Source organism: Empedobacter sp. UBA6745, from assembly GCF_002453775.1.
GTDB lineage: Bacteria > Bacteroidota > Bacteroidia > Flavobacteriales > Weeksellaceae > Empedobacter > Empedobacter falsenii_C.
Map to the genome: position 1 here is coordinate 212,552 of NZ_DKHL01000001.1, position 57,671 is coordinate 270,222.

Annotated in this window: 50 protein-coding genes, 4 tRNA genes and 1 other RNA gene (2 of these 55 running past the window's edge); 31 read left to right on the plus strand and 24 right to left on the minus strand. The window is 32.2% G+C overall.

Going from position 1 to position 57,671, the window contains the following annotated elements; translation table 11 throughout:
• The 5 genes from ftsH to B4H69_RS01110 all read left to right on the plus strand — a co-directional run.
• Positions 1–324, plus strand: the end of a protein-coding gene (gene ftsH, locus B4H69_RS01090) for an ATP-dependent zinc metalloprotease FtsH (RefSeq protein WP_038331821.1). Its footprint begins 1,689 nt before the window's first position; only the last 324 of its 2,013 coding nucleotides appear in the window; its start codon lies off the left edge, out of view; the stop codon is at positions 322–324.
• A gap of 130 nt (positions 325–454) precedes the next feature.
• On the plus strand, positions 455–1,060 hold the full coding sequence (locus B4H69_RS01095; RefSeq protein ID WP_038331818.1) for a hypothetical protein: 606 nt from the start codon (positions 455–457) through the stop codon (positions 1,058–1,060).
• Positions 1,061–1,062: 2 nt separating this feature from the next.
• Positions 1,063–1,911 (plus strand): phosphatidate cytidylyltransferase, encoded by an 849-nt coding sequence (locus B4H69_RS01100; protein WP_038331816.1) that lies wholly within the window; start codon positions 1,063–1,065, stop codon positions 1,909–1,911.
• Positions 1,908–2,558, plus strand: a complete 651-nt coding sequence (locus B4H69_RS01105; RefSeq protein WP_038331813.1) for a phosphatidylserine decarboxylase family protein — start codon at positions 1,908–1,910, stop codon at positions 2,556–2,558. Before B4H69_RS01100 ends, B4H69_RS01105 begins: the two co-directional genes overlap by 4 nt.
• Positions 2,559–2,641: 83 nt before the next feature.
• Positions 2,642–2,905 carry a hypothetical protein gene (locus tag B4H69_RS01110; protein WP_038331810.1) on the plus strand — a complete coding sequence of 88 codons (264 nt, stop codon included), beginning with the start codon at positions 2,642–2,644 and terminating at the stop codon, positions 2,903–2,905.
• Positions 2,906–2,924: 19 nt separating this feature from the next.
• Here the strand turns inward: B4H69_RS01110 and B4H69_RS01115 are convergent, their stop codons facing one another.
• Together B4H69_RS01115 and recR are read right to left on the minus strand one after the other, a co-directional pair.
• Positions 2,925–3,995: a glycosyltransferase family 2 protein gene (locus B4H69_RS01115; protein ID WP_038331808.1), complete on the minus strand. Its 1,071-nt coding sequence runs from the start codon at positions 3,993–3,995 to the stop codon at positions 2,925–2,927.
• A gap of 1 nt (position 3,996) precedes the next feature.
• Entirely contained in the window at positions 3,997–4,611 is a 615-nt protein-coding gene (gene recR / locus B4H69_RS01120) for a recombination mediator RecR (protein ID WP_038331806.1), read from the minus strand.
• 107 nt (positions 4,612–4,718) lie between these two features.
• On the opposite strand from recR, the gene B4H69_RS01125 reads away from it, so the two are divergent.
• From B4H69_RS01125 to B4H69_RS01160, 8 genes are all read left to right on the plus strand, one after another.
• On the plus strand, positions 4,719–6,257 hold the full coding sequence (locus B4H69_RS01125) for a sodium:solute symporter (protein WP_038331804.1): 1,539 nt from the start codon (positions 4,719–4,721) through the stop codon (positions 6,255–6,257).
• A 25-nt stretch (positions 6,258–6,282) separates the two neighbouring features.
• Complete coding sequence (gene proC / locus B4H69_RS01130; RefSeq protein ID WP_115001606.1) at positions 6,283–7,065, plus strand: pyrroline-5-carboxylate reductase; 783 nt, start codon at positions 6,283–6,285, stop codon at positions 7,063–7,065.
• 2 nt (positions 7,066–7,067) lie between these two features.
• Entirely contained in the window at positions 7,068–7,313 is a 246-nt protein-coding gene (locus B4H69_RS01135) for a hypothetical protein (protein ID WP_115001608.1), read from the plus strand.
• Between the two features lie 145 nt (positions 7,314–7,458).
• Positions 7,459–8,304: a transketolase gene (locus B4H69_RS01140; protein ID WP_115001610.1), complete on the plus strand. Its 846-nt coding sequence runs from the start codon at positions 7,459–7,461 to the stop codon at positions 8,302–8,304.
• A 24-nt stretch (positions 8,305–8,328) separates the two neighbouring features.
• The gene (locus B4H69_RS01145) at positions 8,329–9,789 is read left to right on the plus strand and encodes a hypothetical protein (RefSeq protein ID WP_115001612.1); all 1,461 of its coding nucleotides are present in this window, start codon (positions 8,329–8,331) and stop codon (positions 9,787–9,789) included.
• 22 nt (positions 9,790–9,811) lie between these two features.
• Positions 9,812–10,516: a hypothetical protein gene (locus B4H69_RS01150; protein ID WP_291092429.1), complete on the plus strand. Its 705-nt coding sequence runs from the start codon at positions 9,812–9,814 to the stop codon at positions 10,514–10,516.
• On the plus strand, positions 10,516–11,457 hold the full coding sequence (locus tag B4H69_RS01155) for a transketolase family protein (protein ID WP_185144213.1): 942 nt from the start codon (positions 10,516–10,518) through the stop codon (positions 11,455–11,457). Before B4H69_RS01150 ends, B4H69_RS01155 begins: the two co-directional genes overlap by 1 nt.
• A gap of 186 nt (positions 11,458–11,643) precedes the next feature.
• Complete coding sequence (locus tag B4H69_RS01160; protein ID WP_125350522.1) at positions 11,644–12,417, plus strand: LuxR C-terminal-related transcriptional regulator; 774 nt, start codon at positions 11,644–11,646, stop codon at positions 12,415–12,417.
• On the opposite strand, the gene rnpB is transcribed toward B4H69_RS01160, so the two are convergent.
• The 3 genes from rnpB to B4H69_RS01175 all read right to left on the minus strand — a co-directional run bounded on the left by rnpB (position 12,417) and on the right by B4H69_RS01175 (position 16,105).
• Positions 12,417–12,726, minus strand: an RNA gene (rnpB, locus tag B4H69_RS01165) — RNase P RNA component class A. The two genes, B4H69_RS01160 and rnpB, sit on opposite strands and share 1 nt — an antisense overlap.
• A gap of 83 nt (positions 12,727–12,809) precedes the next feature.
• A complete protein-coding gene (locus tag B4H69_RS01170; protein WP_291092431.1) occupies positions 12,810–15,335 on the minus strand; it encodes an ATP-dependent Clp protease ATP-binding subunit in 2,526 nt (841 codons plus the stop codon).
• Between the two features lie 119 nt (positions 15,336–15,454).
• Positions 15,455–16,105 (minus strand): NRDE family protein, encoded by a 651-nt coding sequence (locus B4H69_RS01175; protein WP_152606108.1) that lies wholly within the window; start codon positions 16,103–16,105, stop codon positions 15,455–15,457.
• A 538-nt stretch (positions 16,106–16,643) separates the two neighbouring features.
• Between B4H69_RS01175 and B4H69_RS01180 the strand changes: the two genes are divergently transcribed.
• Positions 16,644–17,630 carry a D-alanine--D-alanine ligase gene (locus B4H69_RS01180; RefSeq protein ID WP_291092434.1) on the plus strand — a complete coding sequence of 329 codons (987 nt, stop codon included), beginning with the start codon at positions 16,644–16,646 and terminating at the stop codon, positions 17,628–17,630.
• A gap of 67 nt (positions 17,631–17,697) precedes the next feature.
• Entirely contained in the window at positions 17,698–18,474 is a 777-nt protein-coding gene (locus B4H69_RS01185) for a rhomboid family intramembrane serine protease (protein WP_260392487.1), read from the plus strand.
• Here B4H69_RS01185 and B4H69_RS01190 read toward each other — a convergent pair.
• Positions 18,438–18,887: a hypothetical protein gene (locus B4H69_RS01190; protein ID WP_280062877.1), complete on the minus strand. Its 450-nt coding sequence runs from the start codon at positions 18,885–18,887 to the stop codon at positions 18,438–18,440. The genes B4H69_RS01185 and B4H69_RS01190 overlap by 37 nt on opposite strands.
• A gap of 189 nt (positions 18,888–19,076) precedes the next feature.
• Here B4H69_RS01190 and B4H69_RS01195 point away from each other — a divergent pair, with 189 nt between their 5' ends.
• Entirely contained in the window at positions 19,077–21,197 is a 2,121-nt protein-coding gene (locus B4H69_RS01195; protein ID WP_160279583.1) for a zinc-dependent metalloprotease, read from the plus strand.
• Between the two features lie 77 nt (positions 21,198–21,274).
• On the opposite strand, the gene B4H69_RS01200 is transcribed toward B4H69_RS01195, so the two are convergent.
• Both B4H69_RS01200 and obgE read right to left on the minus strand, forming a co-directional pair.
• Positions 21,275–21,595 carry a YbaB/EbfC family nucleoid-associated protein gene (locus B4H69_RS01200; protein WP_038333099.1) on the minus strand — a complete coding sequence of 107 codons (321 nt, stop codon included), beginning with the start codon at positions 21,593–21,595 and terminating at the stop codon, positions 21,275–21,277.
• A 23-nt stretch (positions 21,596–21,618) separates the two neighbouring features.
• Entirely contained in the window at positions 21,619–22,605 is a 987-nt protein-coding gene (gene obgE / locus B4H69_RS01205) for a GTPase ObgE (RefSeq protein WP_291092438.1), read from the minus strand.
• A 136-nt stretch (positions 22,606–22,741) separates the two neighbouring features.
• Here obgE and B4H69_RS01210 point away from each other — a divergent pair, with 136 nt between their 5' ends.
• Positions 22,742–23,776, plus strand: a complete 1,035-nt coding sequence (locus B4H69_RS01210) for a quinone-dependent dihydroorotate dehydrogenase (protein ID WP_280062872.1) — start codon at positions 22,742–22,744, stop codon at positions 23,774–23,776.
• 202 nt (positions 23,777–23,978) lie between these two features.
• Here the strand turns inward: B4H69_RS01210 and B4H69_RS01215 are convergent, their stop codons facing one another.
• The 4 genes from B4H69_RS01215 to kdsA form a co-directional block, all read right to left on the minus strand.
• Entirely contained in the window at positions 23,979–24,557 is a 579-nt protein-coding gene (locus tag B4H69_RS01215) for an adenylate kinase (RefSeq protein ID WP_125350758.1), read from the minus strand.
• Positions 24,558–24,563: 6 nt separating this feature from the next.
• Positions 24,564–25,100 carry a hypoxanthine phosphoribosyltransferase gene (gene hpt / locus B4H69_RS01220; RefSeq protein ID WP_038333090.1) on the minus strand — a complete coding sequence of 179 codons (537 nt, stop codon included), beginning with the start codon at positions 25,098–25,100 and terminating at the stop codon, positions 24,564–24,566.
• Positions 25,101–25,160: 60 nt separating this feature from the next.
• On the minus strand, positions 25,161–26,522 hold the full coding sequence (hemN, locus tag B4H69_RS01225; RefSeq protein ID WP_291092440.1) for an oxygen-independent coproporphyrinogen III oxidase: 1,362 nt from the start codon (positions 26,520–26,522) through the stop codon (positions 25,161–25,163).
• A 72-nt stretch (positions 26,523–26,594) separates the two neighbouring features.
• Positions 26,595–27,404, minus strand: a complete 810-nt coding sequence (gene kdsA / locus B4H69_RS01230) for a 3-deoxy-8-phosphooctulonate synthase (protein WP_291073996.1) — start codon at positions 27,402–27,404, stop codon at positions 26,595–26,597.
• A gap of 76 nt (positions 27,405–27,480) precedes the next feature.
• Here kdsA and B4H69_RS01235 point away from each other — a divergent pair, with 76 nt between their 5' ends.
• Both B4H69_RS01235 and B4H69_RS01240 read left to right on the plus strand, forming a co-directional pair.
• Positions 27,481–27,714 carry a uroporphyrinogen decarboxylase gene (locus B4H69_RS01235; RefSeq protein ID WP_125350757.1) on the plus strand — a complete coding sequence of 78 codons (234 nt, stop codon included), beginning with the start codon at positions 27,481–27,483 and terminating at the stop codon, positions 27,712–27,714.
• A gap of 18 nt (positions 27,715–27,732) precedes the next feature.
• Entirely contained in the window at positions 27,733–28,851 is a 1,119-nt protein-coding gene (locus tag B4H69_RS01240; RefSeq protein WP_291092443.1) for a glycosyltransferase, read from the plus strand.
• A 13-nt stretch (positions 28,852–28,864) separates the two neighbouring features.
• Here the strand turns inward: B4H69_RS01240 and B4H69_RS01245 are convergent, their stop codons facing one another.
• The 4 genes from B4H69_RS01245 to rpmH form a co-directional block, all read right to left on the minus strand.
• A complete protein-coding gene (locus tag B4H69_RS01245) occupies positions 28,865–29,686 on the minus strand; it encodes a 2OG-Fe(II) oxygenase (RefSeq protein WP_038333129.1) in 822 nt (273 codons plus the stop codon).
• Positions 29,687–29,696: 10 nt separating this feature from the next.
• Complete coding sequence (locus tag B4H69_RS01250; protein ID WP_291092445.1) at positions 29,697–30,812, minus strand: glycosyltransferase; 1,116 nt, start codon at positions 30,810–30,812, stop codon at positions 29,697–29,699.
• A gap of 76 nt (positions 30,813–30,888) precedes the next feature.
• Positions 30,889–31,581 carry a cell division ATP-binding protein FtsE gene (locus B4H69_RS01255; RefSeq protein WP_038333079.1) on the minus strand — a complete coding sequence of 231 codons (693 nt, stop codon included), beginning with the start codon at positions 31,579–31,581 and terminating at the stop codon, positions 30,889–30,891.
• 82 nt (positions 31,582–31,663) lie between these two features.
• A complete protein-coding gene (gene rpmH / locus B4H69_RS01260) occupies positions 31,664–31,822 on the minus strand; it encodes a 50S ribosomal protein L34 (RefSeq protein ID WP_019974979.1) in 159 nt (52 codons plus the stop codon).
• Positions 31,823–32,186: 364 nt separating this feature from the next.
• On the opposite strand from rpmH, the gene gyrA reads away from it, so the two are divergent.
• Together gyrA and B4H69_RS01270 are read left to right on the plus strand one after the other, a co-directional pair.
• Positions 32,187–34,760: a DNA gyrase subunit A gene (gyrA, locus tag B4H69_RS01265; RefSeq protein ID WP_280045254.1), complete on the plus strand. Its 2,574-nt coding sequence runs from the start codon at positions 32,187–32,189 to the stop codon at positions 34,758–34,760.
• Positions 34,761–34,763: 3 nt separating this feature from the next.
• Entirely contained in the window at positions 34,764–35,960 is a 1,197-nt protein-coding gene (locus B4H69_RS01270; protein ID WP_180905088.1) for a tetratricopeptide repeat protein, read from the plus strand.
• A 160-nt stretch (positions 35,961–36,120) separates the two neighbouring features.
• Here the strand turns inward: B4H69_RS01270 and surE are convergent, their stop codons facing one another.
• Positions 36,121–36,885, minus strand: coding sequence for a 5'/3'-nucleotidase SurE (gene surE / locus B4H69_RS01275; RefSeq protein WP_038333074.1), 765 nt, complete (start codon positions 36,883–36,885; stop codon positions 36,121–36,123).
• Between the two features lie 193 nt (positions 36,886–37,078).
• Here surE and B4H69_RS01280 point away from each other — a divergent pair, with 193 nt between their 5' ends.
• Together B4H69_RS01280 and B4H69_RS01285 are read left to right on the plus strand one after the other, a co-directional pair.
• The gene (locus B4H69_RS01280) at positions 37,079–39,151 is read left to right on the plus strand and encodes a carboxy terminal-processing peptidase (protein ID WP_291092449.1); all 2,073 of its coding nucleotides are present in this window, start codon (positions 37,079–37,081) and stop codon (positions 39,149–39,151) included.
• A complete protein-coding gene (locus tag B4H69_RS01285; protein ID WP_038333070.1) occupies positions 39,151–40,263 on the plus strand; it encodes an ABC transporter permease in 1,113 nt (370 codons plus the stop codon). Before B4H69_RS01280 ends, B4H69_RS01285 begins: the two co-directional genes overlap by 1 nt.
• A 272-nt stretch (positions 40,264–40,535) precedes the next feature.
• Here B4H69_RS01285 and B4H69_RS01290 read toward each other — a convergent pair whose 3' ends face one another.
• From B4H69_RS01290 to B4H69_RS01300, 3 genes are all read right to left on the minus strand, one after another.
• Positions 40,536–40,919: an HU family DNA-binding protein gene (locus B4H69_RS01290; RefSeq protein ID WP_280045253.1), complete on the minus strand. Its 384-nt coding sequence runs from the start codon at positions 40,917–40,919 to the stop codon at positions 40,536–40,538.
• Positions 40,920–41,064: 145 nt separating this feature from the next.
• Positions 41,065–42,333 (minus strand): serine hydrolase domain-containing protein, encoded by a 1,269-nt coding sequence (locus tag B4H69_RS01295; protein WP_280045252.1) that lies wholly within the window; start codon positions 42,331–42,333, stop codon positions 41,065–41,067.
• An 88-nt stretch (positions 42,334–42,421) separates the two neighbouring features.
• Complete coding sequence (locus tag B4H69_RS01300) at positions 42,422–43,165, minus strand: TrmH family RNA methyltransferase (RefSeq protein ID WP_291092453.1); 744 nt, start codon at positions 43,163–43,165, stop codon at positions 42,422–42,424.
• Between the two features lie 4 nt (positions 43,166–43,169).
• On the opposite strand from B4H69_RS01300, the gene B4H69_RS01305 reads away from it, so the two are divergent.
• The 8 genes from B4H69_RS01305 to B4H69_RS01340 all read left to right on the plus strand — a co-directional run bounded on the left by B4H69_RS01305 (position 43,170) and on the right by B4H69_RS01340 (position 49,596).
• Complete coding sequence (locus tag B4H69_RS01305; RefSeq protein ID WP_038333060.1) at positions 43,170–45,773, plus strand: BamA/TamA family outer membrane protein; 2,604 nt, start codon at positions 43,170–43,172, stop codon at positions 45,771–45,773.
• A 37-nt stretch (positions 45,774–45,810) separates the two neighbouring features.
• A complete protein-coding gene (fbaA, locus tag B4H69_RS01310; RefSeq protein WP_038333058.1) occupies positions 45,811–46,878 on the plus strand; it encodes a class II fructose-bisphosphate aldolase in 1,068 nt (355 codons plus the stop codon).
• Positions 46,879–46,920: 42 nt separating this feature from the next.
• Positions 46,921–47,769 carry an acetyl-CoA carboxylase, carboxyltransferase subunit beta gene (accD, locus tag B4H69_RS01315; RefSeq protein ID WP_038333055.1) on the plus strand — a complete coding sequence of 283 codons (849 nt, stop codon included), beginning with the start codon at positions 46,921–46,923 and terminating at the stop codon, positions 47,767–47,769.
• 88 nt (positions 47,770–47,857) lie between these two features.
• Positions 47,858–47,930: transfer RNA gene (locus tag B4H69_RS01320), tRNA-Gly, on the plus strand.
• A 35-nt stretch (positions 47,931–47,965) separates the two neighbouring features.
• Positions 47,966–48,049, plus strand: a tRNA-Leu gene (locus B4H69_RS01325).
• Between the two features lie 29 nt (positions 48,050–48,078).
• Positions 48,079–48,151, plus strand: a tRNA-Gly gene (locus tag B4H69_RS01330).
• Positions 48,152–48,174: 23 nt separating this feature from the next.
• Positions 48,175–48,258 (plus strand) — tRNA-Leu (locus B4H69_RS01335).
• A gap of 90 nt (positions 48,259–48,348) precedes the next feature.
• Positions 48,349–49,596, plus strand: a complete 1,248-nt coding sequence (locus B4H69_RS01340; protein ID WP_038333052.1) for a YaiO family outer membrane beta-barrel protein — start codon at positions 48,349–48,351, stop codon at positions 49,594–49,596.
• Here B4H69_RS01340 and B4H69_RS01345 read toward each other — a convergent pair.
• The 4 genes in view from B4H69_RS01345 to B4H69_RS01360 are tightly spaced (at most 11 nt apart) and all read right to left on the minus strand, a layout consistent with a single transcriptional unit that may run on beyond the window.
• Positions 49,593–53,021 carry a sulfatase-like hydrolase/transferase gene (locus B4H69_RS01345; protein ID WP_291092458.1) on the minus strand — a complete coding sequence of 1,143 codons (3,429 nt, stop codon included), beginning with the start codon at positions 53,019–53,021 and terminating at the stop codon, positions 49,593–49,595. The two genes, B4H69_RS01340 and B4H69_RS01345, sit on opposite strands and share 4 nt — an antisense overlap.
• Before the next feature lie 2 nt (positions 53,022–53,023).
• The gene (locus tag B4H69_RS01350; protein ID WP_152606106.1) at positions 53,024–54,088 is read right to left on the minus strand and encodes a HEAT repeat domain-containing protein; all 1,065 of its coding nucleotides are present in this window, start codon (positions 54,086–54,088) and stop codon (positions 53,024–53,026) included.
• Between the two features lie 4 nt (positions 54,089–54,092).
• Positions 54,093–54,449: a response regulator transcription factor gene (locus tag B4H69_RS01355; protein ID WP_038333046.1), complete on the minus strand. Its 357-nt coding sequence runs from the start codon at positions 54,447–54,449 to the stop codon at positions 54,093–54,095.
• Positions 54,450–54,460: 11 nt separating this feature from the next.
• A protein-coding gene (locus B4H69_RS01360) for a response regulator (protein WP_291092462.1) crosses the window boundary here: on the minus strand, positions 54,461–57,671 show its 3' portion. The gene runs 713 nt beyond the window's last position; the window shows 3,211 of its 3,924 coding nt (coding positions 714–3,924); its start codon lies off the right edge, out of view — the gene reads right to left on this strand; its stop codon occupies positions 54,461–54,463.

Sequence of the window (57,671 nt, forward strand, 5' to 3'; positions counted from 1 at the left end):
TACGATTCATCTGGACAAAATGAATATGGTTTCAGCAAGCCTTATTCAGAACAAACTGCTCAGGTAATTGATAAAGAAGTAAAAACAATGATCGAAGCTCAATATGATAGAGCAAAAGATATTTTACGTGAACATCGCGATCAATTAGATGTTTTAGCTCAAAAATTAATTGAGAAAGAAGTTATCTTTAGAGAAGATTTGGAAGAAATTTTCGGACCAAGAAAATTTGTAAGCGAATTGGATCAAATCGAAGAAAAACAAGAAGAAGCTATAGAAGCTGGTCCAGAACAAGTGATTCAACCAGAAGCTGGAAATGATATTTAATCAAATTCATTCAAAATAACAGAAAAAATCGTCCAAATCGGACGATTTTTTTTTTACTTCTTATTATATTGTTAAAAATTATTACCTTTAGGCTGTAATTGATTAATTTCATATAAAATCATGAGTTTTCATGTGGAAAGCAATTAAAAACCTACTTAAAAAAGCTACTGAAAAATCAGCAGAGAATTCAGATGATAATCACATTGATTTGTTTCATCCAAATTATGCTGACCAAAAGATTTCTATGGATGAAGTCTTTGCTACAAACTTTAATGTAGGTGGTGGACATTTCCTATTTTGTGACAATATACAAGAGGCTTCTATAAACCTTAAAGAAATTGTCAATTACGAAAATGTGACCGAATTAATTTGTCCTGATCCGCACTTACAACAAATTCTTAATTCAGTCGATATTCCTTTTGTCGAAAATCCATGCGATTCTCGTTATACGCTTAGTTTCCTTAGTTGCGAATTTCTGATTGCTTTTGATGGAAGTATTATGTTATCGGCACATCAAACTTATGGTAGAAATATTGCTGATTTTCCGTCAAATTTTATTATCTATGCACGCCCGTCACAATTAGTGGAAAATGTGAGCGTGGCATTACAGAAATTACGAACATTAAAAAAAGACAACCTTCCATCTAAAATAACTTCGATTCGTGGAAAAAATATGCACAAATTTCCGAACGTAGACAATGCGAAGAATATTTATTTGTTATTGGTTGAAGATTAGCTATGAAAAATTTAGCAATTAGAGCTTTCTCTGGACTTATTTACGCACTTATTATATTTTTCGGGACAACGATAAACCCAAAAGGTTTGATTGTTTTGATGATGGTTTTTGGACTTTTTTGTTTGTACGAATTTTTTAAAATCACTAATCTTACCAATAAACTTTATCAATTAGGAGCACTTTTAGCTGCCTTAGTTGTTTTTGGCTATTATGGTAAAGAATTTTTAGAAGCTTTCGAAACTTCGAATCATTACTATTTTCATTTAAGAAGTTTGTACTTCATCATTCCAGTTTTATTTGTTTTTAGTATTTATATTATTTTCAAATCAACGAATGAATTATTGAACGATTTTGGAAAAGCTACTTTAGGCTTAACATACGTTATCGCACCATTTGCCTTAGCCTTAACTTTACCAAGTTTTGATTATAATTTAGGCGAAAAAGTGATGCATTACGAAGTATTTTTTGTTTTCTTATTACTTTGGTGTAGTGATACATTTGCCTATTTAACAGGAAACTTAATTGGAAAACATAAATTAGCACCTAAAATTTCGGGAGCAAAAACCTGGGAAGGATTTTTTGGAGGAATAGTTTTTACTTTATTAGCTGGATTCTTAATTCAGAAATATTTTGGAGAAAACTTGCACGGAAATTGGATGATTATTGGTTTAATCGTTGCTGCATTAGGTCCATTAGGAGATTTGACAGAATCTAAATTAAAACGATTTTTCAATGTAAAAGACAGCTCTAACCTTATTCCAGGACATGGTGGTTTTTTAGATCGATTAGATAGTTTTATATTTGTCGTACCATTTGTTTATTTATATTATTTACTAGTATATACTTTATGAAACTTCACAGAGAAGGAACAGCAATTTTGATAGGTTGCTTAATTTTATTTGCAATCGCTACAGGAGTATTACATTACTTTTTTCCTGTTTATGGCTTTTATTTTGCCTTACCATTATGGATACTTTACGGATTTATCGTTTGGTTTTTTAGAAATCCAATTCGTGAATCAGATTCGTCAGAAAACTGCGTAATCGCACCAGTTGATGGAAAAGTTGTTGTATTAGAAGAAGTATTTGAAAGCGAATTTTTGAATCAAAAATGTATTCAATTATCAATCTTCATGACACCTCTTAATGTACATGTAACGCGTTATCCGGTGAATGGAAAAGTAATTTATTCGAAATATCATCCAGGAAAATTTTTGGTTGCGTTTCATCCAAAATCATCAGAATTAAATGAAAGAACAACTGTTGTTGTAGAAAATGCAGATCATACAAAAGTTCTTTTCAGACAAATTGCAGGTGCAGTTGCGCGAAGAATTGTTTGTTATAGTAAAGAGAATGACGACGCCGTTGCCGGTAAAGAATATGGTTTTATCAAGTTCGGATCGCGTGTTGATATCTTTTTACCACTTGATACAGAGATCAATGTAAAGGTTGGAGATAAAACAAAAGGTGGAATTCAGAAAATTGCACAATTGAAATAAATCAGTTAGTTGAACTCAATGTTTTTAACTAATTTTGTCAAAACAATTATAATAATATATCCATACAATAAATTTTGTAAGACATGAAAAAATTAATTCTTTTAGTAGCTGTTGCAGCATTCGCTACTTCTTGTAACTCTAAAGCAAGTGTAAATCACGGAGTTCTTCCAGTTGTTCACGAACCAGCTACTGCAGAAGAAATGCACCACAAATCTGAAGCTGCTCACGAAGGTCACGGAAAACATGAGGAAGCTGTTGAAGAAAAACACGAAGAAGTGAAAGATTCTACAAAAACGGCAGAAACTCCGAAAATTGAGAAAAAAGATACTGTAAAAGCTGGTCATTAAGATTCAGCTTTTTTTGTTTTTATAGATTTATAATCTGTTTATCATCGCCTATTACATAATTTTTATTTTTAGGACGAATATAAAATGAACGTAAAGAAGAGTTATTTTCAGAAATGATTGATAAAATCTCTTGATAAGTAAACAAACTTGTATCAATTGCAATATGATTATTTGATAAAGATTTGAAATCTGATTTCTTATTTATCCAAAATAAATCTTCTGCATTTACTTCTATTTTAGAAATGTTATTAGATGAATGTAAAGAAAATTTAAATAATTGAATTAAATATTTAATCAAAATTCCCGAACGTAAAAATTGATAATGCAACCAATTTTTTTGATAATATTTCGCCAAGAAAATCATCATTGCTTCAAAAAAATGTTTATAATATTTTTTATCCTTTTTCGTACTTTCTCCTTTGTAATGTAAAACCGTTATATCTCCTTTATAATAATTTCTATAACCCACTAATTCTGTACTAAAAGACAAATCTATATCTTCTCCATACATAAAATAACGTGGATCAAATCCTCCAATTTCCTGATAGATTTTCTTCGTGGTAAACATAAAAGCGCCTACTAAAATTTCACAAGGAGCAATTTCAAATTCATCAACTTCTAATTTGTAATAATTATTTTTCTTTGAATGATTAAATCGACTATACAACTTAGAAAATGAATTTTTAGCTGTCGGAATATTTCGTTTAGATTCTGGATGAAAATTTCCGTTTGTATCTACCATTCGTACTCCCACAAAACCTATTTTTTCTTTTGACTGATGAAATTCAATCAAAGATTCGAATAAATTCTCTGGAATAATTGTATCTGGATTAAGAATTAGGATATATTCTCCCAAAGCATTCTCAACCCCAATATTATTCGCTTTTGCAAAACCAAGATTCTCTTTTTGAAGTAAAAAGTTTACAGTAGGAAAAGTTTTTTTTAGGAATGTAAAATCAATTTCCGATGAATTATTATCAATTACAATTATTTCGCCATCTACATTTTTTAAAGCCTCCTGACACGAATCAAGACAAAGCTCTAAATGTTTTGGTGCATTATAACTAACAATAATTATCGATAATTTCATTTTAAAATTTATTTTCGGAATACGGGATTCGATGTTGTATAGAACGAACCAACGTCGCTTCGTCCGCATATTCTAATTCATCTCCTACACCAAGACCTCGCGCAATAGTAGAAAAAATAATTTCGGCATTCTTTAATTGTCGGTACAAATAGAAAACTGTTGTATCTCCTTCCATTGTCGAACTTAAAGCAAAAATTATTTCCTTCACATTTTCATTTTGAACACGATTAACCAACGTTTGAATATTCAATTGACCAGGTCCAATACCTTCCATTGGAGAAATCTTTCCTCCTAAAACGTGATATTGTCCTTTAAATTGTCCTGTATTTTCAATCGCCATCACATCACGCACATCTTCCACTACACAAATTATCGTTTCTTCTCGCAATGGATTATTGCAAATATCACAAACCTCATCATCAGAAATTGTATGACAATGTTGACAATATTTAACATCATTTACCAAATGAGAAAGCGCTTCGGACAAAGCTGTCGTTTGAGATTTGGGACGATTTAACATATGTAAAACAAGTCGCAAAGCTGTTCTCTTTCCTATTCCTGGCAAATTTGACATCTCTTCTACAGCTCGCTCTAAAACCTTGCTTGGGTAATTCATTCGTTCAAAAAATTATAGACAACAAATTTACAATTTTATCTTCGGAAAATTAATCTATCATCATTCACTCAAAAATATTAAATTTGGGCTTATTTACTAAATAAATTATGAACTCAACAATTTTACTACTTTGTGTTATCGTATACTTTGTAGGACTTTTAGTGATCTCTTACTTCACCAGTCGAAATTCTGACAATCAATCTTTTTTTAACGGAAACAAAAAAAGTAAATGGTGGTTAGTGGCTTTCGGAATGATTGGGACAAGTCTTAGTGGCGTTACTTTTATTTCGGTTCCAGGAACGGTCGGAAAATTAACTGGTTCCGAATATATTTACGGAGGATTCGAATATTATATGATGGTAATCGGATTTTTTCTTGGTTATTTTATCGTCGCGGGCGTATTACTTCCGCTCTATTACCGAATGAATCTGACCTCGATTTACACCTATTTAGGAAAGCGTTTCAATGTTGAAGCACATAAAATGGGATCGGTTTTCTTTATTATTTCACGTGGAATTGGCGCAACAGCACGTTTATATTTAGTTGTAAATGTGTTACAAATATTTTTATTAGACAATTTAGGCGTACCATTTTGGGTAACAACATTTGTGTTATTATTGATGATATTATTGTACACGTTCGAAGGTGGAGTAAAAACAATTGTAGTAACAGATACCTTGCAAACATCGTTTATGATCATTAGTTTGATTGCTTGTATTTGGTTCATCCTTTCGCATCTTAATTTATCTGTTGGTGAAGCTTACGATATGATGCAAGCAAAGAATTATACACATTTCATTAACTTTGATCCAAATTCGAAAACGTATTTCTTAAAAACTATTTTGGGCGGAATGTTTATCACAATTGCAATGACTGGTCTTGACCAAGAAATGATGCAAAAAAATATTTCGGTTGATAATCTTCAAAACTCGAAAAAGAATATGTTGACGTTCGCTGGAACATTATTGATTGTGAATTTAGCGTTCCTATTTTTGGGTGGATTGCTTTATTTATATGCAATGAGCGAAGGTGGTTTTTATACTGCTGATGGTTTCTTTATGGAACAAGGCGGACAAAATATTATGGGTGATGATATGTTTCCTGCGCTTTCGCTTTTAGGACATCATTTCCCAATGATTATTTCTGTGATTTTTATTATCGGATTAATTTCTGCTTTATTTCCTTCTGCTGACGGAGCTTTAACAGCCGTTACAAGTTCATATTGTGTCGATTTATTAAACATCAACGAGGACAAAGAAAAGTCAGAAAAAGAAAAGAAAAAGATTCGTATTCGTGTTCACTTAATTTTCACGGTAGTTTTCTTTATCTTGATTATGGTTTTCAAAATGATTAACAACAAATCAATTGTTTATCTTGTGATGGAAATTGCAGGTTATACATACGGACCGTTATTAGGATTATTTGCTTTCGGAATTTTAACGAAACGTAACATTTACAAAAAATATTCAATTATTACAGTTGCGATTTTAGCGCCTATTTTTACCTATATCATCAACGAATTAGTGATCAATTTTACCGATTACAAAATTGGTGTTGAATTAATCATTCTGAATGGTTTATTAACTTTTATCGGTCTATGGTTGGTAAGTTCTAATCGTCAAAAAGAAACAATTATTCATTCATAATCAGAACAATTAACACTCTACAACTATGAAAAAAATCGCCATTATTGGAGCAGGAAATTTAGGAATTTCTATAACAGAGGGTTTAATTAAGAATAAAGCATTCGATCCAAATCAAATTATCGCTACAAGAAATAATTTGAATCAAATTGAACATCTTAAAAAGCTTGGTGTAACGATTACAAATGATAATCATTTTGCTGTAAAAGAAGCTGATTATATTCTGTTGTGTGTAAAACCGTACAAAGTGGAAGAAGTTTTGACGCAATTAAAAGACGATTTTACGACCAATAAAATATTAATTTCAGTTGCAACAGGAATTTCATTGCAAACGTATCAAAATATTTTATCACAAGGTATGTCAATTTTTCGTGCAATGCCTAATACAGCTGCTTCTGTGGAAGAATCGATTACATGTATTTGTGGAAATTCGAAAGATGAAAACATTTTAAATGAAATCAAAACGATTTTCAATCCAATTGGCGAAACAGTTGTTATAAATGAGGAGTTGATGAATGCAGCGACTGTAATTGGCGCTTGCGGAATTGCTTATGTTTTACGATTTATAAGAGCAATGATTCAAGGTGGAATCGAAATTGGATTTGACACACAAACTGCTACAAAAATTGTGACACAAACTGTAAAAGGAGCTGCTGAATTATTAATAGAAAACGGTTTGCATCCAGAACAAGAAATTGATAAAGTGACGACACCAAAAGGTTGTACGATTGCTGGATTAAATGAAATGGAACATCAAGGATTTAGTTCTGCTTTAATAAAAGGAATTAAAACTTCTTTTGATAAAATATAATTATGGAAAAGAAATTAAAATTAATCTGGGATTTTTATGGTCCCGATGCTATACCAACTGCAAAACATCATGCAGTTCACCTGAAACAATACGCAGAAAAAGAAAAGTTACAAAGTACATTTTCTGAATTTGTAGAGGTTGAACCAGAATATGCAGTTGCTTATTTGGTGGTGGTAGAATCTGAAATGATACAAGTTCGTGACGCTTTGATCCCTCACCGTGGCGAATGGCATTCGGAAGAAGAATAAATAAAAAAGACGAAGTTTAGCTTCGTCTTTTTTATTGTTTTAAAAATCGCATAAAATCTCCTCCCCAATTGTAGTGATTTATGTTCTACGATTTTTTTGCCCTACAAAAAAGGATTATTTTTGTTCAAATTTTTATAAACAAACAATGACACTTCAAGAACTTCAAACACAAGTACAACAAACAAGGAGAGATATTTTGAGAATGGTACATGCCGTAAATAGTGGACACCCAGGTGGATCATTAGGTTGTGCAGAATATTTTGCTGCATTATACGGTAAAATCATGACTTACTCTACAGACTTCTCTATGGACGGAAAAGGAGAAGATTTATTCTTCTTATCAAACGGTCACATTTCACCAGTTTTCTACAGCACATTAGCTCGTTCAGGATTTTTCCCAGTAAGCGAATTAGCTACATTCAGAAAATTAGATTCTCGTTTACAAGGTCACCCAACAACACACGAAGGTTTACCTGGAATTCGTATCGCTTCTGGTTCTTTAGGACAAGGCTTATCTGTTGCTTTAGGTGCTGCGCAAGCAAAAAAATTAAACAACGACGATAAATTAGTTTACACATTACACGGTGATGGTGAATTACAAGAAGGTCAAGTTTGGGAAGCTTTTATGTATGCTGCTGGTAAAAAAGTAGATAATGTAATTGCAACGATTGACTACAATGGTCGTCAAATTGATGGTGACACAGACCACGTTTTACCTTTAGGAGATTTGAAAGCTAAATTAGAAGCTTTTGGATGGATTGTTTTAGAAGAAAAAAATGGAAATGACTTAGAAAAAGTAATTGCTATTTTAGAAGAAGCTAAAACATTAACAGGAAACGGAAAACCAGTTTCAATTTTATTACACACAGAAATGGGTAATGGAGTTGATTATATGATGGGAAGCCACTCTTGGCACGGAAAAGCGCCTAACGATGAGCAATTAGCATTTGCATTAGAGCAAAATCCTGAAACTGAATTGACAGATTATTAATAATTTGAATACAACCACAATACTATGAAAACGTTATTTTATTCTATACTTACGCTTTGTTCTTTGACAGCCTTTGGGCAGGAAAAAACATATTCTTTTGACAAAAAAGTATCGTACAAAATCAATTTACCAGAAGAATATCAAACTTATTTGGATGGTCAAAAAGATTTATCTTTTGTAACCTATATTTCTAAAGACGCTGTTTTAGGAACTTCGGAAGGAGGTCCTTACACTTCAGGAAGCTTCAGTAAAGATGCTTTCTTTATCAACAACAGCAAGTTTTTCGAAGTCTATGCCAATTCATTAGAAAATCAATTATCGATAAAAGCACCTTATTATTATGAAGGCATGTCGGATGATAGTTTAAAACCTTATTCGGATAATTTGTTCGAGAAATTTATTTCAGTTAAAAATCTAAATTCATCTACAACGATCAATGGATACAAGTGTAATGAATACGAATTAACATCTAAAACAGATTTCGAAACAAAATCTTCTACATTATGTGTTGATGAAAAAAATGCAATTAATAACGTTGCGATTATGTTTCCTCAAACAAAACTGAAAGGTCTTTTGATACGATATGACGCAGGAGATTTTAATGGATTAACAATTCAAAATATTGCAAATTCTAACGTAAAAGTAACTTTTGATGAGAAAAAAGAAATCGAAAGTTTTACTAACGAATTGGCAAAAAAGAAACAAGAATACGAGAACATGATGTCGTCTGTAGATACAGCTTATGCAGCGGAAGCGGCTTATTCACCAGACAATCGTTACGAGGATCCTATTGTTAATTATTACAATTATCAAACATCAGAAAGTGATAACGTAAATAGTCTTTTTGGGACTGTTGCTTCATTAAATTATAGTTTGATTTATAATGATAGCGATTATGATGGAAATCCTGATATCGAGCGTTCTAAAGCTTTGGCAGCTGCTCAAGGTTCTACAAATCAATTGGTAAAACAATTCAAAAAGAATAAATTAGCAAACAAAAGCGAAGTAAAAGAATTAAATAACCTTTTCAAAACGTATTTCGATGATGCTAAAAAGTTTAAATTAACAGAAGTTTCAACAGATTATGATGAAGCGGCTGTAGCAGTAGATTCTGTTGCTGCTATGCCTTATGATCTTGCAGATTATTATGACCCGTATACTTCTACTTACAAAACGACAGATATTAGCAAAATCGATTTGGCAATCGACAATCCAGACGTTCAAGATTTCATGAAAGTTGCACCAGAACATTGCAAAAACTTGAAAGCTAAAATTCCGACTTTTACTGATAAAGATTTAGGAAATTTGGTTTACAATTACGCAGGACAAGTGTGCGATTTATACATTTATCAAAGTGGAAGTGTTGCTCTTTCGGGAACAATTGATGCGATGAGAAAAAGTATTTTAGAAATCAATAATAAATATGATAAACTGAAAAAAGAAGACAAGGATAAGTTAACTACTTTCTTGAATTCTTTGGATTAATATTGATCAAAATACATCGATAATGAAAAAACCAATCAGTTTAATATTAACGCTTTTTACAAGTTTAACTTTTGCTCAAATGCAATCGTATAAATTCGAAAACGTTATTCAATATCGTATCAAAAGTGATTTCTATTCAGATTTTTTGGACATTTTATCAACCAAAGATTACAAAGCACATTTGATGATTACGCGAACACCGATGGGAAACTTCGCTTCATTAAAAGTAAACGACAATATGTATTCTGTATACAGCGAAGAAGAAAATCCGAAGGTTTTTAAAATTGATTTCGAAGGCACAAAAGATTTATTAGGAAATTCTTTTTTAGCGACTAATAATCCAAGTTTAACAAATTCCGCAATCGGAAATAGTTATGTTGCGAATAGAACTGGTCAAAAAGAAACGATTCTAAATAAACAATGTGAAGTGTATAACATTTTCAGAAAAGATAATGACAACGACAATGGTACAGAAATTTGCATCGATACAAATTCTAACATCAACACCGTTCCATTTATCAATTCTGAACTAAATTTGAAAGGCTTGATTTATCGAGTTGGACATAATATTGTGTTAGAAAATGTTGAAATCTTAGAAAATTGGATAAAAAAGAGCGCCGAAGAGGAAGAAGAAATTAATGTTTCGCCAAATGATTTTATTTATCAATTTGATGAAAAAACAGAAGTAGAAAAATACAAAAACGAATACAAAAAACAAAAACAATGATAGACTTAACATACACAGAAAAAAAAGATACACGTAGTGGATTCGGAGACGGATTGACAGAGTTAGGAAGAACAAATCCTAACGTTGTTGCATTGTGTGCTGACTTGATTGGTTCATTGAAAATGGATCAATTTATCAAAGAAAACCCAGAGCGTTTTTTCCAAATTGGTATTGCTGAAGCAAACATGATGGGAATTGCTGCAGGTTTGACAATTGGAGGTAAAATTCCTTTCACAGGAACTTTCGCTGAGTTTTCTACAGCTCGTGTGTACGATCAAATTCGTCAATCTATCGCTTACTCTAACAAAAATGTAAAAATCGCTGCATCGCACGCTGGTTTAACATTAGGAGAAGATGGTGCAACTCACCAAACATTAGAAGATATTGGTTTGATGAAAATGTTACCAGGAATGGTGGTTATCAATCCTTGTGATTACAATCAAACTAAAGCGGCTACAATTGCAGTAGCTGAATATGAAGGTCCTGTTTACTTACGTTTCGGACGTCCTGCTGTTCCAGTTTTCACACCAGCTGACCAAAAATTTGAAATTGGTAAAGGTATCTTAATGAACGAAGGTTCTGATGTAACAATTGTTGCGACAGGTCACTTAGTTTGGGAATCTTTGGTTGCTGCTGCTGAGTTAGAAAAAGAAGGAATTTCTTGTGAGGTGATCAATATTCATACAATCAAACCATTAGATGAAGAAATTATCTTAAACTCTGTAAAGAAAACAGGAAAAATTGTAACAGCTGAAGAACATAATATTTTAGGTGGTTTAGGTGAATCTGTTGCAAGAGTTTTAGCTCAAAAATTACCAACAAAACAAGCTTTTGTTGCGGTTAATGATAAATTCGGTGAATCTGGAACACCTTCAGATTTAATGAAAAAATATGGAATCGATTCTACTGCTGTAATCGAGAAAGTAAAATCTTTACTTTAATTCCATCATAATATTAAAAAGGAGCTAAAAAATTTAGCTCCTTTTTTTATAGGTTAAATATAAAATAGGTTGGTTGAAAAAAGCAAAACTGCTTTAATCCTATATATATTTTGCAAAATTAGTTTATATTACTAACTTAAAAAATACTCATTTAATGGTATTTTATTAACTTTTACTTGTAAGCATATGAAAAAAGCAAATCAAAAATCTATTACTGAATATGCAAGTATTGTAAAAAAACTATGGAGTGAAAATACAGATCGTAGAACCTTAAACGAAAAAAATGAGAGTTTTCAATCAATTAATGATTATTTACAAACTTTAAGAAGTCTTGCACTTGGTGAATCTTTTATGTATTTCATCAATCCTAATTCTGCAACATTCGAATATGTTTCTCCTCAATGCGAAGATATTTTGGGTTATCTTCCTGACGAATATACAGCTGAACTATGTGTTCAAATGGTACATCCCGATGATTTGCAACATGTGATTGATATTCAGCAACGAATTGCAAATTTTAGTATGGAAATTGTCCCTGAAGAAAGAATGAATTATAAATTCACTTATGATTTTCGTGTGATAGATAAAAAAAGAGAAATTCATCAAATTCATTTGCAACATTTCTTTTACGAATTAAGTAAAAATTTTTTACCAAATCGAGTTTTTTGTTTAGCGACTGACATCACACAAATAAAGGTTGGAGGAAAGCCTATTATGCATATTTACAACATCAAAGATGGATTGAACAATCTTCTTAATTCAAAAACAAATTCATCTTTACAACTTACAAAAAAAGAAACGGAGATTATCGAATTTCTGATCAAAGGCTACACAAGTCAGGATATTGCTGATGCAATTGGCTTAAGTAAACATACTATTGACACGCATCGAAGAAATATTTTGAAGAAAAACGATTGTTCTAATACATCAGAATTATTTAGTCTTTACTTCAAAAAATAGAAAAAAGCAAGCCGATAAGCCGGGTTCTGTCACCTTAATAAATCAAGATGCTTTGTCATTTATCTAGTATTTTAGTTACCTAAAATATCAATCTGCCTACCCCCCAGCAACGAACGAGTAGCTCTTAACTGCTGGTATACATGGCATTGCTCCGCATAGAGTTTACCTGGTTTCACTACAGCCGAACTGTACATACTTTCTGTTGCACTTGTCCTCGCCTCTCGACGGACGGGCGTTACCCGCTATGCTTACTCTTTGGAGCCCGGACTTTCCTCTTCACATACATGAAGCGACAAAGTGGCTTGCTGAGCGCAAATGTACGGCAAAAGTTACCGAAATAAAAAAGGCTTGAACATTTTTGTTCAAGCCTTTCTATTATAGAAACTTAGAAATTATTCTGATTTTTCTTCTTTCGTTTTTCCTTTTACAGAAATTTTAACGCCATCTTTTGCTTCATTTAAGTCAAGGATTAATTCATCTCCTTCACTAATTACAGCGTTGATGATTTCTTCTGCCATTGGATCTTCGATGTATTTCTGAATAGCACGTTTCAACGGACGAGCTCCATAATCTTTATCAAATCCTTTGTCTGCGATAAAATTCTTCGCTTCCTCTGTTAATTCAATATGATAATTCAAAGCTATTAAACGCTCTATTAAACTTGCCAATTCAATATCGATAATTTTCATGATATCTTCTTTTGTTAATGAATTAAAGAAGATAATATCATCAATACGATTCAAAAATTCTGGCGCGAAAGCACGTTTTAAAGCTGTTTCAATTGTTGATTTTGCGCGTTCATCGGCAGAATCTTTCTTAGATGAAGTTCCAAATCCGACACCATCTCCAAACTCTTTCAATTGTCTTGTACCAATGTTAGACGTTAAAATGATAATCGTATTACGGAAATCAACTTTACGACCTAAACTATCAGTTACATGACCATCATCCAAAATTTGTAATAAAATATTGAATACATCTGGATGCGCTTTCTCAATCTCATCTAACAAAATTACCGCATATGGTTTACGACGAACTGCTTCAGTCAATTGTCCACCTTCTTCGTAACCAACGTAGCCCGGAGGTGCTCCAACTAAGCGAGAAACGGCAAATTTCTCCATGTATTCTGACATATCGATACGAATTAATGCATCGTTAGAATCAAAGATTTCTTTCGCCAAAACTTTCGCTAATTGTGTTTTACCAACACCCGTAGTTCCTAAGAAAATGAATGAACCAATTGGTTTGTTCGGATCTTTCAAACCTGCACGATTACGTTGAATTGCTTTCACAACTTTCGTTACCGCTTCATCTTGACCAATTACTTTTCCTTTCATTAACTCATTCATCTGAGCCAATTTTTTCAATTCTTTTTCAGCTACACGATGTACAGGAACGCCAGACATCAACGAAACAACTTCCGCTACATTTTCTTCTGTAACTGTTTCACGATTCTCTTTCGATTCTTGTACCCATTTTGCTTGCTCACGTTTCAAATCACTTTCTATTTGTTTCTCTGAATCACGTAAACGAGCAGCTTCTTCGTATTTTTGAGATTTTACAACTTTCGTTTTCTCTTCGCGAACTTCTTCTAATTTTGCTTCAAGATCTAAAATTTCTTGAGGAACTTTTATATTCTTGATATGCACGCGAGAACCCGCTTCATCTAAAGCATCAATCGCTTTATCTGGCAAGAAACGATCTGTAATATAACGTGTTGTCAAATTTACACAAGCTTGCAACGCTTCATCTGTATAATTTACATTATGATGCGCTTCATACTTATCTTTGATATTATGTAAAATCTGTAATGTTTCTTCTGGAGTTGTTGGTTCAACCATCACATTTTGAAAACGACGAACTAATGCACCATCTTTTTCAATATATTGACGATATTCGTCCAACGTTGTTGCTCCAATACATTGTAATTCACCACGCGCCAAAGCAGGTTTGAACATGTTAGAAGCGTCTAAAGAACCCGTAGCTCCTCCTGCTCCAACAATTGTATGTAACTCATCAATGAAAAGAATAATATCATCATTTTTCTCTAATTCATTCATGATTGCTTTCATACGCTCTTCAAATTGTCCACGATATTTAGTTCCAGCAACTAATGATGCTAAATCTAATGTTACCACACGTTTGTTGAACAATACGCGCGAAACTTTACGTTGTACAATTCTTAACGCTAAACCTTCTGCAATTGCAGATTTACCAACACCTGGCTCTCCAATTAACAATGGATTGTTCTTTTTACGACGAGAAAGAATTTGCGAAACACGTTCTATTTCTTTTTCGCGTCCAACTACAGGATCTAATTTTCCTTCTTGCGCAATCGCTGTCAAATCTCGTCCGAAATTATCTAAAACTGGTGTTTTACTTTTCGAAGTAGGTTTACTTGTAGATGCACGCTCAAAATCGTTATCAGAATCACCTCCATCAAAAGATGGATTTTCTGCACGAGGAGATTGAATTTCCTCATCTTGAAATTGAAATTTGAATTCTTCCTTTACTGTATTGTAATCAATATCCAACTTATTCATCAATTTTGTAATCGGATCGTTTTCATTACGAAGGATACACAATAATAAGTGAATTGTATTTACAGTCGGACTTTTAAACAATTTCGCTTCTAAGAACGTTGTTTTCAACGCTCTTTCAGCTTGTTTTGTCAAACTCAAATTTTTTATATTATTACCAGGAGTTTCTTTTGCTGGGTTTAGGTTTTCTATTTTTTGACGCATTTCATCTAAATCGACATTCAATGCTTCTAAGACAGAAATGGCTTTCCCTTCACCGTCGCGAATAATCCCCAACAGAAGGTGTTCCGTTCCTATTTGGTCGTGGCCTAATCTCAACGCTTCTTCCTTACTGTAAGAAATAACGTCTTTTACTTGTTGTGAGAAATTATCGTTCATTTTACTATTTAAGCTGTCTTTAACAAATATAATTATTCTGATAGACTATAGCATAAATTATGCCTATGTCCGAAATGATTTGATGATTCCTTAAAATAACGAATTATTGTCTATTAATTTCAAAATAGCTGACAATATTTCATATCAATTCTTAAAGAATTCATAATAATTTGAGAGATAGATGTCGTTGCTAAAAAATCGTACAAATCGCCTTTATTCATTTTCAAATCATCGTGAAGTTCTAAAATTTCTTCGGAATTTAACTCATTATTTTGGTTAAAAATTTCATCAATTTCATTTCTTCTTTCAGGACTATACAATGTCGACGAACACCATGTCACAATTTTTTCTTGCGAAACATCTTTTACGCTCAGTTTATTTTCATTCCAAAACAAAAGGTAAGCATTTTTAGTTGTTCTTTCAAAAACAAAAATTGTAAAAGGTGCGATTTCTGACAAATTTTCCGAATTAATAAACTCATTTACAGAATTATATTTCAATAAATCTAACAAGATAATTCCTCTACTTTCTCTGTATTTCTCTTTGAAATGCGTTGGTTTTTCTATTCCTCCATTCAAAATACACGCAACATATTGCTCCGAATAAAAAATCCAAGTCCCATTCGCACGCTCATCTACAGGCGAAAAATAGGTTTTATCAAAACGCTTTTGCTCCACAATCTCTTTAGAAGAAGAACGATTAATTTCCTCATCTCGGTTGTGTGTCAACACAAATTCATCCTCATTTCTGTAAAAACTGATTATACACATCTCATTTTTCAATTTAGTTCAAATGTAAAAATTTATCTTTGCAAAGAATTATGAGTATTCAGAAAACTATAGCGCATTCTTTTGATGAAATGAAATCGATTCTTTTGCAATTTGACGATATGTCTTTTCAAAAGGAATTAGAAATCATTTCTGATGCTTCTGTTGGTCAACATTTTCGACATATTATCGAGTTTTATTCGTGCTTTTTANNTAAAAACAATTGCATTTGTTATGATGACAGAGAACGAAATCGTGCTTTAGAAAATTCGGTTGTCGAAAGTTCGAATACATTGAATCATCTAAAATCAGAAATAGAACGTTTAGATTTAGAAAAAACAATTCAGCTAAAACAGAATTACTACGGAGAAAACTTCACAATTAATACCACAAATTATCGTGAATTAATGTATTGTTTTGATCACAGCGTTCATCATTTTGCATTGATTAAAATTGCGATCGAAACTCATTTTCCAACGATTAAGATTCCACAAAATTTTGGAATTGCATCTTCTACAATTGCTTTTCAAAATCAAGAAAAATGAATCCGAAAATAACAAAATGGACACGATACGAATTTTGGCCATTCTGGTTATTTTATGCGCCATTGACACCTTGGTACATTTATAAAATCTTTCAAACAGGCGCTCCAGCTTACTTTTGCTCGGCAAATCCTACAATGAAATGGGGCGGATTTATTGATTATTCTAAAATTGATTTACTCAATCAAATTGATGAAAATTATAAACCAAAAACTAGTTTTTTTGAAGAATTTAGAACACAAAAAATTCCGTTTGATTTTCCTTTTATTGCGAAACCAAATCTGGGTGAACGTGGAATTGGTGTTGAATTAATCAGAAATGAGATTGATTGGAAAAATTATTTAGAGCAAAATAATCGCGATTTAATCTTGCAAGAATATATTCAATCTAATTTTGAGTTTGGTGTTTTCTATGTTCGATTACCAAAGGACAAAAATGGCAAAATACTTTCGATTACAGCTAAAGATTTTTTGACGTTTACGGGTGATGGAAAATCAACATTGAAAGAATTAATCGAACAAAATTTAAGAGCTTTTTATCGAAAAGAGTATTTGTTTAAACGTTTTCAAAACGAACTAAATTCAGTTCTTCAAAAAGATGAAAAATTATTGGTTGAACCAATTGGAAATCATAGTCGAGGTACAACTTTTTTGGATGGATCTTCTCTAAAAACATCTAAATTAGAAAAAACTATAGATCAAATTGCAAAAAAAATTGATGGTTTTTATTACGGACGAATCGATTTGAAAGCAAAAAGCTTAGAAGATTTTCAGAACGGAAATTTTGTCATACTCGAAATTAATGGTGCAAATTCTGAAGCTACTCATATTTACGATCCGAATTTTAATTTGATAAAAGCTTATAAAGAAGTGATTAAGCATTTAAATTATCAATATAAAATTGCTACTCAAAATCATCAACTTGGTGTAAAATGGACCGATTGGAAATTACTCGCAAAAGAATTAATAAAACGCTATCAAGCTTAATTTGACCAAAATTGGCAGACTTTCTGGAAAGGAATAAAGATTGAAAGATGTTTTCGAAACCAATTTTATGAGTTATCCTTTTCCAAAGAAAACTATTATAATTCCTCTCTTACTACTTATCCCAATGTGGATTATCTTTTTGTTTCAACAAAACGGATACAATTTAGATAGTTGTTACGGCGTTATTCCGAGAACTTTCGTAGGATTGAAAGGAATTCTGTTCTCGCCTTTATTTCACTCGGGTTGGAAACACATTATCAGCAATACTTTTCCATTAGCTTTTCTTAGCTTTATCGCACTATTGATGTACGATAGATTGGCTTATTACGTGATATTCTTTGGTTGGATTTTATCAGGAATTATTCTTTGGATCATTGGAAACCCACCTTTTTTAGATGACAATGTAAGCTGTCATATTGGAGCAAGTTCTATCGTTTACTTATTAGCTTCGTTTATATTTTTCAGTGGAATAATCAGAAAAGAACGTGGTTTAATGGCAATTTCGTTAATCATTATTTTATTATACGGCGGAATGATTTGGGGAATGGTTCCTCAAGAAATTTTACCGCAGTTAAAAACAGATACAAGTAGCAATTCTATTTCTTGGGAAGGACATTTGAGTGGATTTATCTCGGGTGCATTTTTCGCTTATCTGTTCAGAAATATTGGTCCGCAAAAAGAAGTTCCGAAATGGGATCAAGAAAATTATTATGATCCGCAAGCCGAGCGTTTATGGGATATTTACCAAGAACAAGAACGTTTGAAAGCAGAATATTTGGAATCGTTGGAAAATGAAGATGATGAATTTTATTTAGATAAAGAAGTTGATAATTCTGTCAAATAATCATCAATTTTCTTTAATTCTTTTGCTGGATTACCTTTATCGTATGGATTTGAATAATAAGTTGAATCTTTTGTTTGAAATTTCAAAACTACATTTGGAGCACCATCATGCATAAAAGCTTGACTTGGAGATTTGATATTTTCTAATTTTTCTAACAAGATTTGATCCATAAGTTTTGTTAAATTCTCCCATTCTTTCGTAGTATTTTTTATCTTTATTGTATCGTTTTCATTTTTGATTAATACAATAGTAGATTTATCTACAATTAAGTCATAGTGCATTTTTCTTGACGATTCTATTCTTTCTACAGATAGTATATTTTCTTGTTTATTTTGGTTAGAATAATTATTTTTTTGACACGATAGCAAAGTAATAATTCCTAAAAATATTGAAAGATAAAAAGCTATTCTCATAAAATTTTATTAGTTTTATCATTAATTAACAAATATAATTAACAATATTTAATGAAAAAACTTTTATTCACTCTATCAGTTTTATCCTTATTCGGTTATGCTAACGCACAAAATTGGAAGGAAGTACCTAGTTATTTTTTAAAAAGTAAAAATATTACTACTGAATATCAAAATTCAAAAGTATATTCAATGGATATCAATACTTTGAAAAATAAATTAACATTAGCCCCATCGAATACTAGTAATCAATCAGGAGTGGTTGTTGACATGCCTACATCTGATGGTAGTATTCAAAAATACATGATATGGGAAGCTTCAATCTTATCTCCAAAATTACAAGAGAAATATCCTAATATTCGCTCATACGTTGGAAAAAGTTTAGATGATCCATCTGTTTATTTAAGATTTAGTGTAACTCCTTTAGGATTGAGTTCTTCTATATTTAGAAATGAAGGAAAATCAGACTTTATTGAATCTTATGATGTTGAAGGTTCAACATATTACGAAGTCCATAGTTCTAGTAAAGCTGTAAGTAATTTTGTTTGTTCAACAAATGAACTAATTTCAAAACATCAAGCTAATAAAGAAGATTCTTCTAACTTACAGAACAAAGCCAATAATCAAGTTTTTAAAACATATCGATTAGCACTTTCTGTTCCTGGAGAATATTCGGCTTATTTTGGTGGTACAAAAGAAAAAGCTTTGGCAGCTATGACAAATACCATGACACGTGTAAATGGAGTATTTGAAAAAGATATGTCAGTTAATTTCCAATTCATTGATAATATTGATGATTTAATATTTACAGATGCAAGTACTGATCCATATTCAGCTCCTGCACAAGGAATGGCAGATCACCCTACATATGGTTCAGCCCCTTATTATTTATCTACATGGCAAGTTGAATTACAAACTTATTTAACAAATAATCTTGGTGAAGATAAATATGACATTGGACACTTCTTCGGCTCTCAAGGAGGAGGAGGAAATGCAGGGTGTATTGGATGTGTATGTGATACAGCATTTCCTGATGGAAAAGGGAGTGGTATGACTTCTCCTGCAAACAAAATTCCTTCTGGAGATAAATTTGATATCGATTATGTTGCTCATGAAATTGGACATCAAATGGGAGCTAATCATACTTATTCTCACATTTATGAAGGTACAGGAGTTAATGTTGAACCTGGAAGTGGCTCTACGGTAATGGGATATGCAGGTATTACGTCTTATAATGTTCAATCAAATTCTGATGATTATTTCACATACAGAAGTATAGCTCAAGTTCAGAACAACTTAAAAACTAAAAGTTGTGGTGTAGAAAAACCAATTCTAAACACTCCTCCAAACATACAATTAGAAAAAGCTTTATACAGAATCCCTGTAGGAACAGCATTCAAATTAAATGCTACAATTACTGATGCTGAAAATGATGCTGTTTTAACTACGTGGGAACAAAACAATTCTGGAACAAGCGCTACAACAAATGCGAATAGTAGAGTGAAGGAAACAAAAACATCTGGTCCTAACTTTAGATCTTTTTCTCCTGTTAAAGAAACATACAGATATTTCCCTAATTTCACTTCTATTTTAGCAGGTAAATTATTACACACTGGAACAGGAAATGTAGTTTGGGAATCTCTAACTTCTGTTGCAAGAACATATGATTTTACTGTAACTGCGAGAGATTATAACGTACAAGGTCCCCAAACTCAAAACGGAAGTGTAAAAGTAATGGCTACCGCTGGAGTTGGTCCTTTTGTTGTTCTTACTCCAGACGCAACAAATAACAAATTACCAATTAATGCTTCTAATTTTGATGTCACATGGGATGTTGCTAAAACTAACGAAGCTCCTATCGAAACTACAAAAGTTAAAGTTTCAATTTCATGGGATGCAGGAAAAACATTCGAAGAATTAGGAATTGTTGATAATACAGGATCAGCTAATTTCCAAATGCCTAGTAACGCTAAAGATGTTACAGAAGGTTATATTATGATTGAAGCTGTTGATAATGTTTATTTAGCTGTAAAAAAATTCTCTACAGGATTATTAGCTACCAAAGATTTAAACACAACTAAATCTACAATATATCCAAATCCATCTAATGGGCAATTCACAATTGAACAAAAAGCTTCTGGAAAAGTAAATATTGAGATTGTTGATGTAAATGGAAGAATAGTTTATTCAATTTCTGAAAATGCTTCTGGAAATTTAAAGAAACAAATCGATACGAATTTACCATCAGGAGTTTATATCATAAAAGTTTCATCTAATGAAGGTCAATCAACATCAAAATTGATTATTAAATAATTCTATTTTTAATTAGATATCAAACAAAAACCCCTGAAAATTATTTTTCAGGGGTTTTGTTTTTTTTCAAATTCTTCTTAGAAAGGCATTCCAGGAATGTTTGGTAAATTTTCTTGAGCTGTTTTTTTCGCTCTGTCAATTGCTTCTGTTTTTACTTGTTCCAACGCTTTGTTTAACGTCATCACTAACAAATCTTCAATTTCTTCTTTTTCCATTCCTTCGGCAAGCTCAATATCTTTTACTGTTGCCAATTTAGACATTGTAATTTTTACTTTTCCATCGTTAGAAGTCGTTGTAAAAATTTCTCCATCTAATTCATTTTTCAAATCAGAAAATTTATCTTTAAATGAATTGATTTTTCCCATCATTCCCATGATGTCTCCAAAATTTCCAAACATTTGTCTTTATCTTTAATAATTAGTTATTCGTGTAGTTTTTTCCACAATAAATCTTTCAATTCTGTGATTCCTTTTCCAGAAACAGACGAAATAAATATCGTATCAATATCAGTTGGTAATAGTGCTTTAATCTCAGCTTCCAATTCATCATCTAACATATCTGACTTAGAAATAGCTAAAATTCGTTCTTTATCTAACAATTCAGGATTGAATTTTTTCAATTCATTCAACAGAATTTCATATTCTTTTTTATAATCTTCTGTATCGGCAGGAATTAAAAATAATAAGTTAGAATTACGCTCAATATGACGCAAGAAACGATGTCCAAGACCTTTTCCTTCTGCCGCACCTTCGATAATTCCAGGAATGTCTGCCATAATAAATGACTGATGATTACGGTATTCTACAATTCCCAAGTTAGGTGTTAACGTTGTAAATGCGTAATCTGCAATTTTTGGTTTAGCAGCCGAAACAGCTGATAATAAAGTAGATTTTCCTGCATTTGGAAAACCAACTAAACCAACATCTGCCAAAATTTTCAGCTCCAATGTAACTTGACGCTCGTCACCATCCAAACCTGGTTGGGCATAACGAGGCGTTTGACGCGTTGCAGAACGGAAATGCCAGTTTCCTAAACCTCCTTTTCCTCCTTGCGCAATAATTAATTCTTGCCCATTTTCTGTTACTTCGCCAATAATATTTCCTTCTTCATCTTTGGCAATTGTTCCGATCGGAACTTCCAAAATAATATCTTCACCGTCAGCTCCAGTAGAACGAGATTTACCTCCACGTCCACCGTTTTGCGCACGGAAATGTCTTTTGAATCGAAATTCTAACAAAGTCCAAAGATTTGAGTTTCCTAGAAGCGTGATGTTTCCTCCACGTCCACCATCTCCACCGTCTGGTCCACCTTTGTCAATATATTTTTCGCGATGCAAACTTGCTGAACCAGCACCTCCATGTCCTGCTCTACAATTTATTTTTACGTAGTCAACAAAATTTGATTGCATAATTTTTTTATTTTAATTAGTCTGCAAAAGTACGATTTCTAATTTGTTTATTAAAATCTAATTCATAAGTTTCAAAATATTGTAAAACTGATGAATAGTAGGTAAATTATTTATCGGATATGCTTAATTTTGCAGCATGTACAAACAATTCAAAAACATTTTATTTCAATTACAGCCCGAAGATGCACATCATTTCGTTACGCGAAATCTAAAAAATTATGCTGCATTTCCTGGAGTTGGAAAATTATTAGATAAATTTTATCAATACAATCATCCAAGTTTAGAACGAGAAGTTTTTGGAATTAAATTCAAAAATCCAATTGGTTTAGCTGCAGGTTTTGATAAAAATGCTGAATATATTGAAGAATTGAACCACTTCGGATTCGGTTTTATCGAAATTGGAACCGTTACACCAAAACCTCAACCAGGGAATGATGCGCCGCGTATGTTTCGTTTGGTAGAAGATGAAGCGATTATCAACCGAATGGGATTTAATAACAAAGGTGTTGATTTTGCTGTTTCGAAAATTAGAGAATTAAAAAATCGTGAAAACTATATTATTGGTGGAAATATTGGTAAAAATAAATTGACGCCAAACGAAGATGCTGTTGATGATTATATCAAATGTTTCAATGCATTGTTTGATTATGTAGATTATTTTGTAGTTAACGTTAGTTCTCCAAACACGCCTGGATTACGAGATTTGCAAGAAAAAGAACCTTTATTGTACATTCTGAATTATTTGCAACAATACAATAATCAGAACGAAAAACCGAAACCAATTTTACTGAAAATCGCACCAGATTTAACAGATTCGCAATTAGACGATATTATAGATATTGTATTAGAATCTAAAATTGCAGGAGTGATTGCCACAAATACAACTATTTCGAGAGAAGGATTAAAATCTAATCCTGAAATTGTAAAAGAAACTGGTGGAGTTTCGGGAAAACCACTTAAAAATCGTTCAACAGAAGTGATTCGTTATCTTTCTGAAAAATCGAACAAAGCATTTCCTATCATTGGAGTTGGTGGAATTCATACCGCTGAAGATGCTAAAGAAAAACTGGAAGCTGGTGCAAGTTTGTTACAAGTTTATACAGGTTTTATTTATGAAGGCCCTGCTGTTGTAAAAAACATTTGCAAAGGCTTGGTTGAAGGAAAAAAGTAAAGTCATTCTGAACTCGTTTCAGAATCACATGATATAAATTGATGAGAAGCTGAAATAAATTCAACTTGACATAATTGTCATTCCGAGCTTGTCGAGGAATCTCAGATTCTTCATTTCGCAAAAGATACATTCAGAATGACATTATACTAAAAATGCAACTTTAATTAAAAGGAGCATTTTTAATATAATGTAAAAGTTGTTCTTATAAAACTTCTTTAATTGCTGCGTTCAATTTTTCGGTAATATCTTCAATAGAACCTACTCCATCAATCTCAACCCATTTTCCTTGCGCTTTGTAGTGCTCTGCTACAATTGCAGTTTTCTCGTAATATTCTGTAATACGATCACGGATAATTTTTTCGTCCACATCATCTGCACGACCAGAAGTTTTTCCGCGCTCTAATAAACGTTGAACCAAAATTTCGTCATCCACAACTAATGCTAATGTAATCGAAACTTCGCTTTCGTATTTATCTGCTAAGATTTTATCTAAAGCCTCTGCCTGAGATGTTGTACGTGGATATCCATCAAAAATATATCCTTGCGCATTTGGATTGTTATCTAAATGATCAACCAACATATTTGTTGTTACCTCATCTGGAACTAATTGTCCCTTGTCCATGTAAGATTTCACAAGAGCGCCTAATTCTGTTTCATTTTTAAGGTTGAAACGAAATAAGTCTCCAGTAGAAATTTGAGGAGTTTGGTACTTTTCTTCTAAAAATTTAGCTTGTGTTCCTTTACCACTGCCAGGAGGTCCGAACAATACAATGTTTAGCATTTTGTTTTAATGTTTTATTTGATAAATATCTGGTAAATTTCTTCCTAATCCGTCAAAATCTAATCCATAACCTACTACAAATTTATCAGGAATAGAGATTCCTACTAAATCTACCTTTAAATCTTTTTTGTAAGCATCTGGCTTAAATAATAAAGTTGCTACTTTTAATGATTTTACCTTTTTCTCTTTCAAGATTCGGTGCAACTCTACTAACGTATTACCTGTATCTACAATATCTTCTAAAATAATTACGTGACGTCCTTCAACATTCATCGGAATATCCATCTCAATAGTAATTTTCCCTGTTGATTCTGTTCCTTCGTAAGATTTTAATTTCAAGAATGAAATCTCACATTCTCCTTGATATTGTTTTAAGAAATCGCTGAAGAACATTACAACTCCGTTTAATACACCAACAAAAATCGGTCTTTCGTCTTTGTATTCTTCGTAAACTTCGTTTGCCATATTTTTGATGGCGTGTTCTATTTCTTCAAAAGCGATGTACGGAATAAATTTTTTACCGTGAATTTCTATTTCTTTCATTGTTTGAGATATTCAAATATATACTTTTTTTGATAAAGTTTAAAACATTTATCTATTTTATTAGATTGTCATTGAGAAAATGCGTGTTTCTGGCTCGTTATCTATCATTCTCTTATCGAATGTCATACATACATTTCTCACATATGGACGTCCTTCTTCTTTTACGATCAAACCATTTTCTACAAATTCAATCAAATTATCGTCAACCATATCTTGCAACATAGTTTTGATACGATCTACATCATCAAATTTCATCTTATCATCAGCCCAAGAAGTTTCTAAATTACACATTAAATTTAGAATATGTCGACGCATAATCAAATCTTCTTCTGATAAAATATGACCTTTGAAAACGGATAATTCTCCGTTATTTATTGATTTTTCATACTCTTCTACCGTCTTTTCGTTTTGTGCAAAACTGTACCAAGAATCGCTAATAGAAGAAACTCCTAAACCAACCATTAATTGTGTTTTCGAAGAAGAATATCCCATAAAATTACGATGTAATGTATGGTTTTTCATCGATTGATACATCGAATCTTGTTCTAAGGCAAAATGATCCATTCCAACTTCGAAATAGTTCATTTCCTCGAACATTTTCTTTCCTTCTTCATATAATGCACGTTTCAATTCTGGCGAAGGCAAATCTTCGTCATGAAAACCACGTTGTCCAACACCTTTTATCCATGGCACGTGCGCATAACTGTAAAACGAAATACGATCTGGATTTAATTCTTTTGTCAAATTAATCGTTTCCATCATTCCTTCCATTGTTTGATGCGGAAGACCAAAAATCAAATCGTGAGAAATCGATGTAAAGCCAATTTCGCGCGCTTCTTCTGTTGCTCTTTTCACATTCTCGAAAGGTTGAACACGATTAATTGCTTCCTGAACTTTCAGATCATAATCTTGTACACCATACGAAATACGTCTAAAACCTAAATCGTATAAAGCCTGTAAATGCTCTTTTGTTGTGTTATTTGGATGACCTTCTAAACTAAATTCGTGTCCTTCGGCAACATCCGCATATTCAAAAATACCATCAATTAATTTCTTCAAATTTTCTGGAGAGAAAAACGTTGGTGTTCCTCCTCCTAAATGAATTTCTTTAATTTTTGGTCGAGATGAAAATAAATCCACATATAATTTCCATTCTTTCAAAACCGTATCAATATACGGAACTTCTACCGAATGCTGTTTCGTAATACGTTTGTTACATGCACAAAACGTACACAACGACTCGCAATAAGGTAAATGAATGTAAATTGATATCCCTTCTTCTGCATTGCTTTCATCGAAAGATCGTTGAAAAGTTTCAATCCAACCTTGTTTAGTAAAATCATCATTGTCCCAAAACGGAACAGTTGGATAACTTGTATAACGAGGTCCTGGAATATTATATTTCTGAATTAAATTATTCATTATCTAAAAAATTAAAAATACTTAATCAACTTGACTAAGTATTATTTAATAAATTTTCTTTAAAAATTATTTTTATAGAATTGCCTGACGAACTCTAACCAATTTCGTTAATAAGTCTTCTAACAAATCTAATTGTAACATGTTTGCACCGTCACTTTTTGCGTTTTTAGGATCTGGATGCGTTTCGATAAAAATACCATCAGCACCAACAGCAATTCCAGCTTTCGCAATTGTTACGATTAATTCTGGCTTTCCTCCCGTTACACCTGAAGCTTGATTTGGTTGTTGCAAAGAATGTGTGATATCTAAAATAACCGGTGCATAATTTTGCATCACAGGAATTCCACGATAATCTACTACTAAATCTCCGTAACCTAGCATAGTTCCACGCTCGATAATTGCAACATTATTATTACCAGAATCTGTTACTTTTTCTACAGGAAATTTCATTGCTTCAGGCGAAAGAAATTGACCTTTCTTCAATGTAACATGTTTCCCTGTTTGTGCAGCTGCAACTACTAAATCGGTTTGACGAACCAAGAAAGCAGGAATTTGCAAAACATCTACATAAGCCGCTGCCATTTCTGCATGAAAAGGTTCGTGGATATCTGTAGTTGTTGGAACATCAAAAGTTTCTCCAACTTTTTGAATAATTTTCAATGCTTTTTCATCTCCAATTCCTGTAAAACTATCAATACGAGAACGATTTGCTTTTTTGAAAGATCCTTTAAAAACATAAGGAATCTCTAATTTATCAGTAATTGTTACTACTTTTTCAGCAATTCTCAAAGCCATATCTTCACTTTCGATGGCACATGGACCAGCAAGTAAAAAGAAGTTTGGCGAATCTTTGTGTTTTATCTTTGATAAAGTTTCTATCATTGTGCAAATTTACACAAAGTTATCGACTTATTTTTCATAATTTTGCCTATACTTTATCATTCTTATTTATCGTTTTATGGATTTTTTATCTAACATTGGTATAGCTGATATTTTTGGCTATCTTGCTTCAGTCTTTATTGTACTAGCATTCTTTTTTTCAAAGATTACAATTATTCGCATTATCAATGCAATTGGTTGTGCATGTTTTGTAATTTATGCTGCTATGATTGAGGCTTGGCCAGTCCTTATTCCAAATGCGATTTTATTTTTGGTTCAGGCGTATTATATCGTCTTCAAACCTGGTAAATAATCTTAAAAAACCATAAAATTGAAAATCCTATCTGCTGTACTAAATAATATTGAAACGGATCAAAGATTAGATAAAGTTTGCCATTCTTTATTAAAATTTGGGTACGATGTAGAATTGATTGGCGCGACTATAAACGGAAGACCAGAATTGAATAAACCGTACAAAACATTTTTGATGGAACAAAAGAATCAATCAACAATGAAAAAGTATGCAGAATTTAATTACAAATTGTTTTTCACTTTACTTAAAAAAGCTGATAAACAAACTATTTTATTAGCCAATGATTTGGATAGTTTACTTCCTTTTTATTTGGTTAGTAAAATCAAAAAAATTCCTTTAGTTTTTGATAGTCATGAAATTTATTCAGAATTACCATCATTACACAATCGTCCTAAAACAAAAAAAGTTTGGAAAACTTTAGAACGTTCTCTTGTTCCAAAAATCAAGTATTTTTATACAGTAAGTGATGGATATGCCAATTGGTTTCGCAAGGAATATGGTGCTAATCCGGCTGTGATTAGAAATGTTCCCAACCGAACAAAACTTAACGATAAACAAGATTTAATTTTCTTTCGCTTACCCGAAAATCCAACAAACGATAAAATATTATTGTATCAAGGCGCAATTAACATGAGTCGAGGAATTGACAAAATGATTGAAGCGTTTAAACACATTGATAATTGTCAATTTTGGATTGCTGGCGAAGGACCTAAAAAAACTGAATACGAACAATTGGTAAAAGATTTTAACTTGACTAATCGCATTCATTTTTTAGGAAATATTCCCCCAAAAACTTTAAAAACTATAACACCTTTAGCTGATGTAGGAATGAGTATGGAAGAAGATTTAGGATTAAGCTATCGCTACGCTCTACCGAATAAATTATTTGACTTTATTCAAGCTAGAGTACCAATTTTAGCAACAAATTTACCTGAAATCAAAAAAATGGTCGAGGAATATAAAGTTGGAAAAGTGATTGACAATCACGAACCAAAACATTTGGCTGAAAAACTACAAGAAATCTTAAACGAAGGAAAAAGAAGTTACCAAGAAAACCTTGCAAATGCTGCAAATGAACTTTGTTGGGAAAATGAAGAATTAAAATTAAAGGAGATTTTTGAACAAATAAAAAAGTAGATTAAAATTTAATCTACTTTTTATCTTTTTTATAAATATGTGGATTTTCCACTACTCCTTTTTTAAATACTTTTCTAACACCCATTCTTAGTGCATTATCAACTTGTAAAACTTGATCCAAAACCTTTTGCTCTGGACGACCTCTAAACGATGTCACATGAAAGGAATCTGTTTCTCTTAAAGGTTCTTTAGAAAAATAATAATTTGAAACACATTTTCTAAAACCTTCAAACTTTATTGGAGAAACCGAATGCAAAGAATCATTATGCGTTGCCATTACTGCTAATCGATTGAATTTACTAAAAATTGTAATCTGATCATTTTTCAATCCATTTGGCCAAACTTCCAAATTACCACCATATTCTTCTTTCCAGTCAGGTGTTACATAATACAACAAATTCAACACACGCCACAATTCCCTTTTCGCATCATGAGAATTATCCAAATGTGGCTGCAAAAACTGACGATTTCCCATCATAGATAAACCACCAGCATACAAAGACGAATCTGGAATAGGTTGTTTTATTTCACAAATTTCAGCAACCAAATTTACGATTCTCTCATCTTGAAAAGCATAAATAATTTCCTCTAAAATAGGATGATATTGATTCATTTGAACTGCAATATATTTATCTTCTTTCAAACTTTTTTTCAACACCATTTCTTTTTCTTGCGGAAAAACTTGATTTATCTCCAAAGCTAATTCTTCTGGCAACAAATCATCAACCCAAAAATAACCGATCTTATCTTTGCTACTATTGTATTGTTGACTTATTTCTTCCTTTTGATCAATTAATCGTTGTAAAATTATATCTGCATATTGATTTCTGTTCATAATCATAAAGTTAATTAAAAATTTGTTTCAAAATAATTTCTGCATTCAATTTATCATTCAAATCATATTCAAGCGTATCAATATATTCTTTTGACGCTAAAAAAGGTTGATTTTTTAAATGATTAATAGCTTTTATCAATTCAGATTTATTCGAAACTTGAACACAAAGTCCACTAATTTTCTCATCATCTATCACATTTTCATTTATTATCGAAAAACGACTATTAAATAATGCATTTATCACTTTTAGTTTTGTTCCAGATTCCTGAAAAGACCACGCTATATTGAGATGTGCTTTTTCGAAAAGATTTTTCAAATGATCAAAATCTTTCAATTTAACAAATTGTATATGTGGATGATTTTTAATTTTTGCTTTTACCCAATCCTCTCTAGATCCTGATGCAATAACGAAAGGATAATCAATTTCTTTAAAAACTTCTATCAAGAAATCGACTGCTTTACAATTATCCGAAGCTCTCAAATCTCCGTGATATAAAGCAAATTCTCCTTTTTCACTTAATGATTGAAAAGTTTCATTTCCATGAAAAACAGGTACAAATTTTCCTTTATTATATTTTTCTTGAATATAATTTTGTTCAAATTTAGAAAGTGTGAAAACTTCATCAAACTGATGAATAATATTTTCGTATTGAATATATTTTTTTGCCTCAATATAAAACAATGCTTTTTTCATCAGATTCTTCTCACTTTCAGCTAATCCAGAAAAATAATTTTGCTCAATATTATGTAGTCGCAAATATTTAGAATAACCTCCAAGTTTATATTTATTCAAAATAAATGTTGTTTTTAGACTTTCAAAAAAAATAGGTGCTTTCAACGATTTAATTCGTTCATACAATAATTTGCTATCCCTAGATTTTACTGAAATAGGATATTTCTGAAAAATATAATAAGGCTTTTGATGTATTGGATAAAAATAAACTTCTTTAGCATATTTTCTTAAAACATCGCTTTCTGTTTCGTTAAACCCAAACAAATGTAAATAAATCTCAACCCCAAGTTGATTAAATGCTTTCAATTTATAAAAAACATCTATAACGCCTCCATAATTGGGAGGAAATGGAACATCCATACTTATAAAATGAAGTTTTTTACCTTGATACATTAGTTAATTATTTAACAAAAAAAAGAGTCTACAACTAAGTAAACTCTTTCTTTAAAATTATATTGTGTAATTTATCTTATTCTGATATCGCTTCTGCAACTTCAAATAATCTTCCGTCTTCACAACGTACCTTACGCGCAGGATAACGACGAATAATTTCGTAATCGTGTGTAGCCATCAAAACTGCACAATTATTTTCTTTCGATACTGACAGCAACAAATCCATAATATCATTTGATGTTTCTGGATCTAAATTTCCTGTTGGCTCATCGGCTAAAATTAATTCAGGATGATTTAACAATGCACGAGCTATAGAAACACGTTGTTGCTCACCTCCAGAAAGACGGAACGGCATCATTTTCTTTTTAGACAACATCCCTACCGAATCTAAAACCTCATCAATACGTTTATCGATTGTCGCTTTATCCTTCCAACCTGTTGCTTTCAACACGAACGTTAAATTTTGCTCTACCGTACGATCTGTTAACAATTGGAAATCCTGGAAAACGATTCCTAAATGTCTTCTAAGATCAGGAATTTTACTTGTTTTCAGTGATTTCAAATCCATTCCAACCACAGAACCTTGTCCTGATTGAAGCGGCAAATCACCATAAAGCACTTTCAATAAACTACTTTTTCCACTTCCTGTTTTTCCGATTAGGTAAACAAATTCTCCTTCGTTAAGTGTGAAATTAACGTCAGATAATACTAAATGATTTCTTTGATATATAGATGATTGACTTAACTCAATTACATTTTTAGCTTCCATACTTTCTACAGTCTTTAAAACAAATGTAAAAAAAAAGCTTGAAAGAACGACCTTCAAGCTTATTTTTTATGAATTGTAGCGATTATCTTTTAGCTCTTACTTCACTAACAGTTAATGCTTTTCTTCCTTTCTTTCTACGAGCAGCTAATACTTTGCGCCCGTTTTTAGAAGCCATACGCTCACGGAATCCGTGTTTGTTTCTTTTTTTTCTGTTACTTGGTTGAAATGTTCTCTTACTCATCTTTACTAAGTTTCTAATCCATTACTCGAATGGGTTGCAAATATACAGTTATTATTATTAATTCAAAAATCAAATTGATAGAAAATTACAAAAAAGCTGAATTAATAGTAAACCGCGTTCCGTTCTACACTTTGTAATTTTCGAAGTGCAAATATAAAAACATTTTTTTGTTAAGCAAGAGAAAATTAAAACAATAACAATTAAAACTTATCAACAATATCATTTGCGAAGATCAAACGAAGCTATTTTTAGAAGGATTAGAAAAGTTTCCTTAAAACTTTCATAAAACATCAAATATCTTGTTTTTATCAGTCTTTTTTTAGCTTAAATTTCGTATATTAGCCACCTTATATAACAAAACAATATGACTGAAGGAGAAAGACTAATCCCAATTAACATTGAGGATGAAATGAAATCCGCTTACATCGATTATTCGATGTCGGTAATCGTATCTCGTGCGCTTCCGGATGTGCGTGATGGTTTAAAACCTGTACACCGTAGAGTATTATTCGGAATGTATGAATTAGGTGTTTTTTCTAATCGTTCTTACAAAAAGTCGGCACGTATTGTAGGGGAAGTTTTAGGTAAATTTCACCCACACGGCGACAGTTCTGTTTACGACACAATGGTACGTATGGCGCAACCTTGGTCTTTGCGTTACTTATTGGTTGACGGACAAGGTAACTACGGTTCTGTAGATGGTGATCCACCTGCTGCAATGCGTTATACTGAAGCAAGACTTCAAAAAATTTCAGACGAATTATTAGCTGATTTAGATAAAGAGACAGTTGACTTTCAACTAAACTTTGACGATACTATCCAAGAACCTACTGTATTACCTACTCGTGTTCCAAACTTATTAGTAAATGGAGCATCTGGTATTGCGGTTGGTATGGCAACAAATATGGCGCCACATAACTTAACAGAAGTTATTGACGGAACAATTGCTTACATCGACAATCGTGAGATTACAATTGACGAATTAACACAATACATCAAAGCACCAGACTTCCCAACAGGAGGTACAATCTATGGTTACGATGGTGTAAAACAAGCTTTCGAAACTGGACGTGGACGTGTTGTTTTACGTGCAAAAACTAATTTCGAAGAAGTACATGGTCGCGATTGTATTATTGCTACAGAAATTCCTTACCAAGTTAACAAAGCAGACATGATTGCAAAAACTGCTGAGTTAGTAAAAGATGGTAAATTAGATGGTATTTCTGAGATTCGTGACGAATCTGACCGTAAAGGTATGCGTATCGTTTATGTCCTTAAAATGGATGCGGTTCCTAACGTTGTTTTAAATAAACTATATAAATTTACTCAATTACAATCATCTTTCAGTGTAAATAATATTGCCTTGGTAAAAGGTAGACCAGAGCAATTGAACTTGAAAGATATGATTTATCATTTCGTAGAACACCGTCACGAAGTGATTGTTCGTCGTACGGAATACGAATTGAGAAAAGCACAAGAAAGAGCTCATATCTTAGAAGGTTACATGAAAGTAATCGGAACACAAGATGACCTTGATCGTGCAATTAAAATCATTCGCGAATCTGCAACTCCAGACGAAGCGCGTACGGGATTAATGGAAGCTTTCGAGTTATCAGAAATTCAAGCACGTGCAATTTTAGATTTACGTTTACGTACATTAACTGGTCTTGAAATTGATAAAATTCGTGAAGAGTACGAAGAAATCATGAAAATGATTAATCATTTGAAAGATATTTTAGCAAACGAAGATTTACGTATGCAAATTATCAAAGATGAGTTATTAGAAGTTCGTAAAAAATATGGTGACGAACGTCGTACAGATATCGATTACGCAGGTGGAGACTTAAATATCGAAGATTTAATTCCTGATGAACAAGTTGTTTTAACAATTTCTCACATGGGTTACATTAAACGTACGCCACTTTCTGAATATCGCAAACAATCTCGTGGAGGAGTTGGTAATAGAGCTGCTACAACACGTGACGAAGACTTCTTAGAATATATGGTTTCGGCATCTAACCATCAATACATGTTATTCTTTACAGAAAAAGGAAAATGTTATTGGATGCGTGTATACGAAATTCCAGAAGGTTCTAAAACATCAAAAGGTCGTGCAATTCAGAATTTGATCAACATCGAACCAGATGATAAAGTAAAAGCATATATCCTTACACACGATTTAATGAACGAAGAATACGTAAATAATAATTACGTAATTATGGTAACTAAAAATGGTATCATCAAGAAAACATCTTTAGAAGCTTATTCTCGTCCACGTGTAAATGGTATTAACGCAATTACAGTTCGTGAAGGCGATACATTATTAGAAGCATTATTAACAGATGGTAAATCTCAAATCATGATCGCTTCTAAATATGGTAAAGCTATTCGTTTCGAAGACGAAAAAGTTCGTCCAATGGGTCGTACTGCTTCTGGAGTTCGTGGTATCAATTTAGGAGATCAACCAGATAATGAGGTTATCGGGATGATTGTTGTGACTGATGTAGAAAAAGAAACTGTATTAGTTGTTTCTGAACAAGGTTACGGAAAACGTTCTTCTATCGAAGATTATCGCGAAACGAATCGTGGCGGTAAAGGTGTAACAACTCTTAATATTACTGATAAAACTGGAAAATTAATCGCGATTGAAGCTGTTACAGACGAAGATGATTTAATGATTATTAATAAATCTGGAGTTGCAATTAGAACTGGTTTAGATGAAATTCGTGTAATGGGTCGTGCAACGCAAGGTGTTCGATTGATTAACTTGAAAAAGAACGACGAAATTGCAGCAATTGCAAAAGTACAGGTTGAAGAAGAATTGGAGGATGAAGTAGAACTTGATGAAGAAGGAAATCCAATTGTTGTAGAAAACACAAACGAAAACAACGAAACTCAAGCAGAAGAAACGCCTGCTGAGGATCCAAATAATGAATAATCAATGAAAAAATTATTATTTAGTTTAGGATTAGTTTTAGCAATGTCAACATCATTCGCTCAAACTAACACAGAAGAATTAACGACAGAACCTACGGTTTTAGCTGAAAAATACAATAAATCAGCTAAAGAAAACTTAGCAAAAGGTGACGTTACAAAAGCAAGTCAAGATTTAGCAAAATTATCTAAATACGAAAACGGTAAAGTTTGGCAAGTCAAAAATAAAGACTCTAAAAAAGACGAATTTTACTATTCTCAAGCTGATTTAGATAAAGCTACAGCTGGTGGTAATTACGCAAAAGCAAAAGAAGTTGCTTTACAACCAAAATATGGTTTCTTGTTACAATCTGAAGTTTCTAATTTAGCAAACAAAGAATTAGACGCAGCAAACAAAGCAATGGACGCTAAACAATATACAGAAGCTGGAACAAAATTCTTAAATGTTTTCAACTTAGTTGAAGCTTTAGGTACAAAAGAAGATATCTACAAATATCAAGCAGCAATCTGTTTTTACAATGCAAATGATTACGATAAATCGTTAACGATTTTGAAAGAATTAGCAGCAAAAGGATTCACAGGTAAATCAGCTAATCAAACAAAAGATTACAACCGTGATATGTATGTTTTAGCTCTTAATGGATTATATAATGCAAAAAAATATGATGCAATCGTAGAAGAAGCAACTACAAAATATCCAAAAGATGCTGACATCAACAATATCGCAACTGGAATTTACCAAGTTTCTGGAAACGCTGATAAAATGACAAAACGTATCGAAGAAGCGATTAAAATTAATCCAAACGATGCGCAAAATTATTACAACTTAGGTGTTTTATATTTAGATGACACTTCTAAAGCTGGAGAATCTAAAAACTTGTTCAAAAAAGCGATTGAATTAAATCCTAAACATTTCGAGTCTTACAACAATTTAGTTTTAGCTATTTTGCAACCAGATAAAGAAATTGTTGAAACAATGAACAACAATTTAGGAACATCTAAAAAAGAGAAAGAAGTTTACAACGCAAACGAAGCAAAACGTAAAGCTTTATTTACAGAAGCAGCTCCTTACCTTGAAAAGATGTACGAAATTCAACCAGAAAATCGTCAAGTTATTCGTAACTTAATTCAAGCTTACAAAACGTTAGGAAACGATCAAAAAGAAAATTTTTATCGTGATGCTGAGAAAAAATTAGTAAAATAATTATTTCAATATAACACAAAAAAAAGGACTTCAATTGAAGTCCTTTTTTTTTATGATTTGTCAAACTGAATTTATTTCAGCTTCTTATCAATTTGTATCATGTGATTCTGAAACGAGTTCAGAATGAAAACGAACTTAGAACTTAGAACTTAGAACAAATCTACAAATCCCAATTTCTTAAATCTGGTAAAAAATGATGTGCTGTCAAATCATAACGAACTGGCACAACCGAAACATAACCTTCCTCTAAAGCACGTTCGTCTGTATCCTCACCTTTATCAAGATTTTTAAACTCTCCACTCATCCAATAATACGTTCTTCCACGAGGATCTTCACGTTTATCAAATTTTTCTTCCCATTTAGCATCAGCTTGACGACAAACTTTTATTCCTTTTATTTCATGTTCTTTCAACTTCGGAATGTTCACGTTCAACACCACACCTTTTGGTAATTTATGTTTTAAAACTTGATCAATAATTGTTTTAATAAATTCTTCTCCAGCTTTAAAATCTGCATTATAAGCAAAATCACACAACGAAAAACCAATCGCAGGAATTCCTTCTATTCCAGCTTCTACAGCAGCAGACATTGTTCCCGAATAAATCACATTCACCGACGAATTTGATCCGTGATTAATTCCCGAAATACACAAATCTGGTTTACGAGGCAAAATTTGCGAAACAGCCAATTTCACACAATCCACTGGCGTTCCAGAACACGCATACTCTTTTACATCTTCATCAACTTCTATTTCATCACAAAACAATGTCGAATTTATTGTCACCGCATGTCCCATTCCACTTTGCGGACTATCTGGCGCAACAACATAAACTTCTCCAAATCCTTTTGCAATCTCTATCAACGCTCTTATTCCAGGCGCAGTTACTCCATCATCATTTGTAACTAAAATTAGCGGTCTTTCCATATTTTATTCTTACTTTTATTCATCATTTTTACAAATGTAAAAAACTTCCTTCTAATTTCTTTTTTGTTTTATATTTGAAGGAGTCTTAAATTATTAATTTATATAATACCAACGCAATATGTTAATTAAAAAAACGTATGTATTACTATCGTTTTTATCAATGAGTTTGCTTGCTTTTTGCTTTTGCAAACCCATGTTAGACACAGATGAAGAAAGAGAAAAGTTAATCGTAAAAAATACACGAAACACCCTAACTTACCTACATTACAAACCTGCTACTGTAGATGATAAATTTTCGGAAAATGTTTTCAATAAATATTTAGAATACATTGATCCAAGCAAACGTTTTTTATTGCAATCTGATTATGATCTATTCAAAAAAGATTATCACAATTTAGATGATTATTACAAATCAGAAAACTTAGGTTTCTACAATTCTACTGTTGATACAATCTACAAACGTATTGCTGAAGCTGAAAAATATTCGATGGATGCCTTGTCAAAACCTTTTGATTTTAATCAAAAAGAGAATTTCAACATCGATTATAAAACATCAAAATTCGCGAAAGATAAGAACGAAGCGAAAGATTTGTGGCGCAAATATTTGAAATATAACGTGATGTTAGAAATCATTTCAATGCAAGACGAATTAAAAGGTCAAAAGAAAGATACATTAGACAACTCTTCTTCTATAAAACCTGTAAAAGATCCTTTGGCAGATGAGAAAAAGAAAATCACAAAAGATACTCCTTTTGCAGAAGTAGAAAAAATGGCGCGTGAAGAAGTTAAAGACTTAATTTCTGATTATTTCCGTCGTATAAAGCAGACAAAACGCGAGAACTATTTTTCTATTTACATGAACTCGTTTACAGAACAATACGATCCGCACACAACATACTTTTCTCCAACAAGTAAAGAAGATTTCGAGTTCGAAATGTCTGGACAAATGGAAGGAATTGGAGCCAAAATACAAGACAAAAGAGGTTACGCTACAATTGCTGAATTAATTGTAGGCGGACCAGCTTGGAAGAGCAATAAATTAGAAGTTGGTGACAAGATCATTAAAGTTGCACAAGGGAAAAATGGTGAAGCTAAAAACATCGTTGGGATGATTTTGAGCGATGCTATTCGCTTGATTAAAGGGAAGAAAGGAACAGAAGTTGTCTTAACTATTCAGAAAAAAGACGGTTCTCAACAAACAATCTCTTTGATTCGTGAAGTAATTGAATCCGAAGAAGTGTTTGCTCGCTCATCTGTTATTACGGACGAGAAAGGAGATAAATACGGAATCATCTATTTACCTGAGTTCTACACGCCAATGGGAAAAGAAGGCGGACGTTACCCTTCGGATGATATCAAGAAAGAAATTGAAATCTTGAAGAAAGAAAACATCAAAGGTCTTGTTTTCGATGTTAGAAATAATGGAGGTGGTTCTCTTGAAGAGGTAGTTAAAATCTCTGGATTGTTCATCAATCAAGGACCAATTGTTCAGGTGAGACGTTCGGACGGAATGCTTAAAATTCACGAAGACAAAGATAATTCTATCGCATACGACGGGCCATTAGTAGTAATGGTTAACGAGCTTTCTGCATCTGCATCAGAGATTTTTGCAGCAGCAATGCAAGACTATGGCCGCGCTGTTATTGTGGGTTCACCGCAAACCTTTGGTAAAGGTACTGTACAAACAATCTTGCCTTTAGATCGTCAGTCGGGAAGTGATGAGTTAGGAGCTATTAAGTTAACAATACAAAAATTCTATCGAGTAAACGGAGGTTCTACACAATTGAAAGGTGTTCAGTCGGACATTGCATTAGTTGATCAATTCACTTACGAAGATATCAGCGAAGCTTCTCGTCCAGAAGCCTTGAACTGGGATCAAATCAAACCTTTGGTTATTGCAAAATGGCCTTCTGCTTTCGATTTAGCGAAGATTAAAGCGAACAGTAAAACTCGTTTGGCAAACAATGCACACTTAGCATTAATGAACGAAAGTTTCAAGTTCATCAAATCAATGGAAGATGTAAAAGAGATTCCTTTGAACTTAGAAGATTACAAAACGTACCGTAAAACACGCGAAGATAAAATCAAGAAATTCGAAACTTTAGACAAGTATAAAAACAATTTCAAATTTACAATGAATCAAAACGATTTGGCAACTACAAAAACAGATACTGTACTAAAAGCTAAACGTAACAATTGGTTCAAAGGAATGCAAAAAGACTTTTATTTAAACGAAGCTGTTAACGTTTTAAGAGACATTAAATAATGGAACAAGAAAACGGTTCATTTTCTCATATCGTATTCAATAAATTAAGAAAGAACACCCTTGGTGTTCTTTCTTTTAGTGTAATAGTATTAGCTGCAATCATTTCTATTTTTGCTTATGTCTTTGCGTCCGACAAAACGGAAAATGCAAACAGACAAGACCTAACCATTGCATATTCACCTATAGGTTATCAGCAAAAAACAATCGAAATCCCCTTACCTAATTATTCAGGAAAAACGAACTTTTCTGATTTTATATTCGGGAAAGAGATCGATACCGAACAAATAAGTATCACATCTTACAAAAGAGATGGACAAAGCATTACTTATGTTCCATATATAGGGAACGGACTAAGTGGTGAAGCAGTAAAGATAGATTTGTCAACTTGGACAAAGCATAACATCAAAACGCAAGATATAGAGAAGGATTTTATCTACACAAAAACCTATTTACTTGGAACAGATTCTTACGGAAGAGACTTTTATTCGAGGTTAATTATCGGGACAAGAATTTCTTTTCTTATCGGGTTTATCGCTGTTTTCATTTCATTGGTTGTCGGAATCTCTTTGGGCGCTCTTGCAGGTTATTACAAGGGACGAACAGATAACATAATAATGTGGTTGATAAACGTTGTGTGGTCTATCCCAACATTACTATTGGTTATTGCGATTACCTTAGCTATAGGAAAAGGATTTTGGCAGATATTTATCGCAGTTGGACTAACGATGTGGGTAGAAGTTGCACGTGTAGTTCGTGGACAATTCCTATCATACAGAGAAAAAGAATTTGTAGAAGCAGCAAAAGCTTTAGGTTTTTCGGACACAAGAATCATCTTCAATCAAATATTACCTAATGTCATTGCTCCTATTATCGTTATATCTGCTGCCAATTTTGCTTCGGCAATTTTAGTAGAAAGCGGTCTTAGTTTCCTTGGAATTGGTGCACAACCTCCTACTCCGTCTTGGGGAAACATCATCAAAGAACATTATAATCATATTATTTTAGGGAAACAACATTTGGCAATTCTACCGGGATTAGCTATTATGTTATTAGTTCTTGGGTTTAATATCTTTGGAAATGTATTACGAGATATTATGGATATTAAGCAGTAAGAAACTTATTTTTTAAGATGATTATTAAATAAACATACAGAGTCATTCTGAACTTGTTTCAGAAACATATCCTTAATAATATAAAGTTTTTTTAGAAGTATTTATAAAAAGTATGCGAAGCTGAAATGAATTCAGCTTGACATATAAATAAAAACCTCCTTATCTTTTATATAAAACCTAAGGAGGTTTTAAACAAAACGTCAAGTGATTTTAATGAAAACCACTTGACGTTTTTTATTTACTTCAATTAGAAGTTAGAAAAATTATCTCAACTATTTCTTTTTCTCATACTTTAAAGTAGCTAAAGTATCTCGTAAATCTAGACCAGGTCTAAAAAGTATTTTAGCACTTTTTATAGAAGAAGAATTTACTTTGTTCATTGCATCCATTCCTTCGCTACTTATACTTATTTGAAAAGAACCAAAATCTCCTAAGCGAACAATCTTTCCATCAGACAAATGTTTTGATAACATTTTAGCCAAATCAATCAATGTTGCATATACATCACTCTCACTAATAGATGAGGTTTGCGCAATTTCTTTACTCAAATTTCGAAGTGATACTTCACCATCTGCAATAGAATTTGCGTAGAACTTTTTAGGCGCCATAGGATCTCCTGGGTAAGCCTTCTGAATAACGTTGTATTTTACAGCCATAATTAAAAGTATTTACATATTAATAGTTAATTATCTCTAAGTTAATACTTTATATTTAATTAACAAAATAAAACTATTGATTATCAATAAAATACATTATATCATAAAAATAAAAAAGGCTTTCTTATATAAGAAAGCCTTGCTATTATCTTGAAACTTTGGTCGAAAGTTTTGCTGTTGTTTTTGGTACAATTGGTTTTTGATGCAATCTCATCGAATCTTTATTTGGTGCTTTTAGCGGATAAGTTCCTGTAAGTCCAGCCAATTTAAATGCACTATATATATTCTTATTCTGCTTGTTTCCTAATGCAATTACCGTAAATTGATTGTTAACATCGTGTACAAAAACTGTGTTATTCCCGTGCCACCAACCATTGTGATACAATAATTTTTTACCATTGTCATATTCTAACAAGCGCATTCCAAGCCCATAATTTTTGAAACCTTTCTGCTCGTAACTATATCCTTTGAAAGCTTCTTTCTTGATCTTCTTCGGTAAGAAATCGTCTGAATACATGGCAACATCTAACTTATACAGATCTCTTGGCGTTGAGTAGATATTTTTGTCTCCATACGTGCGGTCAAAATCATCCCAAGCCCACTCGTAACCATTGTATTTGTAAGAACGAGCTACTGTATCTTTATCGCGATCATACTCAAAAACAAAGGTGTTATTCATCTCAAGAGGGTCAAAAACCATGTATTTCATTGCTTTCGGATAAGGCATTTTCATAATCTTTTCAATGACAAGAGCAAGAAAAGCAAAGTTAGTATTCGAGTAATAAAACCCTTTGTCTGCGGGACGAATTTGTTTAACGTCAAATTCTCTAAAGATATCTAACACATCTTGATTAGAAATTGGTTTCTCGCGATCCATCATTACCTTCTTGTTATTCCACAAAACGTTGGCATAATTTGGCAAACCACTGCGGTGATTTAGCAAATTACGAACCGTGATATCATCGTAAGGAAAACCTTCTAATATTGTATTTACTTTTTGATCTAATTTGATTTTACCTTTTTCTACAAGCTTAAGAACCGCCATTGAGGTAAAAACTTTCGAGATAGATGCGATGTGAATAGGTGTTTCTGCAGTGATTGGACGCTTATGTCTTTCGTCTGCCATCCCTTGATATTGCTCTAAAAGTACTTGCCCATTCTTCACAACCAACAAACCTCCGCTCACTTTTCCGTCAACCCAAAAGTCTTTGTAATAAGTGTTTAGTTTATTTCTGTAGTCATTAAGTTCTGCTTGTGTGTACTTCATTGGCTTGAAATCTGCTTTCCAATCCAACGAATCATAGCGCAAAGCATGAGGATCCTTCTTTCTAACTTCTTCTTTTTGTTCGTTTTTCTTGCTACAGCTTCCCATAAACAGCATTGCAGAAGCAAGAACAACCGCTACATATTTCATGTGTTTTTTCTTAATCTAATTGTTTGTTTCTACTAAAGTATATATTTATTTGTGGAATAGTTACCCGTTTAGAAACATTAAGTTTTTTTTATGATTTGTGAGAAAGTTGAGACTTAAATTCGCCTAAGATGACACTTGTTGCTACGGCTACGTTAAGACTTTCGGTAGAACCATTTTTACCAAAGAACGGAATGCTTAGTTTATTTGTCGTTAACTTCTCTATTTCTGGTGAAATTCCATTCGCTTCGTTCCCCATCACCAAGATACCTTCTTGTGGAAGTGTTTGTTCATAAATAGATTCTCCTTCCATAAAAGTTCCGAAAATATTTCCTTTATAGTCAGATAAGTATTTCTCCAAATCGATGTAATGAACCTTCACTCGTGTAAAAGATCCCATTGTCGACATCACAACTTTCGGGTTGTACATATCCACAGATTCTTTGGTACACAAAATATCCTCTACACCAAACCAATCAGCCAAGCGAATAATTGTTCCTAAATTACCTGGATCTCGAATATCATCCAAAGCAATACTTAAACCATTTAACTTGATATCTTCATCATAATTAGGTAATTCACAAAGTGCTAAACCTACATTCGGAGTAGTTAAGAAACTGATCTTTTTCAAATCTTTTTCTTCAATAAAAGTCTTTTTGATATGTGTAGCTTCTGGCCAAAAGTCTTCAGTTATAAATAATTCTTTAATATTTATAGAACTTTTTATAACTTCCCCGATATTTTTAACACCTTCTACGACAAACAAATTATATTTTTGTCTATATTTTTTAGAACCCAGAGAAGTTATTATCTTAATAACGTTATTTGATAACATATTTATGCAAAAAAAAATTACAACAAATATAACACTTATCTCTTGTTTAGGATTACTTTTTTATAGCTGTAGTACAACTAAGAAAGTACCTGAAGGAGAATATTTGTTTGTAAAGAACAAATTTATCTACGATAAAGAAGATCCCGATATTAAGAAGAAAAAAACTATAATCAACAAAGATTTAAGTGATTATGTGAAACAAAAGCCAGCTGGTAAGTTCCTTGGTTTTTTCCCTCTTTGGCAATGGGTTTACAATTGGTCTCCTGCGAAATTTGATGAAACTTTTCAAGAATATTATAGACAAGATGCTTCGGTTCGTAACCAAAAATTATTGGACAGTTTACTAACGAAGAATAATCTGAGCGAATATGTTGGGCAAAGTTTATGGAAAGAACGTCTTTATTATAATCAAGGTGAAGCGCCAGTTTTGTTGGATGAGCAACAATCAGAATTTTCAGCAAAGAACTTAAATAGATTATTTCATGATAAAGGTTATTTCGATTCGAAAGTAGCAGTTTCCTATGATAAAGATTCTGTTGCAAAAAAAGCAGAAACAATTTATGATATTAAGTTAGGTGAACCTTCTTATATCGAAACATATGATCAAAAAATAGCTGATCAAAAAATAGAAGAATACTTGAATTCTCCTCTTGGAAAACAAACTGTTTTGCATGCTGGAGATCAATATAATTTTGACAAATTTGAGGAAGAACGCGATCGTATCATCGATTTGTTAAAGAATAGAGGTTACTATGATTTCAATGATTCGGGCGAAGATTTATATTTTGAAGCCGATACATTAAAAAGTAACAAACGTCTTGATGTAACGATGTTTATTGATAAATATATTCAAGATTCGTTGAAAACGGATAGTATTACACCTTTTACGCAATACCGTTTTGGGAAGATAAATATTTATGCAGATTCTCGCAGTTTTGTTGATGATGAAAGTAAATTAATCAAAGAAGAATATAAAGATTATAACGTTTTATATACAAAAGAGCCAGAATATCGACCAAGATATTTTACAGATGCATTTGTAATTCGTCCTGGTCAACTGTATCGTCAACGACAAGAAATTCAGACAAAACGTAATATTTTCAAGAAAGAGAACATTAATTTACATGGATTCCGAATTAATAAACAAGATTCTATCCTAAATGTAGACGTTTTCTTTACGCCAAAAAAGAAATATGACTTGAATCTCTTTGTCGAAAGTTATGCTTCTCGCTACATGAACTTTGCAATTTCTCCCGGGATGACTTTAACTTCGAGAAATTTATTTGGAGGAGGAGAAAATTTAGAAACAACTTTGAAAGGAACTTTAGGTTCCGTCAACAAAGATTTCTCAATGAATAAAGCATTCTTAAATGCTTACGAAATCGCAATCGAAACAAAATTGAAATTTCCTTATTTATTGACACCAATTAATCTCGATAATATTTTACCAAAACGTTTTACTGCCGAATCTGCTATTAGAATGAATGCAAGTACGCAGAAAAATGTAGGTTTAGACAAAACGACTTATGGTTTTGGTTTTGATATGGATATTTCGAGTTCGGAGTTTCAACACAAAGTCTCTTTGTTTAATACGGAATTTATTAGTAATCGAAAAAAAGATCGCTATTATGAAGTATTTACAAAAGATAATAATACAAAAAACGAAGTAAAAAATTTATATTACGCATACAATCCTAATGCACCAATTTATGTAACGGACGATGAATTAACAGACGCAATCGAAGCTGACAAAGGATTCCAAAGTTCATTAACAGGAGAAGATGCAAAGTTGTATGTTGATTTTGAGAATATGTTATATAGAAAAGCTAATATTTCTCAAAATGTGTTAATCAACTCTTTTATCTATCAATTTACATTTAATCAAGAAAATTCATTTCGACCAAAAAGTAATCCTTGGTTTATTCAAGCAAGAATTGAATTAGCCGGAAATGTATTAAGAGGTTTAGACAAGGCTTTTGGTTTTAATAAAGCAGAACCAGATCGAGAAGGAAATCAAGCAGGTTTGATCTTTGGAATTCCTTATTCACAATTCGTAAAATTTGATGTGGATGTTAGACGAAAATTCAAATTAAATTCAAATTCTAGCCTAGCAGGACGTTTCTTATTCGGAATCATTCAACCATATGGAAACTCTGATGTTGCACCCTTTGTAAGAAGTTATTCGGCTGGAGGAGCAAATGATGTTCGTGGTTGGGCACCGTTGACATTAGGTCCTGGAAGTAAACCACGTATCGATTCTAAAAATCAAAGTTTAGAATTCGAAAGCATGAAATTATTATTCAATGCTGAATATCGCTTCAATCTTTTTGGAAGTTTGGAAGGTGCATATTTTCTTGATGCTGGTAATATTTGGGGTGTTAATAAAAATCGACCAGAAACATTATTTAAGTTCAAAGATTTTTACAAAGAATTCGGAATTGGTTCTGGATTAGGTTTCCGTTATCACATTGGTACGTTTGCAATTGTAAGATTTGATTTGGGTTACAAAATTTATGACCCTTCTTATGAATTGGGTGATCGCTGGCAATTTGACAATTTTAATTTGCTTAAACCAAGAATCCACTTCGGAATTAATTATCCTTTCTAAAAAAACATCTATATTTGTTTCACAAAATACTAACATAATGAGCAGAAAATTTCCTGCCGGTGTTGCTACCGGTTCATTAGTTCAAGACATTATCAATGATGCAAAAGCAAATCAATACGCTTTACCAGCGTGTAATGTCATCGGTTCAGATACTATTAACGCTGCAATGGAAGCTGCAGTTGAAGTAAACTCTCCAGTTATTATTCAATTTTCTAACGGAGGTGCTGCTTTTAATGCTGGAAAAGGATTAAAAGGAGAAAATCAACTTTCTGCTATCAAAGGTGCTATTGCGGGAGCAAAACATATTCACACTTTAGCTGAATCTTACGGAGCTACTGTAATTTTACATACAGATCACTGTGCAAAAAAATTATTGCCTTGGATTGATGGAATTATGGACGCTAACGAAGAACATTTTAATAAATTCGGAAAGACTTTATTTAGTTCTCACATGTTAGATTTGTCTGAAGAGCCTTTAGAAGAAAACGTAGAAACGTGCAAAAGATACTTAGAAAGAATGTCTAAAGTTGGAATGACTTTGGAGATGGAATTAGGTATCACAGGTGGAGAAGAAGATGGTGTTGACAATTCTAATGTTGACAATTCATTATTATACACTCAACCAGAAGAAGTTGCTTACGTTTACGAAAACTTAAAATCTATTTCTGATAATTTCTGGATTGCAGCAGCATTTGGTAATGTACACGGTGTTTACAAACCAGGAAATGTTGTCTTGACTCCTAAAATTTTAGATAACTCACAAAAATACATCAACGAGAAATATGGTGTAGACAATGCTGTAAACTTCGTATTCCACGGAGGTTCTGGTTCTACTTTAGAAGAAATTAGAGAAGCAATTAGCTACGGAGTTATCAAAATGAATATTGATACAGATTTACAATATGCATTTATGGAAGGAATTCGTAAATATTTTGACGAAAATGCAGCTTATTTACAAGGACAAATTGGAAACCCAGAAGGTCCAGAATCTCCTAACAAAAAATATTATGATCCACGCGTGTGGTTAAGAGCTGGAGAGGTTTCTTTCAAAGATAGATTAATCCAAGCTTTCCACGATTTAAATAATGTTAATACTTTAGGATAATCTTTTCATTAAGATTATTTCTATCAAATAAAAACAGAGAATATGCCTTGGTTTATTAGAAGCAAGAAAAATATTACAACGCCTACAGAGTCTAAAAAAGACGTTAAGAAAGGCTTATGGTATAAAACGCCATCAGGAAAAATTATTGAAACTGAAGAACTAAAAGCAAATGCGTATGTAAGTCCAGAGGATGATCATCACGTACAAATTGGTTCTCAAGAATACTTTGATATCTTATTTGATGATAGCAAATTCACAGAATTAGATACAAAAGTAGAAAGTAAAGACCCATTAAATTGGACAGATACAAAACCTTATAAAGATCGTTTAAAAGAAATTAAAAAGAAAACGGGAATGACAGATTCTATTCGCAATGCGACTGGAAAAATTCATGGACGTGACATTACAATTTCTTGTATGGATTTCAAATTTATTGGAGGTTCTTTAGGATCTGTAATGGGAGAAAAAATTGCTCGTGCAATTGATTATTCTATCAAACACAAAACACCTTATATTATCATTACACAATCTGGTGGTGCGCGTATGATGGAAGCTGCAATTTCGTTGATGCAATTAGCAAAAGTAGAAGCTAAATTAATTCAATTAGCAGACAACAACATTCCTTACATTACAATCTTAACAAATCCATCTTTTGGAGGAATTACAGCATCTTTCGGATCAATTGGTGACATTATCATGGCAGAGCCAGGAGCATTAATTGGATTCGCTGGACCACGTGTTATCAAAGAAACAATTGGTAGAGATTTACCAGAAGGATTCCAAACTTCTGAGTTTTTATTAGAAAAAGGCTTCGTTGATATGATCGTTCACCGTAAAAAGATGAAAGATAAAATAAAAGAAGTAGCTGATATGTTAATGCCTATCAACTAATTAAAATAAGTGCAAATATATTTTTAAAATTTTATTCAAATTTGATTTGGATTATTAGAAATTGATTTTATATATTTGCACTCCAATCGCGAGAATAGCTCAGCTGGTAGAGCGCAACCTTGCCAAGGTTGAGGTCGCGGGTTCGAGCCCCGTTTCCCGCTCTTTGAAATATAAAAATTCATAAAAATCAAATTTTGCCTTGGTGGTGGAATTGGTAGACACGCAGGACTTAAAATCCTGTGTCCATTAGGACGTGCGGGTTCAAGTCCCGCCTGAGGTACTTTTTAATTTGATTTTTACAATTTGCACGCGGGAATAGCTCAATTGGTAGAGCGTCAGCCTTCCAAGCTGAATGTTGCGAGTTCGAGTCTCGTTTCCCGCTCAACTTCTTTCCTAGAAGTGGATGCCTTGGTGGTGGAATTGGTAGACACGCAGGACTTAAAATCCTGTGTCCATTAGGACGTGCGGGTTCAAGTCCCGCCTGAGGTACAACAAAGCTCAAGAATTTATTTTCTTGAGCTTTTTTTATGCTCCAAATAATTATATCTTTATCCTCATAATAAAGCACGTTTTTACCACATGATTCAAAAATCATTTCTAAGAAAAACACTCTTTACTCTTACCTTTTTACCTTTATTTTCGTATAGCCAAGAATCGAAAAGTTCGGATGATTTATTTCAAGAAGCGCGTCACAAAGCTTTCGAAGAAAAAGATTATACAACTGCCAAGAAACTTGCATTACAAGCTTTAGATCAATCGCCAGAATATACCGATATCGCTGTTTTTTTGGGACGAATATATACGTGGAATGATGAAACCGAAGAAGCGAGAAAAGCTTTTCAGAATATTGAAAAAAATATGGATACTTCTACCGATTTCTATTTAGCCTACACATCGCTGGAATATTGGAATGATAATTATACAGAAGCCGTTTCTATCATTGATCGTGGATTAATTAAATATCCTAAAAACGAGGATTTATTGTTGTTAAAAGCTAAAGTTCTTAATTCGAACAATGCTTATGAAGAAGCTTCAAAAACGATTAAAGAATTATTAGCAATTAATCCCAAGAATACAGAAGCGCGAGAATTAGCAAATCGAATCGAAATCAATAATACTAAAAATGCAATTGGCGTAAATTATAATTACTCACATTTTGACAAGCAATTTGCAGATGATTGGCATCAAGTTTCGGTGAGTTATAAAAGACAAACTTCGCTTGGTTCGTTAATTTTTAAAGTGAATTACGCAAACAAGTTTAAAGATAATGGTATTCAATACGAAGTAGAAGCTTACCCAAGACTTTCTAAGACATTTTACATGTACGTTGGTGGTGGATATTCCGATAGTGATGGAATTTTCCCTAAATATCGCACAGGAGCCTCTCTTTACGCTAATTTACCTAAAAGTTTTGAAGCCGAGTTAGGTTATCGTCAACTTCATTTTTCGGATGATGTTTGGATGTTTACAGGATCAATTGGGAAATATTATAAAAATTATTGGTTCAATTTACGTGCATTTGTAACGCCAAGTAACAACAATATTTCGCATTCGTATACATTTACAACGCGTTATTATACGGGCGATGCAAACAATTATTTAAGCTTAGCAATTGGTACAGGTATTTCGCCTGAAGATTTTAACAACAATCTTTTAGAGGATACAACTTACAAATTGAAGTCCTTCAAAATTGGAGCAGATTATAATTTTTCAATCAATGATTTAGATTTAATTTCAATTGGTGCAAATTATTACAATCAAGAATATCGTCCAAATCAAAAAGGAAATCAATTTGATGTAAGCGTTTCGTACAGTCGAAAATTCTAATTGATATAACGATTAAATATAGAATCAGGAACCATTTTTTGAGTATTTTTCAAAAAATGGTTTTTTGTTTTAAAGCTTTTCAATCGATTTTTCAACTCTGTTTCCATTTTCGAATTTTGTTCAACATCTTCTGTTAAATTCTTTTCGATTCGATAGATTTTCCCTCCCGATAAATGATAATTCTGGAAAACATAATCATCCAAAATATTTTTATTCTGCATTAACGGAACGCCTTGTTTTCTGTAATTTGCTTTACCGTTTTCTAAATTCTGGCCCATCCAAGTCACATAATTCGGTAATTTCATTTTATACGAATCTCTAAAATATGTCACAAAAGTTGGCGCAACATCAAAATGCGTCACAATATTTGACATCTTTTTCGGTGACTTCAACAAAGGAGAATAGACAATAATCGGAACATGAAAACGATCAATCTTTGTTTCCATCGGAACTTCAGGCATTCGATGATCTCCAGTAATCACAAAAATAGTTTGATTAAAATCTGAACGCTTTTGATAAGCTTCGAAAAAGTTTTTTACTGCTTCATCAACACTCAAAAAAGTAACCAATTGTTGTTTATACTTTTTTACTGTCGTCAAAGTTGTCGCATCATAATTTCGTGATTTAATCAACGTTTCAAACTGCTTATTGTATTTCTCAACATTGTTTATTAAGAAAGGACTATGCGTCGCTAACGTCATCAAAACATTAAAATACGGTTGATTATTCTCTTTCTGCATTGCTAAATATTTTTTGAACACAGAATGATCGTCAAATCCCCAAGAAAATCCATTATTTAACGGAATTTTAGCATAATTACTTTCATAATCATTTTCATCAATAATAGTTTCAACACCCGAATAATTCAAGTATTTCGACATAAAATCAAAATCAGCATCACCACCGTAAAAATAACCTGTTTTATAACCATTACTTTTTAACAAATTATACAAATTGAAATGTTGAGGTAAGTTTTTTTGTTCCATAAAACCATTTTCAGCAAATGGCAAAGAACCCGTCAATCCAGGTAAAACTCCATATGTTCTTCCAGTGGTACTTAATCCATTTTCCCAATACAAACTCTTTTTTGAAAGCTGATCGATATATGGAGTAAAAGAACCTAAATATGCACCTTCGTTACTAAAAGCTCGTCCCAAACCTTCAATCACAATAAAAACAACATTCGGTTTTTCTGTTGTTAGATTAAATTGATCCGCGAAGAAATTTTTATTCTCATCTTGATACAAAAATGGATAATTAGTTTTATCAAAATAATGTCGATTATCTTCATTATTTGAACTCGAATTTGAGTTTAAAAAGTCAATTTCCGAAAGTTTATCTTCTGCATATTGTTCAATCGAATTTGAGAAAAAATAAGACGATTTACTCAAAATTAAATTAGATAAAAACTCATCATTTTGAATACTTTTTAAAAACAAATTAACTGGAATAATAAGCGATAAAAAACTCAAAATTATTAATGGAAATTGAAGAATTTTTTGATTGATTTTTAATCGATAACTGTAAATAAAAATCGTTGTTAAAATAGCAATTGTAACGATTGACAAAAGAATGTTTGTAATATTTACAACGCCTGATGCACCAATAATTAATTTCAATTCTTCGAACGTATAAGAAAACAAATCTGAACCTAATAAATTAAGTGTTGTTTGAAAATATTTAATCAATAAAACATTTGAAATGATTAAAAAAGAATACGCAAAAACGATCCATTTTTTTGCCCAACTTATCGAATAAAATTGCAACAAAAAATAAATAAAACTCACCACAAAAATACTATCTAAAGCAAAATCGATATTATGTACGAATAAGTCAAAAAATAAAGTTTGATTAGAAGTTGTTGTAAGATTTTCTTGATAAAGATAAAATTCAAGAATTGTTGACAATCCAAAAAGTAACAAATAAACCAACGAAATAAAAGTAGTTTGTTGAACTAAATTAATGAATCCAAGTTTCAGTTTTTGCCAAATAGATAGTTCTTCCGCTTGATTTCCTCCAAAACCTTGTCGCGTCATTTCTCCCCACGAATTATTTTTCAGAAAGAAATCCTTCACTCCTTTCACGCCTGCCATCACAACAAACGGATGAAATGTAAACGGTTCTATAAACGCCGTAAAAAATAATTTCGGAATATCGCCTTTTTTATGATAAACGTTGTACGTCATCAAATCAATCAGAATGGCGTAAATCGAATATAAAATTCCGTAAAGCAATACAAAAGCCATTAAAGGAAAGAAAATATGCCAATTTATTAATCCTAAAAAGAATAAAACCACGAAAATGATCCAACCAATGTATTCGATAATCGGCCCTAAAAATTCGAAGAAAAACCAATACGGATAACTCATCATTCCAAGTTTTCCATATTTAGGATTGAAAAATAAAATACGATGTTTCCACAATGTTTCTATCGTTCCACGCATCCAACGATTGCGTTGTTTGGTCAAAATTTCTTTACTTTCTGGCACTTCGGTCCAACAAAGCGGATCGGGAATATTCACCACTTTATAGGCCAATTTTTGTTCGTGCATATAACGTCTCATTCGCACAACAAGCTCCATATCTTCGCCAACTGTATCATGATCGTAACCACCACACTGAAGCACAATTTCACGATCAAAAGCCCCAAAAGCACCCGAAATAAGCATCAAACCATTGGCGCGCGACCACGCCATTCTTCCCAAAAGAAATGCTCGAATATATTCTAACGCTTGCGCTCTTCCTAAACGAGTTTTTGGCAAATTAACATCGACAATTTTTCCATCAACAATGGTACAATTATTCGCCAAACGAATGACACCACCACATGCAATTACTTTTGCTTTTGCTTCATCCATAAACGGTTTTGCAAGCTTCAGAATCGCATCTTGTTCTAAAATACAATCGACATCTATACAAACAATATAATCGTTTGTTGCAATATTAATTCCGACATTTAGCGCATCCGATTTTCCTCCATTTACTTTGTCGACAATAATTAATTTTTTGAAAACAGGATTTGTACTTTTATAAATTGCATTAATTGGTTTCGTTTCGATATTTCCTTCAACGAAATAATCAATTTTAATCAAATCATACGCTTCAATTAATCGTTGCAACGAATCATCTTTGGAACCATCATTTACAATAATAATTTCGAGTTGATTGTAATACAACGACAACAAGGAACGCACATTCTCCACAATCGTTGCACCTTCGTTATAGGCGGGCGCAATAAGGCTAAAAGTTGGCGCATTTGGCGATGTTGCAATAAGCGAATAATCCGTAAAACTGTTTTTTCGGATATAAGATTTTATCGCTCCTTTTGCATAAAAACCAATCCATCCGTAGACTAAAATTAATAGGATTGAATAAAAAAGGAAGCCGTAAATAAAAAAATCGAAAGCCATTTCTAGCCAATTCATGATTAGTTTTCTTGGATAATTTGATTAATAATTTGTTTTAATTCAGGAGAGTTTGATTGATGTGCAAGTTTTTGTAAATCGGTTTTTGAACAACAATTATTTAACGCTTTTACACTTGCTTTTTTGACAGAAAATGAAGAATTTTCCTTTGCTTGCGTTTCTAAAAATGTGTTATTTTCTGGATTAGATATTTTTTCTAAAGCTTTTAAAATTTGAATTTGAAACTTTTCGTTACACGTTTGATATTGTTCAATCAATAGTTTTGAAGTTGAATCATCTTCGATTCTGACTAATGTTTTAATCGTTTCTTCCACAACTTTTTCATCAGAATCATTCAAATTATATGCGACAAAATCGTGCATTTGCAACAATTGAAACTTGCGAATTAATTTCATTGCTAGAATTTTCACACTTTGATTAGATGATTTTAACCAATTCGAAATTATGATATCAACCTCATCATTATTCGGTAAAATTGTAATTGCATCCAACAACTTCAATTGTTGCCAATCCGTCAATTGTTCCTGTAAATTGTCTAAAAAAAATAAACCTTCGAAACCAGAAAATTTTACCAAACCATATTGCGCTTCAGATCGAACTAAATCATTTTTATGCTGTAACATACTTTTTATTTTCGGTAAAGTTTCAACATGATTCATCGCCGTAACTTCCTGTATTGCTTCGGCGATTTCGTAATCTTTTTGACTATTTAATTTCTGTAAGGATATTTTTTTTAGTTGATAATGATCAAATAAATTTCGAATGTTTTCTTTCGAATTTCCAGAAAAATTTTGTTCTGCTTTTAATAATTTTTTGATAAAATAATGTTTGAATGAACTTGATTTCAAATAATCCGTAAAAACAGTATTCGAATTGGATTGATCATCCAAAATTGTTTCATAAATTTCTTGATCAATAATAGCATTCCACTTATTTTTCTTTGTAATGATTTTATATTCAATTATACTTGTCAATAACGTATAAATAATTGTCAAAAAAAGTAAAATAAGTAGAACGTAGATTCCTACGATTAACTCGGTATAGGTTATAATTTGTAGGATAATCATGCTTTTATTTTAGCAATTTCTTCACGCGAACCGACAATTCAATAGGACTAAATGGTTTCACCATGAAATCATTTGCACCCAAATTAAATGCTTCTACCACCACATCTTCTTGTCCTAAAGAAGACAAAATAATCATTGGTGTTTCGGCATTTTTACTTTTTCTAACAGCACTAATAATCTCCAAACCAGACGCAAAAGGCATCATAATATCGGTAATAATCAAATCAATATCTTCAGTCTCAATCTTACTGATTGCTTCTTTTCCATTTCGTGTTAAAACAACTTCATAACCTTCTTTTTTCAGTTTGTGCTCAATTGTTTTTAAAATCAATTCATCGTCTTCGGCAATTAAAATCTGCATAATATTGGTTTTTAAATATTTTTTAAATAATTAATAACTAATTCTATTTCGGTTTTTACTTTAATAATCAGCTGGTTTTCTTCTAGGTAATTGATTGAAGTTGATTTTTCTATTTGTTCGGTTAAATCAGCCAAAATTGTTAGTCCAGCCGTTTTTGCTGTTCCTTTTACTTTATGACCTAATTGATTTAATTCTTCTAAATTTTGTTTGTTGGAATAAGTTTCAAATTCTAGTATAGATTTTTCTAACTCATTAATAATTATTTCTATAAATGTTTTTCTAAACGATTCGTCGTCTTTCGTATAATTATTTATCATCGAAAGATCAAGGTGATTTCCAAAATCATTGGTTTCAAGCTTTTCATATTGAGAAAAGTCTAACCATTTTTCTAGGACATCAAAAATATCTTTTTCTCGAATTGGTTTTGCTAAGAAATCATTCAATCCAGCATCAAGACATTTTTCCTTTTCGCCTTTTACATTTCCTGCAGTTACAGCTATAATCGGAGTTTCTTGAAAATTGTTTAATAAACGAATAACCTTAGTTGCTTCAATCCCATTCATTTCTGGCATTTGAATATCCATCAAGATTAAATCGACCTTATTTTCTTGACAAATCGATACCGCTTCCGCTCCATTTGCAGCTGTATACAAAATTGAATTTGGCGCAATATTTTTAATAATCTGCTGATTTAAAGCCATATTTACTAAATTATCATCAGCAATTAAAATGTGAAATTGTTTCGAAAAATCTTGCGAAATTTCTTCTTGATTTTCAATTTCTATAGTTTGAATTTTTTTCGAATCAATAATCGTTTTACGCAGCGTTTCAAACAATTCTTCAGACTTAATTGGTTTCAATAAACGCGAAGTTATTCCCAATTCTTTTGCTTTCTGAATTAGATATTCATCCTCAGAAGAACTATGCAATAATACTAAAGGAGTTTTTGTGTTCTTTGTTATAAAATACTCTTTCATTTTCTGAATTGTTTCTAAACCATTCAAAACTGGCATGTGATAATCCATCAAAATAACATCGTAAACATTGCCATTCAAAACTTTCTGAAGCGCTTCCATTCCATTGTTCGCAATATCAGATGTTATATTTTTGAACTTCAACATATGTTGCAAAATCATTTGATTACTTTGATTATCATCTACAATCAACACATGATTTATTTCGTCCAAATGATCAAATTGTTGCTCAATATTATATTCGTAATCAACTTCTAAATCAAAGAAAAATGTAGAACCTTTATCTATTTCGCTTTGCAATTCTAGATGACTTCCAAAATAATTTAATAATTTATTCGAAATTGTTAAACCTAAACCTGTTCCTCCGAAACGTTTGCTAACAGTACTATCTTCTTGTGTAAATGCATCAAAAATCTTGGCTTGTTTTTCTGGTTTTATCCCAATTCCTGTATCACGAACAGAGAATCTCAGTTTTGCTTTTTCTCCTTTCACAATTGGTTCAACTGGACTAATTTTAAGTTCTATTTCTCCACTATCCGTAAATTTCACAGCGTTTCCAAGTAGATTAATTAACACTTGTTTCAATCGAGCTTCGTCAATCCAAATAAATTGAGGTAAATTATTATCTATATTCAACAACAATTCAATTTTTTTGTTTTCGGCTTGATAAAGAATCACATTGATTACTTGATTTCCTAACTCGAACAGATTATTTTTTTCTATCGAAACATCCATTCGACCTGATTCAATTTTAGAGAAATCTAAAATGTCATTTATTATTGACAATAATGAATTTGCAGAATCATTAATAAAATTCAAATATTGTTTTTGAGTTGGATTAAGCGGCGTTTTCAACAATAAATCAGAGAAACCAATCACACCATTTAACGGCGTTCGAATCTCGTGACTCATATTGGCTAAAAACTCTGACTTTGCTTTACTAGCAATATCAGCATTCTTTTTGGCTTTTTTAAGTTCTTTATTTTTCTTGACAGATTCTGTTATATTTTGCGAAAACATGATCAAACCGCCAATCTGTTTTTTATTGATATACCAAGGATGAATTGCCCACGAATAGTGTTGATCCGTATCATATTTTGGTGTGCGATAAATAGTATCTTCATTCGAATAATTTTCGCCTTGCAAACAAGCCTCATAAATCGCTTTTCTTTCTGCTGGAACATTGTACATTTCATAATGAGATTTTCCAATAACATTTTTCTTTTTCATTGCAAATTCATCACACCATTGATTACTTAATGTTAGATAATTCATTTCACTATCAAACATTGCAACAGAAGCTGGTACATGATTAATAAACGTTTCAAAAATAGCTTTTTGTCTTGTCAACTCTAACGTATAACGTTTTCTCTCATTAATATCCTGAAAAATTCCAAAAACACTAACACATTCTCCGTTTACGAATTCTGGAATCCCTTTACATCTTACCCAAATTGTTTTTCCTTTTTGGGTAACAATCTGCAACTCCATATCATATTCGATTCCTTTTTCTACCGCATCTCTAAAGGCTTTCTTTATTTTTGGATAACTACTTTTTGCTTCATAAAAATTGAGTGCAGTTTCTACATTTGGTTCATAATCTGGTTCAACTTCATGGATTTTTTTCGTTATATCAGCCCAAATTAATTTTCGCTTCACTAAATCATATTTCCAACCTCCTACATTCGCAACTTCGTACGTATGATCTAGCAACTGACGAACACGATTAAGATCTCTTTCCAACAAAGTCCTTTGTGTCATATCCACAGCAGTACTCATTACAACAGGATTTCCTTCGTTATCTTTGTCCAAAATATTACTGTATAACCAATATGTTAACGAGCCATCTTTCTTAATCAAGCTCATCAAACCAGAATCTTGCTTTTTATTCAAAATCGTCTCTATATAGGTTTGATATTCTTTTTGATTAGATTTTGGAATTATTTTTTTCAGATTCAAATCTTTTGCCTCATTTTCTGAATAGCCCATAGATTCTAATCCTGTCTTATTTATAGACAAAATATTTCCATCCAAATCATGAATTGTCATTAAACCAAGCGAAGAATTGAAGAAATTTCTAAACTTACGTTCGCTATTTTCTAATTCTACTTTTTTCGAATTTTCAAGCGTAATATCTCGACCAAAGAAAAAGATTTCGTTATCAATTTTCAAGTTAGATTTTGTATACCATTCCACTAACTTCCCTTCTTGAGATTCCGGAGAACACATCAAACATTTAAAATTGATT

Coding starts and splice junctions, on each gene's coding strand:
- B4H69_RS01095 (WP_038331818.1), top strand. CDS start 455: ATGTGGAAAGCAATTAAAAACCTACTTAAAAAAGCTACTGAAAAATCA.
- B4H69_RS01100 (WP_038331816.1), top strand. CDS start 1,063: ATGAAAAATTTAGCAATTAGAGCTTTCTCTGGACTTATTTACGCACTT.
- B4H69_RS01105 (WP_038331813.1), top strand. CDS start 1,908: ATGAAACTTCACAGAGAAGGAACAGCAATTTTGATAGGTTGCTTAATT.
- B4H69_RS01110 (WP_038331810.1), top strand. CDS start 2,642: ATGAAAAAATTAATTCTTTTAGTAGCTGTTGCAGCATTCGCTACTTCT.
- B4H69_RS01115 (WP_038331808.1), bottom strand. CDS start 3,995: ATGAAATTATCGATAATTATTGTTAGTTATAATGCACCAAAACATTTA.
- recR (WP_038331806.1), bottom strand. CDS start 4,611: ATGAATTACCCAAGCAAGGTTTTAGAGCGAGCTGTAGAAGAGATGTCA.
- B4H69_RS01125 (WP_038331804.1), top strand. CDS start 4,719: ATGAACTCAACAATTTTACTACTTTGTGTTATCGTATACTTTGTAGGA.
- proC (WP_115001606.1), top strand. CDS start 6,283: ATGAAAAAAATCGCCATTATTGGAGCAGGAAATTTAGGAATTTCTATA.
- B4H69_RS01135 (WP_115001608.1), top strand. CDS start 7,068: ATGGAAAAGAAATTAAAATTAATCTGGGATTTTTATGGTCCCGATGCT.
- B4H69_RS01140 (WP_115001610.1), top strand. CDS start 7,459: ATGACACTTCAAGAACTTCAAACACAAGTACAACAAACAAGGAGAGAT.
- B4H69_RS01145 (WP_115001612.1), top strand. CDS start 8,329: ATGAAAACGTTATTTTATTCTATACTTACGCTTTGTTCTTTGACAGCC.
- B4H69_RS01150 (WP_291092429.1), top strand. CDS start 9,812: ATGAAAAAACCAATCAGTTTAATATTAACGCTTTTTACAAGTTTAACT.
- B4H69_RS01160 (WP_125350522.1), top strand. CDS start 11,644: ATGAAAAAAGCAAATCAAAAATCTATTACTGAATATGCAAGTATTGTA.
- B4H69_RS01170 (WP_291092431.1), bottom strand. CDS start 15,335: ATGAACGATAATTTCTCACAACAAGTAAAAGACGTTATTTCTTACAGT.
- B4H69_RS01175 (WP_152606108.1), bottom strand. CDS start 16,105: ATGTGTATAATCAGTTTTTACAGAAATGAGGATGAATTTGTGTTGACA.
- B4H69_RS01180 (WP_291092434.1), top strand. CDS start 16,644: ATGAATCCGAAAATAACAAAATGGACACGATACGAATTTTGGCCATTC.
- B4H69_RS01185 (WP_260392487.1), top strand. CDS start 17,698: ATGAGTTATCCTTTTCCAAAGAAAACTATTATAATTCCTCTCTTACTA.
- B4H69_RS01190 (WP_280062877.1), bottom strand. CDS start 18,887: ATGAGAATAGCTTTTTATCTTTCAATATTTTTAGGAATTATTACTTTG.
- B4H69_RS01195 (WP_160279583.1), top strand. CDS start 19,077: ATGGATATCAATACTTTGAAAAATAAATTAACATTAGCCCCATCGAAT.
- B4H69_RS01200 (WP_038333099.1), bottom strand. CDS start 21,595: ATGTTTGGAAATTTTGGAGACATCATGGGAATGATGGGAAAAATCAAT.
- obgE (WP_291092438.1), bottom strand. CDS start 22,605: ATGCAATCAAATTTTGTTGACTACGTAAAAATAAATTGTAGAGCAGGA.
- B4H69_RS01210 (WP_280062872.1), top strand. CDS start 22,742: ATGTACAAACAATTCAAAAACATTTTATTTCAATTACAGCCCGAAGAT.
- B4H69_RS01215 (WP_125350758.1), bottom strand. CDS start 24,557: ATGCTAAACATTGTATTGTTCGGACCTCCTGGCAGTGGTAAAGGAACA.
- hpt (WP_038333090.1), bottom strand. CDS start 25,100: ATGAAAGAAATAGAAATTCACGGTAAAAAATTTATTCCGTACATCGCT.
- hemN (WP_291092440.1), bottom strand. CDS start 26,522: ATGAATAATTTAATTCAGAAATATAATATTCCAGGACCTCGTTATACA.
- kdsA (WP_291073996.1), bottom strand. CDS start 27,404: ATGATAGAAACTTTATCAAAGATAAAACACAAAGATTCGCCAAACTTC.
- B4H69_RS01235 (WP_125350757.1), top strand. CDS start 27,481: ATGGATTTTTTATCTAACATTGGTATAGCTGATATTTTTGGCTATCTT.
- B4H69_RS01245 (WP_038333129.1), bottom strand. CDS start 29,686: ATGAACAGAAATCAATATGCAGATATAATTTTACAACGATTAATTGAT.
- B4H69_RS01250 (WP_291092445.1), bottom strand. CDS start 30,812: ATGTATCAAGGTAAAAAACTTCATTTTATAAGTATGGATGTTCCATTT.
- B4H69_RS01255 (WP_038333079.1), bottom strand. CDS start 31,581: ATGGAAGCTAAAAATGTAATTGAGTTAAGTCAATCATCTATATATCAA.
- rpmH (WP_019974979.1), bottom strand. CDS start 31,822: ATGAGTAAGAGAACATTTCAACCAAGTAACAGAAAAAAAAGAAACAAA.
- gyrA (WP_280045254.1), top strand. CDS start 32,187: ATGACTGAAGGAGAAAGACTAATCCCAATTAACATTGAGGATGAAATG.
- B4H69_RS01270 (WP_180905088.1), top strand. CDS start 34,764: ATGAAAAAATTATTATTTAGTTTAGGATTAGTTTTAGCAATGTCAACA.
- surE (WP_038333074.1), bottom strand. CDS start 36,885: ATGGAAAGACCGCTAATTTTAGTTACAAATGATGATGGAGTAACTGCG.
- B4H69_RS01280 (WP_291092449.1), top strand. CDS start 37,079: ATGTTAGACACAGATGAAGAAAGAGAAAAGTTAATCGTAAAAAATACA.
- B4H69_RS01285 (WP_038333070.1), top strand. CDS start 39,151: ATGGAACAAGAAAACGGTTCATTTTCTCATATCGTATTCAATAAATTA.
- B4H69_RS01290 (WP_280045253.1), bottom strand. CDS start 40,919: ATGGCTGTAAAATACAACGTTATTCAGAAGGCTTACCCAGGAGATCCT.
- B4H69_RS01295 (WP_280045252.1), bottom strand. CDS start 42,333: ATGAAATATGTAGCGGTTGTTCTTGCTTCTGCAATGCTGTTTATGGGA.
- B4H69_RS01300 (WP_291092453.1), bottom strand. CDS start 43,165: ATGTTATCAAATAACGTTATTAAGATAATAACTTCTCTGGGTTCTAAA.
- B4H69_RS01305 (WP_038333060.1), top strand. CDS start 43,170: ATGCAAAAAAAAATTACAACAAATATAACACTTATCTCTTGTTTAGGA.
- fbaA (WP_038333058.1), top strand. CDS start 45,811: ATGAGCAGAAAATTTCCTGCCGGTGTTGCTACCGGTTCATTAGTTCAA.
- accD (WP_038333055.1), top strand. CDS start 46,921: ATGCCTTGGTTTATTAGAAGCAAGAAAAATATTACAACGCCTACAGAG.
- B4H69_RS01340 (WP_038333052.1), top strand. CDS start 48,349: ATGATTCAAAAATCATTTCTAAGAAAAACACTCTTTACTCTTACCTTT.
- B4H69_RS01345 (WP_291092458.1), bottom strand. CDS start 53,021: ATGAATTGGCTAGAAATGGCTTTCGATTTTTTTATTTACGGCTTCCTT.
- B4H69_RS01350 (WP_152606106.1), bottom strand. CDS start 54,088: ATGATTATCCTACAAATTATAACCTATACCGAGTTAATCGTAGGAATC.
- B4H69_RS01355 (WP_038333046.1), bottom strand. CDS start 54,449: ATGCAGATTTTAATTGCCGAAGACGATGAATTGATTTTAAAAACAATT.